Source organism: Desulfitobacterium chlororespirans DSM 11544 (assembly GCF_900143285.1).
Classification (GTDB): Bacteria; Bacillota; Desulfitobacteriia; order Desulfitobacteriales; family Desulfitobacteriaceae; genus Desulfitobacterium; species Desulfitobacterium chlororespirans.
In genome coordinates, this window is record NZ_FRDN01000013.1 from 1 (window position 1) to 56,817 (window position 56,817).

The 56,817-nt window shown below is 47.3% G+C and carries 57 protein-coding genes, 4 tRNA genes, 1 pseudogene and 1 riboswitch (1 of these 63 only partly in view); of the genes and pseudogenes, 19 read left to right on the forward strand and 43 right to left on the reverse strand.

The window, feature by feature from the left end; all coding sequences use genetic code 11:
• Nucleotides 1–26: 26 nt before the first annotated feature.
• The 4 genes from BUA14_RS19345 to BUA14_RS19360 form a co-directional block, all read right to left on the reverse strand.
• Nucleotides 27–110 (reverse strand) — tRNA-Tyr (locus BUA14_RS19345).
• A gap of 27 nt (nucleotides 111–137) precedes the next feature.
• A tRNA-Asp gene (locus tag BUA14_RS19350) sits at nucleotides 138–213 on the reverse strand.
• Between the two features lie 6 nt (nucleotides 214–219).
• Nucleotides 220–295: transfer RNA gene (locus BUA14_RS19355), tRNA-Val, on the reverse strand.
• A gap of 5 nt (nucleotides 296–300) precedes the next feature.
• A tRNA-Glu gene (locus BUA14_RS19360) sits at nucleotides 301–376 on the reverse strand.
• Between the two features lie 322 nt (nucleotides 377–698).
• On the opposite strand from BUA14_RS19360, the gene BUA14_RS19365 reads away from it, so the two are divergent.
• Nucleotides 699–1,352 (forward strand): superoxide dismutase, encoded by a 654-nt coding sequence (locus BUA14_RS19365; protein WP_207649557.1) that lies wholly within the window; start codon nucleotides 699–701, stop codon nucleotides 1,350–1,352.
• On the opposite strand, the gene BUA14_RS19370 is transcribed toward BUA14_RS19365, so the two are convergent.
• The 3 genes from BUA14_RS19370 to BUA14_RS19380 all read right to left on the reverse strand — a co-directional run bounded on the left by BUA14_RS19370 (nucleotide 1,341) and on the right by BUA14_RS19380 (nucleotide 3,624).
• Entirely contained in the window at nucleotides 1,341–2,285 is a 945-nt protein-coding gene (locus BUA14_RS19370) for a DMT family transporter (RefSeq protein WP_072774095.1), read from the reverse strand. The two genes, BUA14_RS19365 and BUA14_RS19370, sit on opposite strands and share 12 nt — an antisense overlap.
• A gap of 72 nt (nucleotides 2,286–2,357) precedes the next feature.
• Complete coding sequence (locus tag BUA14_RS19375) at nucleotides 2,358–2,756, reverse strand: secondary thiamine-phosphate synthase enzyme YjbQ (protein ID WP_072774096.1); 399 nt, start codon at nucleotides 2,754–2,756, stop codon at nucleotides 2,358–2,360.
• Nucleotides 2,707–3,624, reverse strand: a complete 918-nt coding sequence (locus tag BUA14_RS19380) for a nuclease-related domain-containing protein (RefSeq protein ID WP_072774097.1) — start codon at nucleotides 3,622–3,624, stop codon at nucleotides 2,707–2,709. Before BUA14_RS19380 ends, BUA14_RS19375 begins: the two co-directional genes overlap by 50 nt.
• Nucleotides 3,625–3,816: 192 nt before the next feature.
• Nucleotides 3,817–3,952: riboswitch (cyclic di-AMP (ydaO/yuaA leader) on the forward strand.
• Between the two features lie 2 nt (nucleotides 3,953–3,954).
• Here BUA14_RS19380 and BUA14_RS19385 point away from each other — a divergent pair.
• Complete coding sequence (locus BUA14_RS19385; protein WP_072774098.1) at nucleotides 3,955–5,385, forward strand: C40 family peptidase; 1,431 nt, start codon at nucleotides 3,955–3,957, stop codon at nucleotides 5,383–5,385.
• 154 nt (nucleotides 5,386–5,539) lie between these two features.
• On the opposite strand, the gene BUA14_RS19390 is transcribed toward BUA14_RS19385, so the two are convergent.
• From BUA14_RS19390 to BUA14_RS19425, 8 genes are all read right to left on the reverse strand, one after another.
• A complete protein-coding gene (locus BUA14_RS19390; RefSeq protein ID WP_072774099.1) occupies nucleotides 5,540–6,910 on the reverse strand; it encodes an APC family permease in 1,371 nt (456 codons plus the stop codon).
• An 83-nt stretch (nucleotides 6,911–6,993) separates the two neighbouring features.
• A complete protein-coding gene (locus BUA14_RS19395) occupies nucleotides 6,994–7,491 on the reverse strand; it encodes a helix-turn-helix domain-containing protein (RefSeq protein WP_072774100.1) in 498 nt (165 codons plus the stop codon).
• 198 nt (nucleotides 7,492–7,689) lie between these two features.
• Nucleotides 7,690–8,553 (reverse strand): nitroreductase family protein, encoded by an 864-nt coding sequence (locus BUA14_RS19400; protein WP_072774101.1) that lies wholly within the window; start codon nucleotides 8,551–8,553, stop codon nucleotides 7,690–7,692.
• 115 nt (nucleotides 8,554–8,668) lie between these two features.
• Nucleotides 8,669–9,385: a DUF1287 domain-containing protein gene (locus BUA14_RS19405; RefSeq protein ID WP_072774102.1), complete on the reverse strand. Its 717-nt coding sequence runs from the start codon at nucleotides 9,383–9,385 to the stop codon at nucleotides 8,669–8,671.
• 172 nt (nucleotides 9,386–9,557) lie between these two features.
• Entirely contained in the window at nucleotides 9,558–10,190 is a 633-nt protein-coding gene (locus BUA14_RS19410; protein WP_072774103.1) for a flavodoxin family protein, read from the reverse strand.
• A 33-nt stretch (nucleotides 10,191–10,223) separates the two neighbouring features.
• Nucleotides 10,224–11,360, reverse strand: coding sequence for an aldo/keto reductase (locus tag BUA14_RS19415; RefSeq protein WP_072774104.1), 1,137 nt, complete (start codon nucleotides 11,358–11,360; stop codon nucleotides 10,224–10,226).
• A gap of 68 nt (nucleotides 11,361–11,428) precedes the next feature.
• Complete coding sequence (locus BUA14_RS19420; RefSeq protein WP_072774105.1) at nucleotides 11,429–11,617, reverse strand: hypothetical protein; 189 nt, start codon at nucleotides 11,615–11,617, stop codon at nucleotides 11,429–11,431.
• Between the two features lie 54 nt (nucleotides 11,618–11,671).
• Nucleotides 11,672–12,034: a YccF domain-containing protein gene (locus BUA14_RS19425; protein ID WP_072774106.1), complete on the reverse strand. Its 363-nt coding sequence runs from the start codon at nucleotides 12,032–12,034 to the stop codon at nucleotides 11,672–11,674.
• 239 nt (nucleotides 12,035–12,273) lie between these two features.
• Here BUA14_RS19425 and BUA14_RS19430 point away from each other — a divergent pair.
• Nucleotides 12,274–13,337: pseudogene (locus BUA14_RS19430) on the forward strand (GGDEF domain-containing protein).
• Between the two features lie 82 nt (nucleotides 13,338–13,419).
• Here BUA14_RS19430 and BUA14_RS19435 read toward each other — a convergent pair.
• The 7 genes from BUA14_RS19435 to BUA14_RS19465 form a co-directional block, all read right to left on the reverse strand.
• Complete coding sequence (locus BUA14_RS19435; protein WP_072774107.1) at nucleotides 13,420–13,668, reverse strand: hypothetical protein; 249 nt, start codon at nucleotides 13,666–13,668, stop codon at nucleotides 13,420–13,422.
• A gap of 21 nt (nucleotides 13,669–13,689) precedes the next feature.
• Nucleotides 13,690–14,739, reverse strand: coding sequence for an ABC transporter substrate-binding protein (locus BUA14_RS19440; RefSeq protein WP_072774108.1), 1,050 nt, complete (start codon nucleotides 14,737–14,739; stop codon nucleotides 13,690–13,692).
• On the reverse strand, nucleotides 14,736–15,527 hold the full coding sequence (locus BUA14_RS19445) for an ABC transporter permease (RefSeq protein ID WP_072774109.1): 792 nt from the start codon (nucleotides 15,525–15,527) through the stop codon (nucleotides 14,736–14,738). Before BUA14_RS19445 ends, BUA14_RS19440 begins: the two co-directional genes overlap by 4 nt.
• Nucleotides 15,524–16,348, reverse strand: coding sequence for an ABC transporter permease (locus tag BUA14_RS19450; protein ID WP_072774110.1), 825 nt, complete (start codon nucleotides 16,346–16,348; stop codon nucleotides 15,524–15,526). The genes BUA14_RS19445 and BUA14_RS19450 overlap by 4 nt, the downstream gene beginning before the upstream one ends.
• Nucleotides 16,345–17,391: a spermidine/putrescine ABC transporter ATP-binding protein gene (potA, locus tag BUA14_RS19455; RefSeq protein WP_072774111.1), complete on the reverse strand. Its 1,047-nt coding sequence runs from the start codon at nucleotides 17,389–17,391 to the stop codon at nucleotides 16,345–16,347. The genes BUA14_RS19450 and potA overlap by 4 nt, the downstream gene beginning before the upstream one ends.
• Before the next feature lie 205 nt (nucleotides 17,392–17,596).
• Nucleotides 17,597–18,343: a nitroreductase family protein gene (locus tag BUA14_RS19460; RefSeq protein WP_072774112.1), complete on the reverse strand. Its 747-nt coding sequence runs from the start codon at nucleotides 18,341–18,343 to the stop codon at nucleotides 17,597–17,599.
• Nucleotides 18,340–18,726 (reverse strand): CBS domain-containing protein, encoded by a 387-nt coding sequence (locus BUA14_RS19465; RefSeq protein WP_011459708.1) that lies wholly within the window; start codon nucleotides 18,724–18,726, stop codon nucleotides 18,340–18,342. Before BUA14_RS19465 ends, BUA14_RS19460 begins: the two co-directional genes overlap by 4 nt.
• A gap of 307 nt (nucleotides 18,727–19,033) precedes the next feature.
• Between BUA14_RS19465 and BUA14_RS19470 the strand changes: the two genes are divergently transcribed.
• The 6 genes from BUA14_RS19470 (at nucleotide 19,034) to BUA14_RS19495 (ending at nucleotide 26,459) form a co-directional block, all read left to right on the forward strand.
• The gene (locus tag BUA14_RS19470) at nucleotides 19,034–20,083 is read left to right on the forward strand and encodes an alpha/beta hydrolase (protein ID WP_072774113.1); all 1,050 of its coding nucleotides are present in this window, start codon (nucleotides 19,034–19,036) and stop codon (nucleotides 20,081–20,083) included.
• Nucleotides 20,084–20,478: 395 nt separating this feature from the next.
• Entirely contained in the window at nucleotides 20,479–22,359 is a 1,881-nt protein-coding gene (locus BUA14_RS19475) for an aryl-sulfate sulfotransferase (protein WP_072774114.1), read from the forward strand.
• A gap of 56 nt (nucleotides 22,360–22,415) precedes the next feature.
• Nucleotides 22,416–22,772, forward strand: coding sequence for a thioredoxin family protein (locus tag BUA14_RS19480; RefSeq protein ID WP_282433384.1), 357 nt, complete (start codon nucleotides 22,416–22,418; stop codon nucleotides 22,770–22,772).
• 108 nt (nucleotides 22,773–22,880) lie between these two features.
• Nucleotides 22,881–24,383 (forward strand): SLC13 family permease, encoded by a 1,503-nt coding sequence (locus BUA14_RS19485; RefSeq protein WP_072774116.1) that lies wholly within the window; start codon nucleotides 22,881–22,883, stop codon nucleotides 24,381–24,383.
• Between the two features lie 161 nt (nucleotides 24,384–24,544).
• A complete protein-coding gene (locus BUA14_RS19490; protein WP_072774117.1) occupies nucleotides 24,545–25,879 on the forward strand; it encodes an MFS transporter in 1,335 nt (444 codons plus the stop codon).
• 118 nt (nucleotides 25,880–25,997) lie between these two features.
• Entirely contained in the window at nucleotides 25,998–26,459 is a 462-nt protein-coding gene (locus BUA14_RS19495; RefSeq protein ID WP_072774118.1) for a MarR family winged helix-turn-helix transcriptional regulator, read from the forward strand.
• A 243-nt stretch (nucleotides 26,460–26,702) separates the two neighbouring features.
• Here the strand turns inward: BUA14_RS19495 and BUA14_RS19500 are convergent, their stop codons facing one another.
• From BUA14_RS19500 to BUA14_RS19545, 10 genes are all read right to left on the reverse strand, one after another.
• Nucleotides 26,703–27,572, reverse strand: coding sequence for an SDR family oxidoreductase (locus BUA14_RS19500; protein WP_072774119.1), 870 nt, complete (start codon nucleotides 27,570–27,572; stop codon nucleotides 26,703–26,705).
• A gap of 124 nt (nucleotides 27,573–27,696) precedes the next feature.
• Complete coding sequence (locus tag BUA14_RS19505) at nucleotides 27,697–28,185, reverse strand: hypothetical protein (protein WP_072774120.1); 489 nt, start codon at nucleotides 28,183–28,185, stop codon at nucleotides 27,697–27,699.
• A complete protein-coding gene (locus tag BUA14_RS19510) occupies nucleotides 28,178–28,804 on the reverse strand; it encodes a CobW family GTP-binding protein (RefSeq protein WP_072774121.1) in 627 nt (208 codons plus the stop codon). Before BUA14_RS19510 ends, BUA14_RS19505 begins: the two co-directional genes overlap by 8 nt.
• Entirely contained in the window at nucleotides 28,801–30,648 is a 1,848-nt protein-coding gene (locus tag BUA14_RS19515) for an ASKHA domain-containing protein (RefSeq protein ID WP_072774122.1), read from the reverse strand. The genes BUA14_RS19510 and BUA14_RS19515 overlap by 4 nt, the downstream gene beginning before the upstream one ends.
• A 36-nt stretch (nucleotides 30,649–30,684) precedes the next feature.
• The gene (locus BUA14_RS19520) at nucleotides 30,685–31,383 is read right to left on the reverse strand and encodes a DUF1638 domain-containing protein (RefSeq protein WP_072774123.1); all 699 of its coding nucleotides are present in this window, start codon (nucleotides 31,381–31,383) and stop codon (nucleotides 30,685–30,687) included.
• 11 nt (nucleotides 31,384–31,394) lie between these two features.
• Complete coding sequence (locus BUA14_RS19525; protein WP_072774278.1) at nucleotides 31,395–32,045, reverse strand: cobalamin B12-binding domain-containing protein; 651 nt, start codon at nucleotides 32,043–32,045, stop codon at nucleotides 31,395–31,397.
• Nucleotides 32,046–32,078: 33 nt separating this feature from the next.
• A complete protein-coding gene (locus tag BUA14_RS19530) occupies nucleotides 32,079–32,804 on the reverse strand; it encodes a GntR family transcriptional regulator (protein WP_072774124.1) in 726 nt (241 codons plus the stop codon).
• Nucleotides 32,805–32,872: 68 nt separating this feature from the next.
• Nucleotides 32,873–33,988, reverse strand: a complete 1,116-nt coding sequence (locus BUA14_RS19535) for a uroporphyrinogen decarboxylase family protein (RefSeq protein ID WP_072774125.1) — start codon at nucleotides 33,986–33,988, stop codon at nucleotides 32,873–32,875.
• Between the two features lie 38 nt (nucleotides 33,989–34,026).
• Nucleotides 34,027–34,830, reverse strand: coding sequence for a methyltetrahydrofolate cobalamin methyltransferase (locus tag BUA14_RS19540; protein ID WP_072774126.1), 804 nt, complete (start codon nucleotides 34,828–34,830; stop codon nucleotides 34,027–34,029).
• A gap of 58 nt (nucleotides 34,831–34,888) precedes the next feature.
• On the reverse strand, nucleotides 34,889–35,509 hold the full coding sequence (locus BUA14_RS19545; protein WP_072774127.1) for a cobalamin B12-binding domain-containing protein: 621 nt from the start codon (nucleotides 35,507–35,509) through the stop codon (nucleotides 34,889–34,891).
• A 192-nt stretch (nucleotides 35,510–35,701) separates the two neighbouring features.
• Here BUA14_RS19545 and BUA14_RS19550 point away from each other — a divergent pair, with 192 nt between their 5' ends.
• Nucleotides 35,702–35,887: a ferredoxin gene (locus BUA14_RS19550; protein WP_011459700.1), complete on the forward strand. Its 186-nt coding sequence runs from the start codon at nucleotides 35,702–35,704 to the stop codon at nucleotides 35,885–35,887.
• Between the two features lie 72 nt (nucleotides 35,888–35,959).
• On the opposite strand, the gene BUA14_RS19555 is transcribed toward BUA14_RS19550, so the two are convergent.
• From BUA14_RS19555 to BUA14_RS19570, 4 genes are all read right to left on the reverse strand, one after another.
• The gene (locus tag BUA14_RS19555) at nucleotides 35,960–36,787 is read right to left on the reverse strand and encodes a dimethyl sulfoxide reductase anchor subunit family protein (protein ID WP_072774128.1); all 828 of its coding nucleotides are present in this window, start codon (nucleotides 36,785–36,787) and stop codon (nucleotides 35,960–35,962) included.
• 14 nt (nucleotides 36,788–36,801) lie between these two features.
• Nucleotides 36,802–37,374, reverse strand: coding sequence for a DMSO/selenate family reductase complex B subunit (locus tag BUA14_RS19560; protein WP_072774129.1), 573 nt, complete (start codon nucleotides 37,372–37,374; stop codon nucleotides 36,802–36,804).
• A 12-nt stretch (nucleotides 37,375–37,386) separates the two neighbouring features.
• Entirely contained in the window at nucleotides 37,387–39,771 is a 2,385-nt protein-coding gene (locus tag BUA14_RS19565) for a DMSO/selenate family reductase complex A subunit (RefSeq protein WP_072774130.1), read from the reverse strand.
• A 359-nt stretch (nucleotides 39,772–40,130) separates the two neighbouring features.
• Entirely contained in the window at nucleotides 40,131–40,736 is a 606-nt protein-coding gene (locus tag BUA14_RS19570; RefSeq protein ID WP_072774131.1) for a DUF3786 domain-containing protein, read from the reverse strand.
• 237 nt (nucleotides 40,737–40,973) lie between these two features.
• Between BUA14_RS19570 and BUA14_RS19575 the strand changes: the two genes are divergently transcribed.
• The 8 genes from BUA14_RS19575 to BUA14_RS27585 all read left to right on the forward strand — a co-directional run bounded on the left by BUA14_RS19575 (nucleotide 40,974) and on the right by BUA14_RS27585 (nucleotide 50,502).
• Nucleotides 40,974–43,037, forward strand: a complete 2,064-nt coding sequence (locus tag BUA14_RS19575; RefSeq protein ID WP_072774132.1) for a molybdopterin-dependent oxidoreductase — start codon at nucleotides 40,974–40,976, stop codon at nucleotides 43,035–43,037.
• Between the two features lie 4 nt (nucleotides 43,038–43,041).
• Entirely contained in the window at nucleotides 43,042–43,641 is a 600-nt protein-coding gene (locus tag BUA14_RS19580; protein WP_072774133.1) for a 4Fe-4S dicluster domain-containing protein, read from the forward strand.
• Nucleotides 43,631–44,860 (forward strand): PucR family transcriptional regulator, encoded by a 1,230-nt coding sequence (locus tag BUA14_RS19585; protein WP_072774134.1) that lies wholly within the window; start codon nucleotides 43,631–43,633, stop codon nucleotides 44,858–44,860. Before BUA14_RS19580 ends, BUA14_RS19585 begins: the two co-directional genes overlap by 11 nt.
• Before the next feature lie 252 nt (nucleotides 44,861–45,112).
• The gene (locus BUA14_RS19590; protein WP_072774135.1) at nucleotides 45,113–47,470 is read left to right on the forward strand and encodes a molybdopterin-containing oxidoreductase family protein; all 2,358 of its coding nucleotides are present in this window, start codon (nucleotides 45,113–45,115) and stop codon (nucleotides 47,468–47,470) included.
• A gap of 3 nt (nucleotides 47,471–47,473) precedes the next feature.
• Nucleotides 47,474–48,163, forward strand: a complete 690-nt coding sequence (locus BUA14_RS19595) for a 4Fe-4S dicluster domain-containing protein (RefSeq protein WP_072774136.1) — start codon at nucleotides 47,474–47,476, stop codon at nucleotides 48,161–48,163.
• Entirely contained in the window at nucleotides 48,153–49,436 is a 1,284-nt protein-coding gene (gene nrfD / locus BUA14_RS19600; protein ID WP_072774137.1) for an NrfD/PsrC family molybdoenzyme membrane anchor subunit, read from the forward strand. Before BUA14_RS19595 ends, nrfD begins: the two co-directional genes overlap by 11 nt.
• Nucleotides 49,433–50,113, forward strand: coding sequence for a TorD/DmsD family molecular chaperone (locus BUA14_RS19605; protein WP_072774138.1), 681 nt, complete (start codon nucleotides 49,433–49,435; stop codon nucleotides 50,111–50,113). Before nrfD ends, BUA14_RS19605 begins: the two co-directional genes overlap by 4 nt.
• A 113-nt stretch (nucleotides 50,114–50,226) precedes the next feature.
• Nucleotides 50,227–50,502, forward strand: coding sequence for a hypothetical protein (locus BUA14_RS27585; RefSeq protein ID WP_143153483.1), 276 nt, complete (start codon nucleotides 50,227–50,229; stop codon nucleotides 50,500–50,502).
• Nucleotides 50,503–50,648: 146 nt separating this feature from the next.
• On the opposite strand, the gene tatA is transcribed toward BUA14_RS27585, so the two are convergent.
• From tatA to BUA14_RS19625, 4 genes are all read right to left on the reverse strand, one after another.
• On the reverse strand, nucleotides 50,649–50,855 hold the full coding sequence (gene tatA / locus BUA14_RS19610; RefSeq protein WP_072774139.1) for a twin-arginine translocase TatA/TatE family subunit: 207 nt from the start codon (nucleotides 50,853–50,855) through the stop codon (nucleotides 50,649–50,651).
• 140 nt (nucleotides 50,856–50,995) lie between these two features.
• On the reverse strand, nucleotides 50,996–51,328 hold the full coding sequence (locus tag BUA14_RS19615) for a thioredoxin family protein (RefSeq protein WP_072774140.1): 333 nt from the start codon (nucleotides 51,326–51,328) through the stop codon (nucleotides 50,996–50,998).
• Between the two features lie 24 nt (nucleotides 51,329–51,352).
• Nucleotides 51,353–53,275, reverse strand: a complete 1,923-nt coding sequence (locus BUA14_RS19620) for a putative ABC transporter permease subunit (protein ID WP_072774141.1) — start codon at nucleotides 53,273–53,275, stop codon at nucleotides 51,353–51,355.
• The gene (locus BUA14_RS19625) at nucleotides 53,272–54,051 is read right to left on the reverse strand and encodes an ABC transporter ATP-binding protein (protein ID WP_072774142.1); all 780 of its coding nucleotides are present in this window, start codon (nucleotides 54,049–54,051) and stop codon (nucleotides 53,272–53,274) included. Before BUA14_RS19625 ends, BUA14_RS19620 begins: the two co-directional genes overlap by 4 nt.
• A 234-nt stretch (nucleotides 54,052–54,285) precedes the next feature.
• Here BUA14_RS19625 and BUA14_RS19630 point away from each other — a divergent pair, with 234 nt between their 5' ends.
• The gene (locus tag BUA14_RS19630) at nucleotides 54,286–54,915 is read left to right on the forward strand and encodes a DUF2238 domain-containing protein (RefSeq protein ID WP_178371752.1); all 630 of its coding nucleotides are present in this window, start codon (nucleotides 54,286–54,288) and stop codon (nucleotides 54,913–54,915) included.
• 133 nt (nucleotides 54,916–55,048) lie between these two features.
• Here BUA14_RS19630 and BUA14_RS19635 read toward each other — a convergent pair whose 3' ends face one another.
• The 3 genes in view from BUA14_RS19635 to BUA14_RS19645 are tightly spaced (each overlapping or abutting the next) and all read right to left on the reverse strand, a layout consistent with a single transcriptional unit that may run on beyond the window.
• The gene (locus BUA14_RS19635) at nucleotides 55,049–55,846 is read right to left on the reverse strand and encodes a hypothetical protein (RefSeq protein ID WP_072774143.1); all 798 of its coding nucleotides are present in this window, start codon (nucleotides 55,844–55,846) and stop codon (nucleotides 55,049–55,051) included.
• Nucleotides 55,840–56,538: an ABC transporter ATP-binding protein gene (locus BUA14_RS19640; protein ID WP_072774144.1), complete on the reverse strand. Its 699-nt coding sequence runs from the start codon at nucleotides 56,536–56,538 to the stop codon at nucleotides 55,840–55,842. Before BUA14_RS19640 ends, BUA14_RS19635 begins: the two co-directional genes overlap by 7 nt.
• Nucleotides 56,535–56,817 carry the 3' portion of a GntR family transcriptional regulator gene (locus BUA14_RS19645; RefSeq protein ID WP_072774145.1) on the reverse strand. 89 nt of this gene lie beyond the right edge of the window, so only the last 283 of its 372 coding nucleotides appear in the window; its start codon lies beyond the right edge, outside the window — the gene reads right to left on this strand; the stop codon is at nucleotides 56,535–56,537. The genes BUA14_RS19640 and BUA14_RS19645 overlap by 4 nt, the downstream gene beginning before the upstream one ends.

A 56,817-nucleotide genomic window follows, 5' to 3' on the forward strand; every position in this document is an offset into this window, starting at 1 on the left:
CCGCTGCTCCACTCCGCGATGTTTAGTGGTGGGTAGAGATGGATTCGAACCACCGTACCTTTCGGAACAGATTTACAGTCTGCCGCCTTTAACCACTCGGCCATCTACCCACAATGTGTTGCGCTATAAAGTTAAAATGGCGACCCCGATCGGACTTGAACCGACGATCTCCTGCGTGACAGGCAGGCATGTTAACCACTACACCACGGGGCCGGATTTTGGTGGGCGATGACAGGATCGAACTGCCGACATCCTGCTTGTAAGGCAGGCGCTCTCCCAGCTGAGCTAATCGCCCGAATTTGGTGACCCATACGGGATTCGAACCCGTGTTACCGCCGTGAAAGGGCGGTGTCTTAGGCCGCTTGACCAATGGGCCGCTAGCGCAATAACTATATTACATGGACTAGCTTTACTTGTCAAATACTTTTTTCTATTTAGTAGAATAGGCATATTTTAGGAGAACTATGCGCTTAAATTCCCACAATATCTGGTTATATATCCCTGTTTCTAGTTAGTTATACCGCACTTTGTCAGGAAAATACCAAGCCTCCGATCCATTTTGTTCCAGAACCTTTGCCCAGAGAAGGTTAACTCAAAAGGTTTCACTTTGAGAATAACCTGACCAGTCACAACTACTTAAGGTATGCGTATTCTATCTCAAGACACTCATAGTCTATCTGATGGGAGGAATTATTGGGATGCAATTTTTAAGCGTACCACCCGGCCAGCACCAATTGCCAGGGCTTCCCTATGCTTATAACGCCTTAGAGCCGGTGATTAGTGCTCATGTCCTGAATTTACATTACAACCAGCATCACAAAAGTTATGTCGAAGGATTAAACAAAGCCGAGCTGGCTTTAGTCGATGCCCGGCAGCGGCAGGATTTCTCTTTGGTAAAGCACTGGGAACGGGAATTAGCTTTTCATGGCTCAGGACACATTCTCCATAGCCTGTATTGGACCTCCATGGCCCCCTCAGGAATGGGCCAGGGTACCCCCGGCCCCCATACCCTCACCCATATGGTCAATTACTTTGGGAGTTTTCATAGCTTTAAGGAACAATTCACTTCCGCCGCCAATCAAGTGGAAGCCTCCGGCTGGGCGTTGCTTGTATGGCAACCGGCCTGGTGCAGGTTAGAGATACTTACCATCGAGAAGCATCAAAACCTATACCAGGCCGGCGGAATCCCCATCCTGGTCATCGACTCCTGGGAACATGCTTATTATCTTGATTATCAAAACCGGCGCAGCGACTATGTCAACAACTGGTGGCATATCGTCAATTGGTATGGGGTGGAAAGACGTCTTGAGCATGCCATGCAATTGCTGTTCCCTATGGCTTTAATCCCTTGAACTCCCTTGCCTTGTCAACAGAATCACTGTGGTGATGATCAAAGCAAATCCGACCATATCGATCCAGACAAAGGCTGTGCCCAACCAAAAAGCGGAGAACAAAGCGGCTGACACGGGCTCTACGCTGGCGATCATGCTGGCCTTTACCGGCCCGATATCACTGACCCCCTGCAAATACAGGGTAAAGGACACCACCGTTCCGATCACAATGATCGCCAGCATCCCCCAAAACACCTGCCAATCCAGGGAGACGGGAATCTGCCAGGGCCGGATAAACACAAGCAAAATCGACCCGCCCATCAACATACCACAGCCCGTAACGACGATGCTCCCCCATCTGTTAATAATTTTCCCTGGAATTATGGTGTACAGCATCAATCCCAAAGCGGCCATCAGGCCCCAGAAAAGGCCTTGGGTCGATATGACCAGGTTGCTGACATTGCCATGGGTGGCCAATAAAAAGGTGCCGGTTACAGCTAAAACAATCGCCACCCCTTCTGTCTTCGTGGGCAGCCGCCTGTCCATTCCGCAAACGAAAATCATAATCAATAAGGGTCCCAAGTACTGCAGCACCGTTGCCGTTCCCGCATTGCTGTGAGATATGGCCAATAAATAGGTATATTGACAGGCGATCAGCCCAAATATACTAAAAACAATGAGGGTCCAGCGGTCCTTTTTATTGCTGAACAACCCGACCATTTGCTCCCTGTATTTAAATAAAACCAAACAAAATAAGAGCAGTCCCGCCGTAAGCATCCGTACTACGGTAACCCAATGAGGGTCGATGCCCTTCACCGAAAAAAGGTATTGTCCGCAGGCACCGGAAAAACCCCAGCTAATCCCGCCGATAAGCGTCAGTATCGTCCCTCTGACAGCTTTTGTCCTGATACCTTGAGCCTTTTCTTCACGCTTTTCAACTATAAGTTCATTCATTATTCTCTTTCAAGTACTTGCTTCCAATCGGGTACTTGCCTTTGCCCTTCACTTTTTAATAATCCGGCTCGTTCAACCTATAAACTTCACAAAACACTGCCGGGAGCGGGGACCATCAAATTCACAAAAATAAATCCCTTGCCAGCGGCCTAAAAGCAGCCGGCCATCCTTAACGATGACGGTCTGAGAGCTCCCTATAAGGCTGGCCTTCAAATGGGCTGCCGAATTCCCTTCCCCATGCCTATCCTGAGCCATATCCCAAGGGCAGAGCTCATCCAGCCGCCTCAGAAGATCACGGCAAACATCGGGATCGGCATTCTCATTAATCGTGATTCCCGCCGTGGTATGAGGGCAATAAATCACTGCCACCCCATCCTTGAACTGGAAATTTTGCAAAAAACCTTCTATTAAAGAAGTAATATCAATCCATTGATTCCTTTTTTGAGTCTGTAGGTTCAGGGTATGGACCATGTTCTTCTCTCCCCCCTTCCCGTCTCACCACCCGGGTCATTTCCCGTTGATGCTTTTCGCAATAGATTTTCCAGGCGAATTTTTCAGACCGGTTTAAACAATAGCGGGCCATGCGCTCGTTAACAGCCTTTTGACAAATACTGCAGCGAATATCTCCATACTTGGGTCTGTACTGCATTCTTTCCCGGCGCTGACGGGCCGCATACTCATTGCGCAGGCCCAGATCGGTCAGATTGATTTTTTCTATCCTCTCCACAATCTCAAGGATCTCCTCATCACTGAGCACCGCAGGCTGATTCTGGGCCAGTTGCAGGATTGAAGCCGGCAGATCTATATCATAAAAGACCACACCCGAAAAAACTTTCAGATTGCAACTCCGGTTAAAGGTCACATAGGAAAACACGGGAATAGTTTTATCAAGCCCCGCCAGCTCCTGCAGCACCTGAACCCGGACCTGGTTCTCCATGATCGGATTGGGGAAGGTCTTCACCCTCCAGGTAATCGCCTGATACCACTTGGGTTCCTTTTCTTCCCCTACGATCAGTCCCGATAAATTATTGGCTTCTAAAAGAAAAATTCCATAAGGAGAGATCAGAACATGATCAATCTGGTGGAAGCGGCCCTTGGTTCCTAACAGGAGATTGCTCAGCCGGCGAAAGCATCTTGGTAAGTGGGCAAGCCCCACTTCAAGCTTATATTCCCCTATTTCATGTTTGCGTTGTTTCTTGCTCCGCAAGGAGCCTCTTTCCTTTGCCCAGTTATAAGTATAATAATTGGTTCTATATTTCTTCCTTTGCCAAACCTCCTGAGCCGCTTCCGGTTCAGGAGATATTTTTTTTGTTGCTTTTTTTCGATTCCAAAAGAACAAAGCTATCCCCCTAGTCATCAATTGCTCCATTATTGGCTTACAGCATGCCACTATTTTACCATATTCCAAGGTGAATAACTAACTTCTGAATCCTTTCACCCCAAAATATGTAATGAATTTCCACGTATTTCATAAAGTATTAATGAAGGAACTTTAGAACTTGATGTCGAATCAGAATAAAAATACGTGCATTTATAATAAAAGCCTAATCTGGGGTATCCTAGAGCGGGGGACTAAATTTCTGGGGTGAATCGCACTTCCTGTGCGTAGGGCTTACACTTTCGCCCGAATCCGTCAACTAACCCCGTAGGCTAAGAAAGGTGTCTGAGCATGCATTTTAAGGAAAGCTTGTCTCAATTCAAGACTTCTGCGTCCGATCAAGTTCAAAAAATTGCAAAAAACATTTCTTGGAAATCGCCTCGTGTTCTTGGTTCTTTGACAGTTACCCTTGTCCTGACCGGCAGCTTAGGATTTTATTTTCTAACGACGACCACTGCGGCGGCTGTGATGATCAACGGCCAGCAAGTGGGCTATGTGGAAAACTCCCTTAGCGGACAAACCCTTGTGGATACATACCTCCAGGAAAAAGGGGAGCCCTATGGTGTCGTTGCCAAGACACGGGACCAGATCAACTATGAAAGTGTCCGCATCAAAAACAGCGCTTATAAAGAGTCTGAAATCAAGGAAGAAAACTTAGCCGACTCTTTGAGCTATTATCTGGAAGGCTACAAAGTTCTGGCCAATGGAACCCCCATAGCTTATTTACCCAGTAAAGAAGACGCGGACAAATTACTTAAAGAATACGAAGAGTACTATTCCAAATCCAGCGATGAAAACAAGATCACTTCCGTCAGCTTCTTAGAAGAAGTAACCATTGAAAAGGTTTCCATTCAGCCCAGCCAAATGACCTCCCTGGAGCTGGCTTATGAACAGCTCATCGAAGGCCAGGTTACCACAAAAGAATATACTGTAGAGGAAAAAGACTCCTGGTGGTTGATCGCCCGCAAAAATAATATGTTGACCGCCGAAGTTTTGGCCGGGAATTCCGGGGCAACTGAAGACACTGTGATCAAACCGGGAGATGTGCTCAAACTTGTCACTGTTGAACCTTATCTGACTGTCGTAAGCCAAGGTACATATTCCGGACAGGAGATCATTCCTTATGACGTAGTCACTAAAACTGATTATAAACTTAACCCGGGCCAAACTAAAGTTGTCACTAAAGGCAGTAACGGTTCCAAAATTGTAACCTATTCTTATGAGCAGAGAAACGGTGTCGAGGTAGCCAAAAAAGTTCTCGATGAGAAGATTGTCGAGAAACCCGTTGATGAAGTCGTCTCTAAAGGTCCCAGCAAGCAAACAGTCAATGTAGCCTCTGCCACCTCGCGGGGCAGTGCCAACGGTTCTTCCCTTGTCGATCGGGCTCTCAGCTTTCAAGGTGCGAAATATGTTTTCGGAGGTACCAGTACCAGTGGTTTTGATTGCTCCGGCTTTACCAAGTACATCTATTCCGGGTCCGGGATCTCCCTTCCCCGAACCTCCTATGATCAATTCAATTCAGGTTCATCTGTGAGCAAAGATAATTTACAAGCGGGAGATCTGGTCTTCTTCAGCACCTATGCTTCCGGAGCCTCTCATGTAGGTATCTACATCGGTAACGGCAAGTTTGTTCACGCCTCCAATCCCGGAAGTGGGGTTAAGGTTTCCGGAGTAAGCGACAGCTTTTATGGCCCCCGCTATTTGGGAGCACGCCGTTACTAGTTGCCTGACCATTAAGATTTCTTAAAGCCAGGGGCTGTTCCGAGAGGACAAGCTCCTGGCTTAATTAATAGGGCTCTCCGGCCCCTCAGGCAGCACCACAGAAAAAAACACCTTCCCGTGATTTAAAGAAGGTGTGATCTCCTGAAAAATATCTCTAGTGAGGCTTTTTAGTAAAATAGAACATTCCGCCCACTGCCATAACCACTATAAAAAGGATTAGATAGTAGAGAACCGCCCAGCGGTGAGCATAAACAGCAGCGATGACCATAAAGACGCAGGCACAGATCGCCAGAGTAGGCATAATAAACCGTTTAAAGGCGCTTAAGGATTGCTCCTTTTTCATCATCATCATAAAGATGGGGATATACATAGCGTACAGTGTGACAATGGGGAGCTCCGAGCTGTCAAAGCTAAAGGGGCCAAACCAGGGAGCCGAGCCATGAATGGGTACCAAGTTTGCGCCAAAGAAATAGAGCAGCCACCCTGCCGTAAATAACAGTCCCATGATGGCGGAGTTGGTCGGCATATTGGTGTTGGCATCAATATTCTTATAGATATGGGGCTGAGGACCAAGATTTCTGGCGGCCAGGGAGTAAAATCCCCGGGTACATCCCAGCATTAATCCATTAAGGGTTCCTAAGCAGGAGATGACCACAAACACAAAGAGTACGGACCCGCCAAGATTAGAGAAGACTGTAGAAAAGGCAATCTTGGCTCCGGTTTCTCCCCCTTCCATGATCACGCTGTTTTCCACGGCACCGGCAAGCCCGGTGTAGTATAAAATATAAATTAGAGCGACAAACATCGTGCCAAAGGTTAAGGCACGAGGAAGATTCTTTTTGGCATCTCTTAATTCCGCATTAATACTGGTGGCAATGATCCAGCCTTCATAAGCAAAAGCAGTGGCCACCACAGCGGTAAACAAAGGATTGGCGGTTGATACATCAGCGATAACGCCACTGGTAAAGTTCTTAATCAAAACACCGTTGCTTAACCCGGTAACGGTCCCCAGGACAGCCATTAAAATCAGGGGGATCAACTTAATAATCGTGGTGGAAACCTGGAATTTTCCCGCCAATTTCGGGGACAAAGCATTGAGAGCATAGCTTCCCACCAAGTAGAAGCCTGCAATAGCCATCGCTTCCGCACCTACGATATCCCACCCCAGGAGAACGCAGGTATAGCGGGCTGAGACCCAGGCCAATACGGAGGTAATGGCCGGATAATAAATTGTGGTCATAAACCAGCCCAAAATATAGGCATAGCCCCGGCCCATGGTGGCTTCAGCGTAATCCACGACCCCATTGACCTTTTCATAACGTGTCGCCATAGTAGCAAATACATAGGCACAGACAATCATGATCATGCCGCCGATCACCCAGGCCAAAATACCCAGGGGCAGATCCCCGCCGGTAGCCAGCAAGATTTTCTCCGCTTTAAAAAACACGCCGCTTCCGATAACAATTCCGATAACCATGGCAATCGCGGTGAATAAACCATACTTTTTCTGTAGCTCATAATCCATAAGCAGCACTCCTCCATAATGATGTCACAGCCACAACTTTAGCAAAAATATTGCCACAATTCAATAACAGGCGCGACTATTTTTTACTTTTTCGTCTCATCTCCCGGCATAACGGCAAAAGAAAGTTTTCTTAATCGGCGCTCTCCCCCGCCGTCTTTAGTGTCCGCCGCTTTATGAAGTGTTTCCCGGAGGGTCTGCACTAATTCATCACACTCCTGATCGCTGAGATAAAGGGCATAACTTTGAAAATCAATTCGATCCTGAATGAGGTCATAATCCTTATTCTCTAAATACTTATCGAAATCCCTTAACAAAGTCATAGCAAAAGCGTAGAAATGCAGCGAGGGATCGTTTTTCAGACGATAAACCTTTTCCACTGTCCCCCGGATTTTATATTCTGCACAAACTTCGATGATTTCATCCTCGGCCAGCTTATTAACATGGCGGTAAAGGCTGGCCGGAGGAAGGCCGGGCAGCTCCTCAGCGATCCGCTTCACCGTTTCCGTCTCATTCTCTAAAAACAGCTGCAGGATATCCATTCTTACGGGATTCAGTAAACTATTTAAAGAGTTGCTAGCCATCAAAACACCTCGCTTTAATATTGTTCTCGATAATTATCTCATTTACTATAATATTATCAGTAACGATATTAATCAAGAGAAAATTTTATAGATAAAAGAAAACACCTTATTGCCATTGCCTTCAATAAGGTGCTCTCCATCCGGATTTCATGGAGGAATGAGGAATACCGGTCGGATGAGATTAGGTGTTATGGAGCCCTAGACCCAGCTTACGATATAGTGTGTGCCCGGCGGAATAGTGCTTTCAGCTGCGTCTGTTTTGGACTCGATGATCTGCCATTGACCCGGCAGTCCCAATTCCCTGGCCGCCAACTCAAAATGGCACATGGCGATGCCCATATCCACTCTCTGAATATCAAAGCCCAGCCCTTTACCATAATCTTTTGTTCTCTGCAGATAGAAGTGAACCCTCCCCTGAGCCATAATAATTCGCCAGGGCTGTTTGTTGGAAGCCGATGGGGCAAGCCGGACCATCTCCAATGGTGTAGCATATTTATCCGCCTCCGCCTCCGTCAGGGGCCGCCTAAAATCCTGGTTAAAGAAGAGTTCCTGCCATGGTTTGCGATTCTTGGAACCCGCGGCTAACCTCATGGCGGATTCCAGCAAACTGCGTTTCTGATGGGGATAGCCGATAGGTGTTATACAAGGCATAATCTCCCCGGCCTGCAACCCGATGGCCTTGCTGAATTCATTTTTTGTATACGTTCCCCCTAACCAACAGGTGCCAAGACCTAAAGAAGTAGCATACAGGATCAGTTTTTCGAGAACATACCCGAAGTCTTCCAAATCCCGCTTTCCTTCTGGAATGGCCGCCACAATATAGGAAGAAGCACCTTTGATGACGCCATAGGTTCCGAGCTTTATATTAGCCTCTTTTTGGGCGAGCCCTCTTGCAACGAGCTCAAATCTGACTGCTCCGCCAAAGGGTCCCTGATTATCCTTAAAAGCCAAGTTAATCTTTTCTTTCAACTCAGGGTGCAGAAATTCTTCTTTATACGTTCTCACGGAAATCCGTTTCTTCATTTGTTGGATCATGGATAGATGAACTTCTTCTGCCGGCATATCAAAACCTCCACTATATCTTTTCCGTTATTTTATCTACTATATCTACTATACATCTACCATTAAAATGTATTTAGAGTTAAAATGCAAATTCAGCCGGCTTCTCCAAAAAAATTCATTCAAATTTAGGAAACCGGTAGTGGCCCGTAATCGGACTGGGCCAGGAGAGCAAACGATCCTCTTCAGAAGCCACGGGCCCCCCATTATGAAGGATAAAGGGAACGCCATCAGGCCGGCGGCGATCAGAGATAATGGCTATGTGTTCATGGGGCAGTGCAAAGGTGACAATATCTCCAGGCTGCCACTGAGCTAAGTTATCCACATCATTGGGAATGACTTCTGTGGTCAACTCCTGACCGTGCCGTTGGAAAAAGACCCTTAGATTTTGCACGCGGCGAAAATCTATATTGGCGTCCCGCCCCTCGTCAACCCTTGGATAGAGAGCGGTATTCTGGCGGATATCTTCATCGATCATGGCTTTAAGATCATATCCCGCATGGAGAAGTGCTCTCCAAATGACATCTGTACATACCCCTTCATTCTCCGGAGGATACCCTCCTGCATAATAAGCATCCCGATAACGGGGCCTCTTCCGCACTTCTTCTTTACCCCCGGCCACGATATCCTCCAGATCACTGATGCCATCCTGATCCTTGTCCACAGGGCACTCAATGGTAGGTACCTGCAAATAAAGTATGGGTTCAAGACGCCTTATTTCCGGGGCGGAGTCCTTGCTGCAGCCTGTGCATGAGAGCAACAGTGCACCGACAATTAAGGCGCTCCGATAACCGGACTTCTTGGGGAGTTTACCTCCCCTTAAGCATTGATACATATCTGCTCCCCCTATGGCTAACCAAGCATTATCCTCAATCCTTGCCTTTTGGTTCATCTCTTAAAAATTTCTACATCTTCCCTTTCAGATCCTTTTTTATACAGAAAGCATATGGCCCAATGACCATATGCTTTCTGTCAATATCATTCCATAATTAGATGCAGGAAGAATGCTAGCGGATAAAATTAGTTCTCAGCCCCTCTTCCTGAGAGGGAAATGGTATGCCGGCTCTGAGCCCGGCTTCTTTACACTTTAGAAACCAGGCCATATTTCTGCCCAAGGTTCGCATAACCTGCAAACCTTCCTCATCCTTTCTGACCTCCTCCGGTGTATTGCCGTGAACCATGTTCCAATACTTCGATGAGATAATCGGCATCTCCTTGATCGCAAAGTACTTATTGAGCTGGTCCAGGCTTGCTGTCGTTCCTGCTCTGCGGGCGGAGACCACCGCGGCGGCAGGCTTTAAGTAAAAGGCTTGTTGCCCCGAGCCGGAATCAGTGTAGAAAACCCGGTCCAAAAAGGAAGTGATCGCGCCCCCAGCCGCTGCGTAATGGACCGGGGAGCCAAACACAAAACCATCAGCTGTCTGGGCAAGGTCCAGGAATTCATTGACAGAGTCGGAAAAAACACAGCGTTGATGTTTTCGACAGTGTCCGCAGGCAATACAGCCGTTGAGAGGTTTTGTCCCCAGGTGAAAAAATTCAGTATCAATGCCCTCTTCATTCAGTGCCTTAGCCACCTCTTCCAAAGCGGTAAAGGTGCACCCATCTTTGTGAGGACTTCCGTTCACTAATATAACTTTCATGGCTTCCCTCCTGACATTTTTTCTCCATCACCATTATACATCAAAAACCCGGGCTACCTCTGCCAGTTCTTTTATAATCGGGATATGCTGGGGGCAATGCTGCTCACATTGCTGACAACGGATGCAATCCGAAGCCTTGCCAAAGTCCTGGGTTAAATTCCGGTAGTAGGTCTGCTGGGTGGACAGCCCATGGCGCTGCTGATTATTGTACAAAGAAAAATATTTCGGTATGGGGATTTGCATCGGGCAGCCTTCCACGCAGTACTCACAGGCGGTACAGGGAATCGCTATGTCATTGTTGATTATGGCGATAGCCTTTTGGATGAGCTCCTGTTCTTCCTCTTTTAAGCTGATGAAATTTTGCATATAACTGGTATTATCCATGAGCTGTTCGAGGGTGCTCATACCGCTGAGCACCATGCAGACATTGTCCAGGGAGGCTGCATAGCGGACCGCCCAGGAAGCAATGCTTTGGTCCGGGTGATAACCCTTAAAGAGTTGCTCGGCTTCTTCAGGTACAGTCGCCAAGGCCCCGCCTTTGACGGGTTCCATAACGATGACCGGTTTATGATGCTTGGTCGCGACTTCATAGCACTTGCGGGATTCGATTCCTTCATCCTCCCAGTCAATGTAATTAATCTGAAGCTGCACATACTCCATTTCCGGATGTTCGGTTAATATCCGATCCAGCAAGGCGGCCTTGTCATGATAAGAGAAGCCAATGTGTTTTACTTTACCTTCCGCTTTTAATTGCCGCATAAATTCAAAACCGCCGTATTCCACTGTTGCAGCATATCTGGCGGCATCCAGGGCATGCAGTAAATAGTAATCAAAATACCTGACTCCGCATCGTTCTAATTGCTCGTCAAATATCCTCTGGTAATCTTCCTTCTTCGTGACTAAAGATGCCGGCATTTTATCCGTGATGGTAAAGCAATCCCTGGCATGGCGTTCCACAAGAGCTTTTCTCAGCGCAATTTCACTCATTCCCTGATGGTAACGGTAAGCAGTGTCAAAATAGGTAAAGCCTCTCTCCAGAAAACAATCCACCATCGTGTTCACTTGTTCCTGATCGATACTCTGGGGATTCTCCTGAGCTATTAAGGGTAACCGCATCATTCCAAATCCTAACTTTTTCACTGTTGTGCCACCTTTGTCGATGATTTTCATGAACCTCAAAAATGAGCATCCTGATATTAGCTATCATAGCACCTAAACTTAACTTTAGGTCAAGACTTTTAATAATCGTTCATAAGCATTCGATAAGTACAGCGGGATTCACAGCGATCGCTGCTGTGGTTGCAATGAAAATCCGCAACCTCTCCCTCCGCATTCGGATCGGCTGAGGGGTAGCGGTATATTTTTAAAACAACGAGTTTGCTGGCCACACTGCACACTTCTTCCCGTTCTTCAAGCTTGTACTCCAAGGTCCCACCCCCACCCTCTGCTTAGGCTCTTGAACATTCTGTGGTAGGAACGTCTTAACGGATTTTCGCCCCAAAAGGCATGAAAGCAAGCTGGGCAAATTTAAAATGCTGTATCCCAAAGGGAATCCCCAAAACAGTTAGGCAGAGCAGCAGACCAATCACCAGGTGACCCACGGCCAATTCCCATCCGAAGAAGAGTATCCAGAGAATATTCAGCAGCAATCCGCCCACACCGAAGTTCCCTAATTCTATCTCTTTGCCAAAAGGCCAGAGAACAAACTGTGCGATCTTAAAACATTGAAGGCCAAAGGGAATGCCGATGATCGTAATACATAAAATCAAACCTGCCAAAAACCAGGCAATCGCCGCCAGGATCCCTCCGAATACTAACCAAACTATATTGCCCAATAGATTCATACTCTTTCCTCCACTTCATCCGGAATTCTTAATTTCTCTGTAATGATGCATTTTCAACACAGCCCCATATGAAAAAAGCTGCCGATATATTGTTGAGCTTATTAATTCGATGTATAATGATCAGGCACAAATAATAATCAAATAACCTTTACATAAAACCTAAAATTTTTTATTGACTTCTCTCATTATACTCGATGCAAGGGGTAGAAGCTTCTTTGTTAAAAGATTTATTTATTAATATGACCATCCTCATTACGTTTATCAGTTTAATCACTCAGTTGCTAAAAAACTACAACCTGGAAGAGAGTACTGCCCTTCTGACTAAGCTCTTTTTTGGTTTTTTATCAGGAGCCCTGGGGATTGTACTCATGCTCTTTACCATGCCTGTTGACGAAATTACGATCATCGATTTTCGCAATATCCCCATTATTATGTCGGCAGTTTTTGGCGGCGCCCTTACAGTATATATTACGGGGATTATGATTGCTTTGTTTCGCTTGATGTTCTTTGGCTTTAATACAGGAGCTCTTCTTGGCGTGGTAACAGCTCTTATTAATACCGTCGGCTGTTGGCTAATCGCCCGGACCCTCTTAAAGACCTGGCAGAAATGGGCCTACTCCACCTTCTTTGTCCTTTTTGCTTCATCCTTTACCCTTACCTACCTGCTCAAAGATAAATCCGATTTCTTGAAAATCATGCTCATCTATTGGCTTTCTTATGCCCTTGTCTCAGCAATTGCCTACTGGTACCTGAGTTATAACAATACAGCCAATAAGATATATCGGCGGTTACAAAAAGAATCCACCAAAGATTTTCTCACCGACCTTAATAATGTAAGGCAATTTGACCTGCTCCTCAATAATGCTGTACATAATGCTCTGGAAAAGGAGGAGCATCTTTCCCTCCTCATGCTGGATCTTGACTTCTTTAAAAAGGTCAACGATACTTACGGACACAAAGAGGGCGATTATGTGCTCAGGGAATTAAGCAAAATCCTCAGAACAAGTTGCCGGGAATTTGATGAAGTCTCCCGCAATGGGGGTGAAGAATTTCCGTTTTACTGCTTGATTGTCCCAACGCTCAGGCTCTGCGTATAGCAGAACGCATTCGCCATAATGTAGAGAATTACCCTTTTCAATTAGCCAATAATAAAACCATCAATATTACAGTTTCAATCGGAGTGGCCACCTATCCCGATACCTTAAGGGACATCGGACAAATTGTTGAACAAGCGGATCAATCCCTGTATATAGCCAAGAGAACAGGCCGCAATAAAGTACACTCCGGCGGACCTTGTTCGTAAATCCGGACTGCATATTCTAATCGTGAAATGAGGACACCTGGATAGGTGTCCTCTCATATAGGTCATACAATTCCAATTCCGGCTAATCCCTGGGCTCCCGATTGGTCTTTTTCGGCAGAAAGCGTTCATGCTCCGCCCTGGAGCGCATCAGGATGGTCAGCCATTCCTCTTGAGTAAACATACGACCAAGCTGTGAAATTTTTTCTTTTAAGGTATCATACTTTTCCGGGTACTCTTCTTCGATGACATCCATCATGAGTTTAGGCTGCTCGACCTCCGGTTGAGCATTTTTCTTTTTACGGAATTTTTTTACCCTTAAATATCTAACCATAAAAACCTCAAGCTTTTCGCTTTATTGTGATTTTACCTCTGTCCATATTCTATCATAAATTGGTAAAACATCGGAGAGATCTTCAAAAACTTCCGAACCTTTTAATTCACCTTCAGCTGGATAATAGGCCGGATCGGAAGTCAAATCATCAGGAAGCATGGCCCTGACTTCTTTTTGGGGCGTGGAATAGCCGATGTAATCAGCGTTTTTGTACGCTACATCTGTGCTGCACATAAAATCAATAAACTTCTCCGCCATTTCTTTGTTTTGACTGGTTTTAGGGATAACCATAGCATCATACCAGATATTGCTGCCTTCTTTCGGAATGACGTACTCCAGATCCGGGTTTTCACCTTTCATGAAGACCGCATCCCCTGACCATACCACAGCCATGGCCGCTTCATTGCCGATCATCTTATCCTTTACTTCGTCCCCTACATAAGCCATCAGCAAAGGCTTCTGCTGGATCAGCAATTGTTTGGCTTCTTCCAGCTCTTTTTCATCCCGGCTGTTCAAAGAGTAGCCCAGTTTTTTCAAAGCCACGGCAATGGAATCCCGTTGGCTGTCCAGCATCAGGATCTGCTTGGCGTATTTTTTATCCCATAAAACATCCCAGCTGTCCACCACGCCATCCACCATGGTCTTGTTGTAAATGATCCCAACGGTGCCCCACATATAAGGAACCGTGTATTCATTATTAGGATCAAAGGCCAGATTCTTGAAGCGATCATCAATTTTGGCGTAATTAGGAATCGCCTTCATATTAATGGTATGGAGCAGCCCTTCATGGATCATTTTGGTGATCATATAATCCGAAGGGATGGCCACATCATACTTGGCTGTGCCTGCTTTAATCTTAACATACATTTCTTCGTTGGTGGCGAACTGTTCGTAGATGACATCCACATTATTGGCTTTCTCAAACTCAGCCAGGACCGATTCATCAATGTAGTCTCCCCAGTTGTAGACATAAAGCTTAGCCTGATCCGACCCGCCGCAGCCGGCAAGTCCTACAAGCATAGCGACCAGGAGCACGACCGCCCCCGCTTTTTTCAGCACCGATTTTTTCAATACATCTCCCTCTTTTCATTGGATTTATCCTTGGCCATCCGATAATTTACAAAGACCAAAATGATCATAATAAAAATAAACATCAAGGTAAGCAACGCGTTAATTTTGGGGTTAATTCCCCGACGGGCCATGGAGTAAATGGTGATCGCCAGATTGGATACCCCGGACCCCGTGGTGAAAAAGCTCACGACAAAATCGTCGATGGACATGGTAAAGGCCAGCAGAAAGCCGGTGACAATCCCCGGCGAAATCTGAGGCAGGATGACCTTTTTGTAGGCCTCAAAAGGAGTGGCTCCCAAATCCAGGGCCGCATCGTAAGTATCGTCACTTAGTTGGCGCAGTTTCGGCAATACCGAAAAGATCACAAAAGGCAAATTAAAAGTGATATGAGCAAAAAGCATGGTCATAAAACCCAGTTTGAACTTAATAAAAATGAAGAGCAGCATCAAGGATATGCCCATGACGATATCCGGACTGAGCATCGGCAAATAGGTTACATTTAAGGTCATGGCCTTGGGGAACCCATGCATATTGTTGATGCCGATAGCCGCCAGGGTGCCGATGAGCGTAGCGATCAGAGAGGCAAGAATGGCTACCACTAAAGTGTAATAAAGTGCAGAGGCAATCTGCCCATCCTGAAAAAGCTCACTGTACCACCTTAAGGTGAACCCATCCCAGTTCCCCCGGGACTTGGAATCGTTAAAAGAAAAGATCATCAGGATCAGGATCGGGGCATAAAGAAAGAAAAAAATCAGCAAGGTATAGCTTTTCATCAAGAAAGACTTCACCAGAATCTACCCCCTTCCTGATCTTTGTCCGTCTTGGACATAATCCCCATAGTCAGGAGCAGTAAGATCATGAGAATCAGGGATAAGGATGAGCCGAAGCCCCAGTCTCCGGTGGTGAGGAATTGCTGTTCGATCAAATTGCCGATCAGCATATATTGACCGCCCCCTAACAGCCTGGAGATGACGAAGGTCGTCACAGCCGGCATAAAGACCATGATAATACCTGAGGCCACACCGGACAGACTTAAAGGAAAGGTCACTTTAAAGAAAGTCTTATAAGGGGTAGCCCCTAAATCCTCCGCCGCTTCGATCAGGGAGTGGTCGATTTTTTGTAGGACGGAATAAATAGGCAATACCATAAAGGGGAGAAAATTATAGACCATGCCCAAGATCACCGCTTTATCTGTGTAGAGGATATTTAAAGCCGGCAAGCTCAAGGCGGCCAAAAACTGATTAATGATGCCCTTATTTTCCAAAAGAGTCATCCAGGCGTAGGTTCGGGCCAGAAAATTCATCCACATGGGCAAAACAAAAAGAACGATTAAAAAGTCTCTTCTTTTCAGGCCCTTGGAGGCCAGAATCATCGCCATCGGATACCCCAGCAGCAAGCAAAACACCGTGCTGATCAGAGCGAGCCAAACCGAACGCAAAATAACCTTAAGATAGATGGGTTCAAAAACCCTTTCCAGATGCACTGTTGTAAAGCGAATCCCCTCGGGACCGCTTTCAAACAGACTGAAATAAACCACCAAAATCAGCGGGACAATGGTGAAGATCAGCATCCACAACAGATAGGGAGCGGTCAGTAATTTTTTTTTCAATCCCCTCTCACCTTCTTCATAATGTGAATATCATTGGGGAGGATCCTGAGTCCGACCTCATTCCCCACTTCCTCCATCTGTGTGCTGTGCACCATCCAGCAAAACTCGCTGCTCTGAATCATCATTTCATAATGAACACCCTTAAAGACCACGGATTGAACCTTACCGGTGAGCATCCCTTCCTCTGCCGGTACCAGCTTCAAATCTTCGGGACGGATGACCACATCCACATCTTCGTTGGCGCTGAACCCCTTATCCAGACATTCAAAGCGGCGGCCTTGGAAATGGACCAGGAAGTCCTGGAGCATGATCCCGTCCATTATATTGCTTTCCCCGATAAAGTCGGCCACGAAAACATTCTTCGGTTCGTTATAAATATCAATGGGAGAGCCAATCTGCTGGATTCTCCCTTCATTCATCACCACCACGGTATCGGACATGGTCAGGGCTTCTTCCTGATCATGGGTAACAAAGATAAAGGTGATCCCCAGGCGCTGCTGAATTCGTTTCAGCTCCAGCTGCATCTCTTTACGCAATTTCAAATCCAAAGCGGCCAAAGGCTCATCCAATAACAGAACCTCCGGTTCATTGACGATAGCTCTGGCAATGGCTACCCTTTGCCGTTGTCCTCCGCTTAAGGAATCAATATTTCTTTTTTCGAAACCCTTGAGGTTCATCAGCTCCATAACCTGAAGCACCTTCGCGTAAATGGCCTTATTGTCAACCTTCTTAATCCGCAGACCAAAGGCAATATTCTCGAAAACATTCATATGGGGAAACAAAGCATACTGTTGAAAAACCGTATTGACTTTCCGCTTATAAGGCGGAACATCATTGATCTTTTTGCCCTCAAAGAGGATATCCCCACCGGTAACATTTTCAAACCCTCCAATGATTCGAAGGGTTGTGGTCTTTCCGCAACCGCTCGGTCCAAGAAGGGTTATAAACTCATTGCGCAAAATATATAAATTTATGTTATCCAGGACTTGTACCCCATCGTACTCTTTCGTCACGTTGACAAGCCTGATGATCTCTTCGCTCATGCCTGACCTCCTCAAACCAAGCCGGTTGTCGAAAACCGGCAGTTATTAAAAACATAACAATGTCTATTTTACATTTTAACAGAATAACGTCAATAATTCTCCAAGAAAAATAAAAATAAATCGGCATTTTTCTTATTCCTTCGGCAAAGAACCGTCTACAGCCCGGAGACTTGTAAACGGTTCTTTGGCATGTTCTGCCTTGTCGTTATTTTGATCTAAAGTTCTTCAGATACTCGGCCGCTGAGCGGTTCATCTCCAGGGAGAAGTCCGACATATATTTACGGTCGCAATAAGCCTTGGTGCTTTCACAGACATCTTTCCCGCTCAACCCGGATTTTTCATGACGCGTGCGGTGCATTTCTTCATGCTCTTCCTGGCTGAGCCTGTGGTATCTGTTGGCAAAGACCAGGTACTGCTCGTCAAAGCGGGCAGGTTTTTTCCTGTTCCGCTGGGATTCTGTAGGATAACCGTAGACCAGCATCGCCGCAGGCAGTACATAATCAGGTAGTTCCAATACATCGCGAACCGCTGCATAGTTCTCAAGAATATCCCCGATATAACAAGACCCTATCCCTAAGGATTCAGCAGCCACCACAGTGTTTTGCGCAGCGATCAGGGCATCGGCACAGGCCAGCAGAATATCCCCTTCCCCCGGCTGTCGCGGCTTGCAGTCCGCATAACAATAGGCATCATACCAGCGCTGATAATCCGCAAGAAAAATGAGGACCAAGGGTGCCTTGGCAATAAAGGGCTGGTTATCACAAAGCACGGCCAGCTTATCTTTAAGAGCCTGGTCCGTAATATCCAGTATGCTGTAAAGCATCATTGCTCCCGCAGTGGGGGCGGCCAAGGCGGCTTGGAGGATCTCCTTCTTAGTTGCTCCCTCAATAGGCCTCTCTGCAAAGACTCTGACGGATTTTCTGTTATTGATCTGGTTCAGGACTTCATTCATGGCTGTTCCTTCCCTGTGGAGTAATATTTCAGCAGGTCTTCAACGCTGACGACACCTACCACTTTGCCGTTTTCAACAACCGGCATAGCAGCGATATGATTGCTTAAAAGCTTGCCGGCAGCTTCCTGTACACTCTCATCCGGATGAACTGAAACCACATCTTTAGCCATAACCCAATCCACAGGACAAGACTCAATATGCCCGGGCTGAATCATAAAGCGGAAAATATCTGCTTTGACAACCATGCCGATCAGCAAGTGCTGCTCGTTAACCACAGGCAACCCATTGACTTTCTTTTCGGTCATTATTTTCAACACATTCTCGATCGGGTCTGTCTCCCTGACCGTAACAAATTCTTTGGCCATAACTGCTCCGATTTTCATATTCTCAACGCCTCCTTAATATCCAGCTCTATTCACCATATGAGCAGCTTCCGGTCGCTGCTCATAAAGTTCTTCAGTTAATGTAGTACAGTAATAATTCGATTTAAGTTCATTCTTTCCTTTACTTATCATTAAAAATATTTGTTTTACTAAAACAATTAACTCTAATATGACAAGAAATATCTTTAGGGGATGCAATCACAATCGTTATGGCTTAGACATAAGCTGACACCAAGCACCTCCTGCCTACAACTTCCATTGAAATTCAAGATTGTTTGTTGTTAAAATAGGGACAAGGAAGGGATGAATGATGACTGTAAAAAAAGTCGCGCTTGGACTTGGAACTATTGCTGCACTCATTTTTTTGCTCCTGGCATCATTCAGTTTTTATTTCTATCAAATGGTCATTGAACGAAAGCCCCAGGCCCCTTGGTCCCAAAACACAAAACTGACCCCCGTATCTATGGAAAACAATGAGATGCACACCTTCCCGGTGATGGCCATGGCCATCAGCCCCGCTTCCCCAGAGCCTGCTTATGCTGAGAATTCCTCCCTAACTGGGCAGACTCTTCCCAGCTGGATTGAAAGCCAGCCTTATCAGCTCTGGACTGTTACCTCCGGGGATGAGCTGAAGCTGATGGGCTATTACCTTCCCGCCAGGATACCGACTACCAGAACAGTTATTTTAGCCCATGGCTACAGCAGTCAGGCTCTGGAAATGGGGGAATTCGCCAGATTCTATGGAGAGAAACTGGGTTATAATGTCTTGCTTCCCGATGCCAGAGGCCATGGTATCAGTGAAGGGAGCTACACCGGGTTTGGCTGGCCGGATCGCCTGGATTATCTGCTCTGGATTCAGGAAATCACCGACAAGGTGGGACCTGACGCTCAAATCACCCTGCATGGTCTGTCCATGGGGGGAGCTACGGTAATGATGGTCAGCGGTGAAAACCTCCCTGAACAAGTGAAAGTTATTGTGGAAGACAGTGGTTATACCTCAGTTCGGGATGAACTTGCTTACCAGCTTAAGCGCCTGTACAATCTTCCTGCCTTTCCTCTGCTGCCGGCTGTCAGCCTGCTCACAGAGATTAAGGCGGGGTATAGCTTTTCTGAAGCCTCCTCCTTAAAGCAGCTGGAAAAAAACCATACCCCCATGCTTTTTATTCACGGGGCTCTCGATGATTTTGTACCTGTGGAAATGGCCCTGCAGCTGTACGAGGCCTGTCAAGCAGAAAAGAAGCTCTATTTAGCTGAGAACTCCAGTCACGGGATGGCTTTTTACACAGATCGGTCTGCTTATGAAGCGATTGTTGAAGACTTCATAAGCTTGTTTATGGGGCATTCTCCCCTGGATTGAACGAGACTTCTTTCAGTGATAAAATTTTGTTCATTGCGATGAAAGGGATGTTTTCCAAACCGGAATCCATCCCTCTTTTTGTTATACACTCATGCCGGTCTCGCTCCAAATCACTAATAATGCATGGGGCAATTCCGGTTCTTCTTGAAAGACATAGCGAGCGATCTATTGACCATTTTTTTCACCTTTAAAATAATTGTTACATAAGTAACTAATATTGTTGCAAGTGTAACAATATTCACTTATAATATGAATGTGCGCACAAGGTCTATTAAAGGTTACTTTCTCTGCAGGATTGTAACATCATATGTATTTTTCCACAAATTAAAAAACTGTTTCCCAGCACCACTCAAGTTCGAACAAGTGAACCAAAAAGCGTTAAGGAGTTGAGAAAGTTGGTTAACTACGAGTATTGCCCTCACATTATAACGAAGCAAAATGAACTTGAAAAAGCCTTCATGGAAAAGTTTGAAGCAGGCAATTATTCACTGGAAAATCCTTTGGTTATATTGAATCCATATGAAGTTGCCCCACTGACTGCTATGATTTTATTTAACACCCCTATTGCCTGCGAAGCAAAAATCATTGTAAAAGGGAAGGAACATCCCGGTGACATTCAACATACTTTTCCTGCCGCGACAAGACATATTCTCCCAGTCTATGGTCTATATGGGGGTTATGAGAATACTATAAAAATTACCCTCTCCACCTCCAGCTCAAATACAATAACCATACAAACAGAACCTTTACCCAAAAGTGTTGCTATTCCTTCTTCAATAAAAACAACGTCTGAATATATGGGCAATAATTTGATGTTCCTTTCGCCTTCTATGGCATCTCTGACTGTTGGCTACGATTATGCCGGAGAGGTACGCTGGTATTGCTCTTTAAACGTATGCTTCGATTTAAAACGTATGCCTAACGGACATCTCCTTATTGGTACCGGTCGTTTGGTAAAAGTACCTTATCACACATCAGGCTTGTATGAGATGGCTTTCAGTGGAAAGATTTTCAAGGAATTTATCCTGCCTGGCGGCTATCATCACGACCAGTTTGTCATGGATGACGGCAACATCTTGGTCCTTACCCAGGATTTCCATGCGGACACGGTTGAAGATGTCTGTGTATTGATTGATCCCCATTCCGGTGACATTTTGAAAAAATGGGATTTTAAAAACATCCTTCCTCAGGATGTAGCCGGATCAGGCACTCAGACGGCACATGATTGGTTCCATAACAACGCGGTTTGGTATGATAGCATGACCAATAGCCTGACCCTTTCCGGTCGCCACCAGGATGTCATTATCAACATAGACTATGAAACGGGCGGGCTCAACTGGATGATTGGTGACCCAGAGGGCTGGCCCCAGGAACTGGTGGATAAATACTTCTTTACCCCCGCAGGTGACGGCGAGTTTGACTGGCAGTATGAGCAACATGGTTGTGTCGTCTTGCCGGATGGCGACATCATGGTTTTCGATAATGGACATTATCGATCGAAAAACAAGGAGAATTATCGTCTGAATAAAGACAACTTCTCACGCGGGGTTCGTTATCGGATTGACACTGAAAAGATGAGAATTCAGCAGATTTGGCAGTATGGTAAAGAGCGTGGGGCAGACTTTTTCTCCCCCTTCATCTGCAATGTTGAATATTATGACGAAGGTCACTATATGGTCCACTCAGGCGGTATCGGCTATGAGAACGGAAAGCCCTGCGAAGGTTTAGCGGTGGGCAAGTCCAAGAACCCCAAGTTTAAGGATAATGTGTATACCCTTAATTCCATCACCTGCGAGCTTGTCAATGATGAGCTGGTCTATGAACTGCAAGTTCCCGCCAACTTTTACCGTGCAGAAAAATTGCCGATTTATTATGCCAACGAAGTTGCCGAATTGTGTGAGGGGCAGCGACTTGGACAATTCGTGGAAATACAAACAACCCGGATGAAAATTAAAGCCGTAGAAACAAAGGAGTTCATACCGGAGCATTATCAGGCGAAGATCATTGAAGAAGAAGACCGTTTCTGCTTAAATGCAATTTATGAAAGCGGAGAAACTGCCCAATTGCTCCTCGTAAGTGAATCCGGTGAAATCTTAAGGTATCCCATCAATACGGTGGCTCAGGCTTATGGAGCCATGTGCGTGGGAACCTTCCAGAAATCCGATCCCCGCAACGTAGACACTTTCGTTACCAAAACCGGGCTATCCGGGAAATACCAAGTAAAGATGGTTGCCGAAGATAAAATTTACGAAACGGGTGTGACCATTAGCGCCTAAAAAACCATTGACGAAACGACACAAGCTATTGGGCGGTCATAAAAAAACCGCCCTCAATAGCGCTGATAGTTAAAGGAGTGGAAAAGATGTCCTTGGCGAAGCTAGACGAAAATCGCTTCAACGAAGTTGTTTACGATATTGGAGAACCTTGCCTTGTAATTTTCTCTCGAAAAGCATGTCACGTATGCCAAAACGTTTTGCCAATCTTAGAAGAGTTACAACCAAACTATTCAGGAAAATTCGGTTTCTATTATGTTGATGTGGAAGCAAATAAATCCTTATACCAAGGGTTTTCCCTGAAAGGTGTTCCTCAGATCCTTTTCTTTAAAGATGGAGAATACCAAGGCAAGTTAACCGGCTCTGTTGAAGAAGAACAGCTTGCAGAGAGAATTGCCGATATCACAGAATCCTAAATATAGTACCTGTGGATAATCAAGGGAACTTAAGTTTAATAACTTATACTCAAAATCGTATTCAATCCGGGTTAAGAAACCTTTATTAAAAAGGAAGGATTGGTTAATATGGCAAACGCTTCATTAAGCAAAAACCAGCAAACCGAATCACCAAAAGTCAGCAATATGAAAACCTACATTCATACTGCAATTGGCTTAGCCTTTATGTTGTTATTTCCCCTACTTCCACCAATACATCCTATTACCAAGATTGGTATGACAATTGTCGGTATTTTTATCGGTTTAATTTATTTATGGACAACGGTCAGCAGAACATGGCCCAGTCTGCTGGGTCTTGCGCTCATTGGTATATCCGGCTTCGCCGGACCTGGCTATGCCGGAATGCAGGCAGTCGGGCTGAATGCTTTTGGTTACCATACCGTAATGGGAGCTGCCTTAGCGATGGTTCTTTTTGGAGCCGTGGGATACTATGGCTGCACGAAGTATATTGCCCGTTGGTTTTTGACAAGACCGATTATTAACAATCGACCTTATGTTTTTCTCACAATGTATTTTCTGGCTTGTTATACCATATGCGCCCTAACTTCACCTATTGCAAGCATGTTTCTTCTTTGGGGAATTACTGTGGAGCTTCTAAAGAATTTACAAGTTGAAGAGAATGAGAAACTCTATAAATTTATGATCGTAGGAACTTATATAACGGCCCTTATAGGTCAGCCGTTGATTCCTTATAAAGGCTCTCAAATGGTTATGATCAGTGCTTACCAAAAAATAATCGGTGAAAACTTAAACGTTCTTGGATATATGGTATTTAGCATTATCATGGCCATACTCTTATTCTCAGTATTCTTATTATTTGTTAAGTTTGTTTATCGAATTGACCTGACCAAATTAAAGAATGTAACAGTTGATCAATTTAATGCTGATCCTCTGCCGCCGATGAACCAGAGACAAAAATTGTTCATGGCTACCATTGTCATTTTTATCTTTGTCTTGGTAGTGCCTGAGTATTTGCCCAGTTGGATACCTGGTGTCGATATATTAAAAAGCATGGGATTCTTAGGTGTAACAATGTTTCTTGTCGCCGCTATGACTTTGATTCACATGAAGGATGGCAAACCGGCTTTACAATTCCAAGAAGTAGCAGCTAAGTCACTCCATTGGGATGTAATCTTCTTGATTGCAGCTGCTGTGTATGTTTCCGGTATATTAACGAGCGACGAAACAGGTTTTAAGCTGTTAATAAAAGAAATACTGCAACCTATTTTAGGGGGACATTCCGAGTTCGTATTTGTTGCGATTTTCTTAACTGCCGCTATCCTATTATGCAATCTGACCAATCAGCTTGCCATGGTACTGGTTTTACTTCCTATTCTTAATGTTTTCGCTTCTCATTGGGCTGGGGGTGCGGTGCCCATATCTATGACTCTAATTATGATGGTCTTTATGTCCATGATGACCCCGGGAGTAACCGCTCATGCGGGAATGTTGCACGGACGAAAGGATATAAGTTATGTAGACATTGTGCGTTATGCATTGCCAATTATCATTGCAGCGTTAATACTCTATATGCTCATTGGCTATCCCCTTGCTAAATTGATTTTTGCTTAATATCTTTATAACATAGAGGTTTATTGGTGCCTATTCTGAAAAATATTGTTTCGACCCCCTTGCTATAGGGGGTCTTCCTTTACTCAAACTTTAACCCTACGTGCTTAGTTTTGCGCTGCGGTAATCATACAGGACAAAAAATAGTATAAGGAGGCAAAATTATGTCTGAAGACATTAAAAAACAACCTATAGGTACTGTAAGGGGATGGCTGGTATGCCTGGCAGTCACTTTCGCAGGTATCGTTGTCATGATGAACCAGTTCAAAGTCCCTCCTATTCAAAGGGATTTAATGTCAGTATTTCAGGTTGATGCCGGTGCGGTGGGATGGCTAACCTCGGTCTTTGCTCTAGCAGGTTTAATTCTTGCTATTCCGGCCGCCTTCATTCTCCGGGGAGTGGGGCCAAAAGTAACCGGCATGCTCGCCCTGGGCGCAACAATGCTTGGTGTTACCATTGGTGCTACTACCAATGAGTTTATTGTACTCTTGTTGAGCCGTGTTATTGAAGGTACCGGTGTAGCATTGATGGGAGTCGTTGGTCCCTCTGTTATTGCTATGTATTTCAACCGTGAGAAATCAGGCCTGCCCATGGGAATCTGGAATATTTGGTATGCCACCGGTTCGTTTACTGCCTATAATGTAGCTGTACCCATTGCGACACGATTTAGTGGCGGAACTTTAAATTGGCATAACATGTGGTGGTTTGGCGGTATTATGGCTTTAATAGCTTTTTTGCTTGTTGCTTTTATCGTCACTAAGCCACGACCTCAAGATGTGATTGGTTCCCCTTCCCGTCCTATAAACAAGCCGCTCAATGCACCTATTAAGGTTAAATTAACCGATGGCTTTAAGGTGAAAAGAGTATGGGTATTAGCCGCCGGGTTTTGTTTCTTAATGCTGACCAGTTTGAGTTTTCTGACCTGGGCTCCGACTTTTTTTCGGGAAGCTTACGGTATGAGCCCGGCAACTGCCGGAAGTTTATCAAGCTTAGGATATGTGACAAGTATTCCTGCCAGTTTAATCTGTGGTCTGCTGTTGGTGAAATTCAAAACGATAAGACAGCGCAATATCATGCTTATCCTTTGTGCTGTGATTGAACTCGTTATTTATCCCTGGTGCTTCCTCATACCGCAAAATTATATAACCCCTTACTTAATCCTTTGTGGTCTTGCCACAGGTTTTACCGCCGGTTGTGTCTGGGCGGCTGTTCCTCTTACCATGCCGAAGAGAGCGACCATCCCCTTAGGTATGGGAATTTTACAAGCTTTTAAGAGCCTTGCCAATATGCTGGGGACCCCGATAATGGGTTATATCGTCCAAGTTGGCGGTACTCCGGATGCCCCCATCTTTGATTGGAGCAGAGGCTGCCTGCCGATTGGTATATATGCAATTCTTTCTATGACCTGTATGCTCATTTACGCAAAAATGAAGTCCGAAACCTTTGAAGAACATGTATTTAAGGCCAATGAAAAATATATAAAAAAAATTCATAAATAAGATTAAAAAGGCATTTTATGATTTGTTTGCCTTCTGCTATATAAAAAGCTTATACTAGATTATATAATATGTTAAATGTAATATTTTTGCATATCTAAGGATTTAATGGAGGGCACTCATGGTTAAACACTTAGGAAAATATATATCAACCATTCATCGTTATGGGCAAACATTTTTCAACCCATTATTAGAGAAATATAATTTAAACGGCAGTCAAAGATACTATATTTTTCTATTGAATCTATACGATAACAACGGCATAATTCAAGATGAGCTTTCCAAAAAAGTAAGATTGGATAAGGTAACAACTACACGGGCTCTTCAAAAACTGGAACAAGAAGGTTATATTTACCGGATCGTCAGTGAGGAGGATCGGCGAGCGCAAAGAATTTATACAACACCAAAAGCAGAAGAAGTTCGGGAAGATCTAGAGAGTATCTTCTCAAATTGGAACGAAGTCATGTTAGGTAATCTTTCCGAGAATCAAAGGAAACAATTATTTAAACTAATGGAACAAATCTTGTCTAATGTGACTGATTATTTTGAGGAACAAGAAAAAAATCTGGCGGCTAAGCGCTGAACTTGATGTACATTGAAGTGACAAGAGCAAATAGTTTAAAAATGGCGACTATCTGATAAGTAGTCGCCATTTTTAAACTATTTATTGAGAATCTGTAATGTGATATTTAATCTCTTTATTCTCGCTGTACTTATCCAAGCCCGTCTCTTTAAACTAAGAAGAGCAATCTCAAGCATAGCTTTTTGAGATTGCTCTAATAAATTACCGCCGGATCTGGTTTTATTGTCATAGTCTAAATACTCATCAGCCGTTGACTATGGTCCCCCCATTAACATGAAGCATCTGCCCCGACATATAGGCCGACCCTTCACAGGCAAGGTACAAATAGGCCGGAGCTAATTCCACCGGCTGTCCGGCCCGCTGCATGGGAGTAGTGCTGCCAAAGGTGGAAACCTCATTGGCGTCGAAAGATGCCGGAATCAGCGGTGTCCAGATAGGGCCGGGTGCTACGCCGTTGACACGGATGCCCTGTTTGAGCAGTGATTCGGAAAGAGAACGTGTGAAAGCCACGACTGCTCCTTTGGATGCGGAGTAGTCGATAAGTTTGGCATCCCCTTTATAAGCTGTAATCGAAGCTGTATTGATAATCACGGAGCCGTATCTTAGATGAGGAAGTGCTGCCTTGGTCAGATACAGCATGCCGAAAATATTGGTGCGAAAGGTTTGCTCAATTTGTTGGGCGGTAATATCGAGAAGAGAATTCTGGGGGTGCTGTTCCGCTGCATTGTTCACGAGGATATCCAATCTTCCCAAGGTATCCAGGGTTTTTTGCACAGTTTGATTGCTGAAATTTTCCTCGCCAATATCCCCTGGGATCAGCAGGCAGCGTCTCCCCAGCTGCTCAATTCTCTCCTTGGTTGCCTGGGCATCAACCTGTTCATCAAGATAAACGATGGCAATATCGGCACCTTCCTTGGCATAGAGAATGGCTACCGCTTTCCCGATGCCACTGTCTCCGCCGCTGATCAAGGCGACTTTCCCCTGTAACTTGCCGCTGGGCCGATAGTTCAGGTCCTCGAAGATGGGACTGGGATTCATTAAGGTTTCCAGGCCGGGCTGCTTATCCTGGTGCTGGGCAGGAAAAGTAGGTTGAGGAATTTTGGTTTCACTCATAGCTATCACTCCTTCGATTTTTCAGGGACAACAAAAACTTCAAAAACTATTATAATGTTGCCCTGTAAGGGTGATATCAATTCTCCAGGAATGGCTGTAATCAAGACTTAGGCTTTTCTCTCAGTTATTTTCTGACCAGTGTTGAATCCGGACATTTATTCGCGATGGAGTCTTCTAAACACTGCCTTGCGTATTCAGCAAGCTCTTCTTTAGGAGTACCGAATATTATGGCGGTAGCATTGATGGTGAACTTTTTGTCCATTCCCTCGCTCCAGCCGGAAGATGATTTTGTATTGATGGCTTTTCCCGTAGAAGAAAACCAAAAATGCTCTGTTCCTTCGCCAAACCCTTTGATATGCCCTACAAAACCATGGTTATCCTTCACCCAGCGGAGGATCTCATCGCCCCAACGGAGCAAAGCTTCCTGCACAGGGAGGGTGCTGCTTTCCTGTTTAAAGGTTAATTCATAGCTTTCCGAGAAAATCTTAGGTTCTTCATTAAGGGCAGCATGGACCCTTTGCGGCGTGTTTTCATGCCGGTGTTCAGGCCCATGACAGCTTTCGCATTCACACTCATGACCATGCCGGTGATGCGGGTTCTTTTGCTCACTCATTTCTCCACACCGCCTCACGCCAGATTTCCGGGTTAATTCCCCTAAAGGCTGATACACAATGAATTTGTGCGGCAGGATTAAGATGATGGAGGTTTTTTTCTATTTCGGCCACGGCCTCATGGTGCATACAGTCGATCTTATTGAGAAAAATCAGATCCGCCTTAGCGATCTGACCTTCAACAAGGCCGGGGACGACCTCCATCAGTTCTTCCCAACGTTCAGCATCGGCGACGATCATGATCTTCAGGCTTGCGACCCCCTTGCCATAGGTGTGAATGGTTTCCGCGATTCGATGAGGATAAGCCATTCCTGTGGCCTCCACGATCACCCACTGGGGATCATAGGTTTCATAAAGCTCATTTAAGGTCACGGTCAGTTCAGAGGTCAATGTGCAGCAAATACAACCGGAGAAAAGATCCCGAACTATCAGCCCATTGGCTTTGAGGATTTTATCATCAATGCCGGTCTCGCCCACTTCATTTTCGATAATAATTAATGAAGGGTTGGCCGGGTGGGTTGCTTGCGCGGTTAGATTATTCTCCACCAGGAACCTGGCCGCAGAGAGAATCAAGGAGGTCTTACCCGCGCCCAAAAAGCCGCCAAAGAGTAGAACGTTCATGTTATACCTCCTTTTGGAAATGCCAGATTATTAATAAAGCTCTTTTGAAACTGAGGATGATTAGCCAACTCGACAAACTCTGCTTTCTCAGCAATGGCCTGGCAGCGTTGGATATGCTTGTGTGAAAGCAAAGCCCTGGCAGCCCCTTCTCCGGCCGCATTGCCCACGGAGCGGATTTTGTTTCGTTCTTGTATAGGGATCAAGCCAATAGCCAAGGCGCTGTCCAAATCCACAAAACTGCCGAAAGCACCGGCGATAAAAACCTGCTCAATATCCTCCTGATTGACGCCAAAGGCCTGCATTAAGATTTGCGACCCTGTACAAATCGAAGATTTAACCAGCTGAAGCTCCCGCACATCCCCTTGAGTAATGACAATATCCGAGCCGTTGGCGCTTTCTTCAGCAGAGGCCAGCACAAATTCCCGCTGCCCTTCCTTCTCCCTTATTCTGGACCGGAGCTCAGGCGGGAGCTGCAACATTTGACTGCTCTCCGCAAATCGGCCTGAGGGGGTGATGAGCCCCCTGCGCACCATTTCAGCGAGAGCTTTAATGATTCCCGATCCACATATTCCGGCAGGCTTCTGAGCGTTAATCGTTCGGATCAGGACATCCTCTTGGATGCTGATATCATCGATGGCTCCATCCGTGGCCCTCATACCGCAGGAAAGCTGGGCGCCTTCAAAAGCGGGGCCGGCAGCTGTAGAGGTAACAATCATTCGCTCCCGATTGCCGAGAACAATCTCTCCGTTCGTTCCTAAATCGATCAATAAGGTGAGCTTGGGAGTCAGATCCTGATCCATAGCCAAGATAGCCGCTGTGGTATCTGCCCCCACAAAACTGGCGATATTAGGGATAAGAATCACCCGTCCCCCCGGGTTAATATCCAGGGAAAGTTCCTGGGGTGGTAAAGGTGCTATGGTTTTAAAGGCTTGCACATAGGGAGGGATAGTCAGGCTGGTAGGTGAGATCCCCATCAGGAGGTGTTCCATGGTTGAATTTCCCACAATGGTCACCAGATAAATATCCTGTATTCTTATCCCGCGTATAAAGCAAAGCCTGTGGATAAGGTCATTTAGACAATGACGAATCAGATCGGCAAGCTGTTTTAACCCTTCCGGCTTTTCTGCCGCTTTAATACGGGAGATGACATCGGCGCCATAGGTTGCCTGAGGATTGGTTTCGGCTGCGGCTGCAACCGCCTCCCCCCTAGTCATGTCCATAAGTATTCCAGCCACTGTAGTGCTTCCGATATCGAAGGCTACTCCGTAAAGAACTGAAAAAGTATCTCCTGCTTCCACAGCTGTCACATGATTGTCCAAGTGAATCAAAGTATAGCTCTCTATTCTGGTCTGCGCCAACAAAGCCATATCCCGTAATGCGGTGATATGTAAATCCAGCTTCTCTTTCGATCGCCCCTCATTAATGTTACTGATCATTTCCTGCAGAGAGTAGTTTTGCGCTAAAGTCGGATAGGTCGGTCGCACCGCCGACTTGCTGAGTATTGGAGCCCTATCCTCAAGGGAAATATGGATTCTCCCGATTTCCCCTTTCGCCGTGGCTCCTCTTTGGGTGATGTCAGCCAATATGACTTGACCTAATGGATAAACCCGGCAGGCTAAGTATGAACCATCATTTTCAGGTTCAGCAGGATTTCCCTTCCCATCCGTCACCTGTCCGCTCAGAACCCGAACCTTGCATTTGCCGCAGGTTCCTTTACCGCCGCAGACCGACTCTAAAAATACACCTGCATCCGTTAAGATATCCATAAGGGTCCAGGCCCTGTTTTTAACAGCGATGAGGTTTTGACCCCCAATGATGATTTGGGATGTTATTTCTTTACCCATTGAATAAACCTCGCTTAATCTCTGGTTAGTTATCCTCTACTGGGACATACCGATAATTTGCCAAAGCGGTTCATTAGTGTCATGGCATAAATGGGTTAAAGTAACGATTTCCCCGGGAGGAACAATCACAAACTCATCATCCCAAGGACCTGTGAGCAATTTCTTGAGGTAGCTTGTGGAGCCTGGTATGATCTGATGGCTTAGTTTCAAGGTAGTGGCAATCTTTTCCGTAAGTTCGAGGAAGTCGGCTACCTCATAGGCTCCCGTATCAATAACGGCCAACCGGTGATAATGATTAAGGATTTGTCTGAACAGGCGTTCCGCCTTTTCCTCGCCATAGCGTTTCACAGCATACTGGTATTCCTGCCAGATGTTGCTTTCGAATTCCAGCCACCCTTTGGTGAGATAATAGGTGCCCATTTCTTCCGATATTTTCTTCCTGGCGTGCTGAGAGCCCAGGAGAAGACTGATGCAATCATCAACACAGGGAAAGACCAATTGAGCATGAGGGGAGGTCAGCCCCAGTAAAGAGTTGCCGCAATACCCAAAGGCCAGGAGGATACGCTCCACATTGGTGATTCTGGCCAACTCCTGCTGGAGGCGCTTATTTAAGGTATCTGTGTAAAGATGCAGCCCCGATTCTATCCATAGCACGGGGAATGGGCAGTCAGCCTCTTGAATCGCGCTGTTAAGTTCATCCTTAAGGGTATGGCAAGCTATGATTACAGTCTTCATACAATTCACCTTCAGGATATTTCTTGATGTGTTTTCAGATTGAAGAGAGAGGAACAGAGCTTTACTCCTTCTGAGCAATCTTTAACCCAATAATCTGCCTTGGTATACTGTCTGACTTGTTCATTAACTAAACCGCCAATGACAACCTTTACCCCCGGTCTTAGTCCCATTTTCTCAAGTGCCTGGACGGTCAGGCGCATGGAATCATAGGATTGGGTGATCAGTCCCGATAAACAGACGATTGAGGCTCTGTGTTCAATACATCCTTCGGCAAATCTTTCCGGAGCCACATCCACGCCCAGGTCAATGACCTTGTACCCATTAAAGCGAAGCAAGCTAATCATTAAATTCTTGCCTATATCATGGATATCTTTTTTGACGGTTCCAAACAAAATCGTCGCCGAGGGTTCCATTACAGCGATGGCATTAGCCTGGTCTGATACCAGGCTGATGACATCCTTAAAAATCTCTGCAGACATCATAAGATCTGCCAGAAAGTACTTACCCTGGTCGTATAAATGACCGACTTGGGTCATTCCCTGGCGCGTCTCTTCAATAATTTCTATGGAGTCTTTGCCACTTTGTATTTCCGACACCGCCAGAGCTAACACTTTATCCACATCGAGACGGGTTACTGCGGCCACCAGCATGCTTTCAACCATACGCATTCCTTCCCCTCTAACATGAAGTCCTTCTTAGCCAAAAAAACTCCGTGTGGAAGCGATTAGATGATATTTTTCGCCATGACAGATCATAATGGATAATCCTAAGGGTGTATTTTGTCTTCCATAAACCAATTGTTCAACTTTCAAGGCGGGAATTCCGGAAGATGTTTCTAACAGCTCGGCCTCAGGCTGGTGCAAAGATACGGCGGAAATGGTGACCTGATTGCCTTCGGTGATGATTCCTGTATGCCTGGCAACAGCTTCAGGAAAATCAGCATACTTAATTTCCTGTTCCACAAGGGGTTTTCCCCGTTGATAAGTCAGATAACGGTTCTCCACTGCCACTGGTTCCCCGTCAATAAGGAGCAGCCTGCGAAATTGAATAAGTTTGGTTCCGGGTTTAATCTGAAGACGTAACGCGACCCCATCCTCCGCTGCTATAACATTGATAGCGAGCAATTTAGAATCATAGTCTTGCGGGTTTTCCGATCCGTGTCCGGCAAGATTAAGAATGAGCTCGCTGAGATTCGGGTGAGCAACAAAGCTCCCCTTACCGCGGAAGGATTCAATCAGCCCTTCCTGAGCTAAGAGTCTCAGGCCATTGCGCACGGTCATTTTACTGATTCCGTATTGCTCACCCAGTTGAGTCTCTGAAGGCAAAGCATCACCCGGCTTAAGTTCGCCGGCTAGGATCTTTTCTTTTAAGTCTTCAGCAAGTTGAAAATAAACCGGTACAAAGGATTCTCGAGTCTTCATAACAGCCTTCTCCCTTTAGGTAATGATAGACAAAGGCAGCAGTCTGCCTTTGTCTATTGTATCATCAATTATTTAGAGGTTACAGATGCCACCATGGCTTGAACATTTTCTATTTTGGCATCAATAGGAATATCACAGCCCGGGTGGAGGATAAACCCTGTGGGACCTATTTCTTCGATCAATTTCCGGCAGTAGTTATGAACAGCATCCGGCGTTCCCAGGGTAAGCAGGGCCGCGGGTACATCACCCATAATACACATGATATCTCCCAATATTTCTTTGGACTTATAGATATCGGTCATGCCATCAAGCTCCAGAATGATTTTTCCCTTCGGGAAATCTTTGAAGCGCGCCAAATCCCGGGTCCAATCAGAATCAAAGTGAAGAATAGGGGTAATTCCGGCATCGAGGATTTCATAAATCAGTTTCTCATAATACGGGAAAACAAAGCGATCCCATTGGGCCTGAGACAGCATTTCACTGGCTGCCCGCCAGCCCCCCAGCCAGAGATATTCTGAACCCAGTTGTTTAGATCCAGCTATACTTTGCGGTGCCATGAAAGGCAAGGCGGCATCCATGGCAGCCTGCACCTTGTCCGGTATCTTAAACATATCCCGCACAAATTTAGAAAATGAACGGCCGCCACAGAACATCTCATAGGGAATTGTTGTTACACCCCCGCCACCTGTCAAGGTAGGGATACCGGCTTCTTTCCACATCTCGGCAACCTTGGGGGCATTTTGTCCGTCAGCCATAATTTGCGGGAGCAATTCGGGACCAAAGTGTTCTGTTGCATAGGACATCAGCCAGTTGGGCCAGCCTTCTTCAACAATCCGATCATAGTCACTCTGTTTCATCAATTCGGCCTCAACGACCTGCCACAACTCATTTTCCGGGAGCTCCTCTCCCGGCCGTTTGATCTTACTGAGCCAGGCCATTTCCAGCCCATATTTAAAGTAGCTGCCATAATCGACACCGTCCGCCCCGCCGACTTTTTCCACAGTTTTAATCATGGCTTCTGCCGAAACTAAGCTGCTGCTTATAAATTCAGCCACTGACATATTCTGAGCCCGGGCCGCAAAGGCCGCAAATTCCAGCACCACAGGAGTCCGGTCCGTTTTATCGAGGGCCACGGCCTTCGCTATTCTTTCTTTCCGTTCTGCATATAATTGACTGTTTGACATGAGTTTCACTCCTAACTTTTACTTCTTTTCTGAGTAACCTAGGCGTGATCATATAACCCTTCCCGATAGGCGTTATTGTAGGCCCGGCAATGCCTATCCAGTCCAAGCAAGGCCATTGAGCCTTTCAGTGAGCCTAACATTCCTTTGTCCGTAGGATTAAGAATATAACTATCCATACCCGCACTCATGGTTTGGACCATGAAGAGACGATTGAGAACTTTGCGGGCAGGTAACCCATAAGAGATATTGCTTAATCCGCAGATGGTGTGAACGCCTGGATAACCCTCCATAATGGTTCGGATAACCTTTAAAAGTATTTTGCCGGTTTTTTGATCCGTGCTTATAGGAGTCACCAAGGGATCTATATAAATAGCTTCCAAGGGTACTCCAGCCTGAACAAGCCGATTAATAACACTATCGGCAATTCTCAACCTATCTTCCAGTCCCTTTGGCATTCCTGAATCTTCAATGCAGAGGGCAATGATTTTGGTTCTGTATTCCAAAACCAGGGGCAATACAGCCTGCCAGCGGGCAGTTTCATTGGAAATTGAGTTGATCATGGGCTGTCCATGCCGGGCTCTTTGCAGACCTTCAGTTAAAGCTGCGGGATTGGGGCTGTCGATGCTTAGGGGTAAAGCCGATACCTCCTGAATAGTATCCACAAGCCAGCCCATGGCGGCAATTTCCTGTTCCACTAAATTGCCGCAATTCACATCAAGGTAGGTTGCTCCGGCTGCCTCTTGGGCTTTAGCCACCTGCTGAATGGTTTCAGCATCCCTGTTTAAGACAGCAGTTTTGATTTCTGTACGACTGGTATTGATCAATTCTCCGACAATGAGCATCCCAGTGCCTCCTCTTCTGATCACCATGCACTATAGAATGGCTGATTCCAGGCTGATTTTAAGCTGAGAATTTTTGAGCGACCTCCACTGCTTCCTGGGCACTCCTGCAGACCGCATCCGCCTTTACATAATCGCATACCGATTGGTCAACAGGACCGCCGCCGATAAGAATTCTCAGCTCGTTCCTGAGGCCGGCTTTTTCAATCGCTTCGATGGCAGACTTTATATTATCAAAAGCGGTCGTAAGCAAACAGGAGAACCCGATGACCTTTGGCTTATATTCTTTGATCCCTTCGATAAATTTTTCAGCAGGTACATCAACGCCAAGATCAATCACATTAAAGCCATTGCATTTTAAAACCGTGCTGACAATGTTTTTCCCGATGTCGTGGATATCGCCATAGATTGTGCCCAAGACAAAGTTTCCTAAATGAGATTGCTCAGTTCCTGATAAATCGCCCAGTGCACTGATCGCTTCATTGAAAATTTCAGCGGACATAATCAATTCAGAGAGAAAATACTCCTTAGCTTCATACTTTTGACCAACCGCCTGCATGCCTTCCTGCAGCTCCTGAATGATATCCAGTCCAGGAACACCTTGTTCCTTTAAAGCCTGTACTCCCGCCAAGACTGCGTCCTCATCCAGTGCGCCCAGTTTTTTCGCTAATTCACCGCTCAAAACAAAGACCTCCTTTTAGTATAGTTGTATATACTAGTATACTTCTATCCCAAGAGTAAACCAAATCTTCGCAATTGTAAAGACAATTAATATCCCTCGAAACGACAAAATTCTTCAAGAAAAAAATACTGCCAAATTCTGCACTATTCTGTTACAATGTAGGCAAGTACATAGAAAGGGAGGGGAATTATCATGTATGCAACTGTAGAATCCGACTGCATTGGTTGCGGCTCCTGCGAAGCCGTATGCCCGGAAATCTTTAGAATGAATGATTCCGGACTGGCTGAAGCTTATGTTAACCCTGTTCCGGCGGAACTGGAAGAGAGCGCCAAAGAAGCCGCCGATATGTGCCCTGTTAATGTAATCATTTTGGAATAAGGATACGGCATAACAAAGGCTTAGAAATGAACAATCATTTCTAAGCCTTTGTATTTTAATCAATCCGGATGTTTAAAGGATGCCTAAGCCAATGGGAATGCCGGAGGTATAAAAAAGGTATCTCCCCATGATTTCTCCGACGATCAAGATCCCTACTGCTGTATATAAAAAGCTTTTTTGGCCGGCAAATTTTCCTGTGCGGGAGATAAGGAAAAGGAAGACTCCGCCCAGCATTAGCAACCAACGCAAGAAAACGGCAGCGCTGTAGCCGCCGGCCAGCAAGGCGGCACTTTCCTGGCCGGCCCCTGCCATTGCCCCTAAGCCGGCAACATAGTTGGGAAGAAAAGCGATTTGCACCAGGACGATGCCGAGAACGAAAAGCTCAAGCCTGGGGAGCTTCTCCCTGCCTTTTTGTCCGCTGGACACATAGAAGACGATGGCCCCCAGAACCAGGGTAGTAGCATAAAAATCAATCAAGGTGTTGGCACTTTGCCAGGCCGGGATGATCGTCTCCATATAAAGTTTAGCCATGGCGAATACGGCGGCCAAACCTGATAAGCAGGCTAAATACCCGGCTGTTTCTTTAAGGGAATGGGCTTTATGGGACCGTTCCAGCCACCAAAAGACCGCCAGCAGTACAAAGAAGCCGCCGCTGAAGAAAATCTCCCTGCTCAGCCAGGAGCCCATGAAATTGGACATACTGGTAAGTGCTAAGAAAGGTTTCCCTAAGTGAAGCAGGGAAGCGATGATGCCCACTGCACTCAGGATTAATGCACATAAGGTATTGGTTTGATAAGCGGGAGCTTCTTTGTCCCGAAGCCGGAGAACCGTTGCCCACAGGACTGCTCCCACAGCCGCCTGCATACTCAGGGTAAAGATGATCAATGGCATTTCTTTCATGGTCAAGCTCCCTTCTACTTTATTGCAGCCTTATGGGGCGTAATAACCAGGGAAGGTTTGGTGATATCGGCACTGGGCAGCCCTTTGACTTGAGCGATTTCTCCATATTGGGCCCGCAGTTCATCAAGGGGGCCGAACTTCAATACCCGCATAATGCAAGCATCGACACAGGCCGGATTTTTTCCTTCCTTTTGCAGATCAATGCAGAAATTGCATTTGGATGCTGTTTTTCCGGCAACCTGGGGCACTTCATAAGGGCAGGACCAGGTGCAGTAACCGCAGCCGATGCATTTATCCTGATCTACTAAGACGATACCGTCTTCCTCTCGTTTGTACATGGCGCCGGTGGGACAATTTTCCGCACATTTAGGATGTTCACAATGATTGCAGCCCAGGGAGAGCCAGTAAGCAAAGACATTGCTTTTGAATACGCCGTTTTCCTCGATGCAGGAGCCGCCGGTGAATTCATGAACCTTTCGCCAGCGCAAGCCGTCTGCCAAATCATTTTTATCCTTACAGGCAATCTGACAGGTAAAACAGCCAATGCAGTGGTGCTGATCCACATAAAAACCGTATTGTTTTGCCATCCCCATCACCTCCTACGCTTTCTCTACTTGGACTAAATTGGTATGCTGAGGATTACCCCAGGCCAGAGCGGTGGGCTCCCAAGTGGTTAAGGTGTTGATACATCCTCTGGTATCCACGCCCTGAGCATCAGGGGTATACCAGGCTCCTTGAGGAAGGGAACATACCCCTGGGATGAGACGGGGAGTAACCTTCACTTTGACTTTTACCGTTCCCCGATCGTTAAAGATCTTAACCGTATCCTCATCTTCAATTCCCCGCTCAGCCGCATCCTGAGGGTTGAGCCACAGCTTCTGGGGCTCCGCTTCTTCCAGCCAGGGCAGATTATCGAAGGTGGAATGAACACGGCGTTTGCTGTGATGGCCGATGCATTGCAGAGGGTATTTCTCTTTCAGAGCGCCTTTCGGACCTTCTGCAACAGCTACATATTTAGGAACAGCCGGTATTCTCTCCGGATTATTCATATCGTAGAGGGTTTTGGAGAAAATCTCCACCTTTCCGGAGGGAGTTTGCAGCGGGTTCTTTTCCGGATCCTCCACAAAGGCCTGATAAGCAATGACCTTCTTAGGTTTCGTCTTATAAATGCCCTTTTCCCGGAATGCTTCGAAAGACGGGAAGTCGGGATGAGCCGCCTGGGCTACTTCTACACATTCGCGCAAATATTGCTCCTGGCTTTTTCCTTCATCAAACTTATCAAGGACACCCAGGCGTTTGGCCAGCTCTGTGCAGATTTCGTAAACACCCTTGCACTCATATAAAGGATCCACCAATTTTTGCCCATAGAGAGCAAGCCCTTGTCCCAAGGCCCGGGTGACGATATCCTCCTGCTCAAATTGAGTGATATCGGGGAGAATGATATCGGCATACTCCATACTGGGGGTCATAAAATTCTCAATGCCCAGGATAAATTCGCATTTCGAAGTATCTTTCAATAACCCGGTGGTCCGCCCGGTATCGGAATGCTGATTGATCAAGGCATTGCCGCCATAATTCCAGATAAACTTGATGCCATGCTGCAACCGGTCCGCACCTTGCAAACCACCGTTTTCTTTGCTGTGGCTGCCGCCTTTTTCAATGGCATCGGTAAACATAAAGAAGGATACTTTGGCTTGTATTGGATTTGTTCCTGCAGGGTATGCGCCCATTTTTACCGAAGTAAAGCCTTCATACATACCGGGATTAGCGCCGAGTTTGCCCATATTTCCTGTCATCAGGGCTAAAAGAGGAACGGAAAGGGCCTGGAATTCTCCGTTGGCATGGCGCTGCATGCCCCGTCCCTGCAGAATAAAGCAGGGCTTGGCGCCGGCAATCTCCCTGGCCAATTGTATAATCGTTTCGACAGGAACACCTGTGATTCCCGATGCCCATTGCGGAGTTTTCGGCTGTCCATCGCTGACTCCCAGCAAGTAGCTCTTATAGGAGTTTCCTGCCGGAATTCCCTCAGGCATGTGCTCTTCATCAAAACCTATACAATACTTGTCCAGGAAGGCTTGATCATGAAGCTCCTCTGTCAGTATGACATAAGCAAGGCCTGCCACAAGTGCCGCATCAGTGGTCGGGCGAATAGGAATCCACTGATCGGCAAAGGTGCCTACCGTATCACTGTGTCGGGGATCGATGACAATAACTTTGGTCCCGTTTTCTTTCGCTAATTTGAGATAGTAGGTTGAATTAAGACCGCCCACCCTGGTGCTGGCAGGATTATCGCCGAACATCACGATCAGCTGGGCATCTGAAAAACTGGTGGGAGAGCTTCCTCCATAACCGGCTCCAAACATATAAGGAATGGCATACATATAATTGGCCTGGCTGTAGTTGCCATAAAAGCTCAGATATCCGCCTAAGGCATTGAGGAGTCTGCCCGATGCTCCTCCCATATAACTTTGGTTAAATGCTCCCCCAACGCCTGAAGCATAAATGAAATAGAGGGATTCATTGCCATATTGTGTGATAATGCGTTTCAGTTCTGAAGCGGTAGTATCCAACGCCTCTTCCCAGGAGATCTTCTCCCATTGTCCGGCTCCCCGCTCCCCGACTCGTTTCATGGGGTATTTCAGCCGATCCGGATGATAGAGGCGTTGACGCTGGGATCTCCCTTTCAAACAAGCCCTGGCCTGAAGATTATCCGGAGTATCCGGCCCTTCATTGTCCGTCACAAAACTCAGGACAACACCGTCCTTCACCTGGGCTTTAATCTGACAGCGGCCGCCGCAATTATGCCAACATATCGAAGGTTTTATTTCCGCATCGAGATGACGGTTTCCGGCTTGAGCAATTGCCGGTTCCGCCCCTGCTCCTGAAGTCATGGGCATGCATCCTACCAGTGCCGAAGAACCGGCAACAGCTGCGGTCCATTTCAAAAAGGAGCGGCGACTGACTTTAAAATCTTTATTTACCATTTTCCTACCTCCGCTTCACCCTTAAATTTTCTGGTTCCGGAACCTGATGTTATACATCCGCGCTTCCCTGAGCCCCCCTTCCGCTGGGGAAGATTTCCGCCTGCATCTTCCGCCTCACTTGTACTTGTGAACTCTTTTGCTTTACTACCTCCACTTGTGCCTGTCTTTAACCTCCTTTCCGCCTTTCAGGCCTAATAGTCAGACTATTTATCGGTATATTGTGTATATTATCACATAGATATTAACAGTTTATTGCCAAATATTAATAAAATATTATTTTTTCTGATATCTCCGCCCAAGCATAAAGGGCGCCCCAGGCTGCTCAGCAGCAGACCGCGGCACCCTTCAGGTTTTTTGTCTTAGAGGCTGGCAGCCTTGGCAATCATCTTCTCCACCAGATTGATAGCCATAACTTCCAGCCCTTCCGTATTCAGATGTATGCTGGCCGTGGTGTCATAAAGCAGATTGGCCTGGGCCGGCCATTCGTCATCGGCCAGCCACAGGATCAAAGCCAGCTCAAGTTTGGGCAGAACCTCTATGGCATAAGCCAGGTCTCCCATCGCCAATTTTTTGCCCTTGAGCATCCGGCATATGGATTCGAACTTCTCCGGTGAGTTGCCGAAGTGCTCAGCTAGCGGGTCCATAGCTTCCAGCTTAAATGCTCCATAGTGGTTGTTGCCTCCCGGCAGCTCTCTGAAGGATATCCAACGTCCGGTAGGCTGGACTCCGCATACTTCTGTCAGATATTGAAGGATCAGAATCTGATCGGTGATGTCCTCACAGGGGCTGATTTCTCCTTCGGGGTACCAGACCCGGTAATGTTCACCTCCATAGGGAAGAACCAGACTGGATTCATCATAAGGAGCAGCTCCGGACAGCTCCAGAATCTTGGTGAAACTGCGCTTGGCAAATTCTTGTTTGGCATGCTCCAGGGCATCCCGGTATTTCTTCTGACTTTCTTTCATGATTACCCCACCTTTACCTCTCCCCAATTAACTGATTTGTCTAACTATTCTATTCTAAAGGTGGATTTCCTGCTGAGCTCGGGTCTTTTCCCCGCCTGAGTTTGTCATGGCTGAAGGAAGAAGCTGATCAGGAGATTTAAGCCGGGGATTGATTTCTGAGGATTCAGGTATTATCTTTATGATAAAAGTCGTTCGGTAGAGATGGGCAACCCATTGATACTTCTGCAGGAGGTAGGTATGGAATCTATATACAGTAATGTCTGTTCATCGGATTGCCGGGCTTCATGCCGGATCAGGACCAAAGTCCAAAATGGCCGGATTGTCGGCATTCAAGGCGATCCTATTGATGAATATACCTTTGGCTCTTTATGTGCCAAAGGATATGCTCATTTACAGCGCATCTATGCTGCTGACCGCATTACTTATCCAATGAAGCAATTAGGCAAAGGCACCGGCAAGTGGGTCAGAATTTCCTGGGATCAGGCTTTGCATGAAATAGCTCAGAAACTTATCGACATCCGGATCAAACATAATACCCTGCTGCCCGTTTGCCTCAATAAGTATCTGGGGACTGTGGGGCTGCTCTCCAGAAGCATCGACGGCTTTTTTAACAGTATTGGCTATATTACTTTAATGACCGGTTCTCCCTGTGTCGCTACCGGAGTGGATGCCCTGAGCCTGAGCTTCGGTACATGTAAGAAGCCCGTTCCCGAGGATATGCTTAATGCCCGCCTGATTCTGATCTGGGGAGGCAATCCCGCCTGGACAACTCTTCACCAAATGCGCCTGATTTTTGAGGCCAGAGAAAAAGGGGCTGTCCTCGTGGTCATTGATCCTGTTTTGTCGGCGACTGCGGCCAGGAGTGATCTCTATGTGCAAATAAAACCGGGTGCAGATTTGGAGCTAGCTTTAGGTATCGCCAAAGTTTTATGGGCGGAAAATTTGGTGGATAAGGATTTTCTCACGAATTATGCCAGTGACTGGCCGTCTTTCCGGGCCTCATTAGAAAAACTGAATCTGGAAAATATCGCTGCCGCAACCGACATTCCTGTTGCCGAGATTGTCAATCTGGCCCGCTTGATTGGCAGAACGAAACCTATGACCATTTCCTTAGGTGCCGGGGTACAGCATACCGCCGTGGGCGGACAGGGTTTCCGCGCTATCTCCGCTTTAGCGGCTATGACCGGAAATATCGGCATACCCGGCGGCAATATCCATTATGCGACTTTTGAACCCTGGGAGTTCGCCGGAGAATTTATCTCCCTGAAGCCCCCCCAGGATCTGCGGGGTAGCCCGGACGGAAACGGACAGTTTCAACACCGCTATGTGGGAACAGGGCGGTTTGGCGAGCTTTCCGCAATGGAGCCTCCGATTGAGCTGCTTTGGGTGGCTTCTCACAACCCGGTTGCCCAGGCCCCCAACTCCGGGGCCGTCAAAGAGGCGCTTCAATCCATCGGGACTGTGGTGGTAGCAGACCAATTTCTTACCCCAACCTCCCACTATGCCGATTACTTCTTGCCGGTAGCTTCCCACTATGAATACGAAGACATTGTTATTTCCTACTGGCATTATGGTGCTGCTATTAATCAAAAAGCGATTGACCCCTTGGGTGAGAGCAAATCCGACTTTGCAATTATGCGCGAGTTAGCCATTACCCTCAACAAGCTGGCACCGGGATTCAGCACTTTTCCCAGCGAACGCCCGGCGGCAGAATGGCTTGACCTGGAGATGAAGCCCCAATACCCCCGGTTGGGAATTGCTCATTATCAGGATTTGATCGAACATTACCGGCGGATTGATTTACCCCCGGTTCCCTGGCAGGACAGAACATTTACTACGGCCTCCCGGAAATATGAATTCCTTTCCGTACCTGCCTTGACAGAGGATCCCTCCTCCCCTCCTCAGCTCCGGCAAGGGTCTGAAGAGCATGACTATCCTTTCCGATTATTGCGCATTCGCAGTTTCGCTACCCTTAATTCTCAGTACAGGAATTTAGCCAGTATGGAGGTAATCTCCGAAAAAACAAGGGTCTTGCTTAATCCGGAAACTGCTTATTCGAAGGGTATTGAGGAGGGCATAAATGTCAAAGTGTATAACCAACTGGGTCAAATCGTGTTGCCGGCAAGCCTGTCCGATAGTATTCCCCCCGATGTTCTCTCTGTATATATCGGATGTGATTCCAAACATGATATCGAATTAAACAGTATTATTGCCCTAATCGATACTGATTTGGGAGAGGCCTGTTCCGATGCCAAAGGGCTGGCCTTTAACAATACTTATGTAAATTTAGTGAGGGTGTGAGAACATGGCTCGAACACAAAGAGGGTTCCTCTTTGATCCCAATCGCTGTCTGGGCTGCCGCACATGTATCATGGCCTGCGCTACGGGAAACAATCTGCCGCCTGGCATCTACTTGCGCAGCGTTGAAATGCAGGAGTTTCGGAAAGGTGCTCAAATTATAAAATATTATCTTTCCACTTCATGCAATCATTGCGCCAATCCTGAGTGTTTCCGCCTTTGTCCTGAGCAGGCTTATCGAAAACGTCATGACGGCATTGTCTTGAATGAACTGTCGAAATGTACCGGTTGCGGAACCTGTACGCGGAGCTGTCCCTTTGCGGCGCCGGTCGTCAATCCAGCCACCGGGAAAGTAATCAAATGCGATTTATGCCAGGAAAAGCTGGATGAAGGAGAAATGCCCTTTTGCGTAGCTGCCTGCCCGGTACAGGCTTTATGCCTGATCGATATAAGCGGTGCCGGTTCCCGAACTCCCGATCTCGTGCGCAGGCTGCCAGGGGTTATCAAGATTCAAATAACCCGGCCCTCGATTCGTTATCTTACGCTGAAGATCGGAAGGCAGATCCTGCGTCAGTCTAAAAGAAAGGGGGATATTCATGAGAACTAATCTGAATTGCAGTGAACTCTTTATCCGCACAATGGAGGGTCTGGCTCAGGGCCGGGATATCCCTCATCTTGCGATGATGCTGGCTGAAGAGCTTGGCAGAACGGTCATTCTTACCGACGCTGTGAATCGCGTTCTGGGCTTTCATGACCCACTGGGAACCGGGGTGAATGTGGGCGAGTTTTTCCCGCTTGATCTTAGAAAGACCGGCGATCAAAAAGCTGATTTCTTTACTGAAGTCGACCGGTTTAACGAAGGTCAATGGGAAACGGCGCAAGGAGTGCTCAGCTATATCTATTTTGCCCTAAAAGTCCCCGGCAAGCATTATGGCCATTGTATCGTTCTGTGCACTAATCAGGAGTTGACGGCCGAGCAGAGGATGATTATTCAGCAAGTGTCCTTAACCTTACTGCTGGCGCTGCGGGAGGTTTTGCATAAAGAGCTTAACCGGGAATGGGTCCTGGATGAGTTTGTGTACGATGTTCTCTATAATAATTATGATTCCAAACTTGCCCTTTACGAAAAGGCCCGCCATTTGCATTGGAATTTGGAAGGCCCTTATGCCATCATTGTCATTGAATCCCCTGGGGATAGACTTCCTACCGTGAGAAGGTTAGGGCCGGCCCGGTTCAATTCCTCCCCTCCGGTTTATACCGTTATTAACGAAAATACGGTCGTCATTCTCTCACTGACAAACCTGACCAGCCATCAGGTTAAAGGAGCCTTAACTGAGTTTATTGCCAAACTTCTGGCTAACCTGACGTTTAATTATATTAAGGATGTGCATATCGGTGTTGGTTCCACTGCTACAGCCTTAACTGATTTGAATCAGCGTTTCCAGGAAGCAAAGATTGCCCTGGAATTAGGCAAGGTGTTTGGCACGGGTAATCCAAGCTATTTTAATGAAATGGGTTTCCTGAAATTCATTTTTACAGCACCGGCGCAAGAGCTGCAGGAATTCGCCCAACGTATTCTGAGCCATATTACAGCTTACGATTTAGAGGCTGAAACCGACCTGCTGAACACTTTGCGGACTTTTATCAACCAACAATGCCAAATCACCCCCTGCGCCAAAGCCCTCTACATTCACGAGAATACCCTGCGCAACCGGCTCAAAAAAATCGAACAGCTCTTGGAGCTTGACCTTAACCGCGTAGACCATCTTGTCAACATTTATATCGCCCTGCAAATTCACAATATGGATCATTTCGACGATATTTAGCCCTTCTCACAATGGAGATATTTTTCAAAAGGAGTTTTCTACAATGAAGGCTCCTTTTTCTTGTGGAATATTACACAGGCATAGCCCCATTTTTAACGAAGTATATAGTCGAAATATGTATTATTTTCACTTATTGCGCCTGATAAACAATTGAAAGCGGGTGATACCAGGAGATTCGGAAAATGCGGACAAAGCTGTCCCCCCAAAGAACCTTTATTCACAACTCTCTTCAACAATTATGGAGGTGAACTCATGAGCTTTTCACGCAGACAATTTTTAGGAGGAGGTCTGGCTCTTGGCGGCACACTGGCAGCAGGGGCACCGGCATCCATCCTCCGGGGTTTAGGCTTAGCCAAGGAAGTTAAGGCCGCCCCGGCAGAAGATCAGGAAAAAATCACGTACAGCTGCTGTAATCCGGAATGTAACAACTGTTCCTTACAAGTTCATGTTCGCAACGGTAAGCTTGTACGGATTTCCCCCAACCCCAATTACTACACAAGGCCTTGTTTACGCGGCCGTTCCCGTTTGCAGTGGAACTATCATCCGGATCGTCTCAAATATCCCTTTAAACGGGTCGGCGAGCGCGGAGAAGGAAAATGGGAGCGTATATCCTGGGAGGAAGCCCTGGACACCATAGCCGCCAAGCTGGGCAAAATCCGCGAGGAGTCCGGTCCCGAATCGATTTGGTTTATGGCCGGAGCCGTCATGTCGGTTTTACCCAATGGCATGCAAGGCAGATTTGCCAATGCTTTCGGCAAAGGTGTCATGACAGGCGGCGTAGGCTCCTTGTGCTGTGCCGCCCAAGGAGAAGCTTCGACAGCTACCCAGGGTTATCGTACTGCCGGAATCGAGGAAAAGGCCTACAGTAAACTCATTATCGCCTGGGGCCATAACCCGGAAGTTACCTATATCCCCCATTCGCGCCTGATCGGGGACGCCAGGGACAAGGGGGCAAGACTAATCACGATTGACCCGCGTTTCAGCGAAACCGCCGGCAAATCCGATCAGTGGATTGCCATTAAACCAGGCACCGATACAGCCATGGCGATGGCCATGATCAAGATCATTCTGGCTGAAAATTTATACGATGAAAAATTCGCCCTGGCAAAAAGTAATCTCCCCTTTCTTGTCAACCAAGCCACCGGCAAATTATTGCGTCAGGATGAAGTGGTGACCGGCGGTGATCATGAAGCTTTTGTGGTTTGGGATCAGGCCACCAATGGCCCGGCTCTTCCTAAGGAAGCGGCTGCCCCGGCCTTAGCCGGCAGCTTTAAAATCGGTGAAGTCCCGGTCAGCACGGTATTCAGCCGTTTAAAGGAAAGAGTGGACAAATATACACCTGAATATGCCAGTGAGATTACCGGAGTTCCGGCTCAGGTCATCAGCGAGCTTGCCCGCACCTACGCCACCGTTAAGCCTGCCATGATCGACAGCGGCATGTCCGGTGCCCAGCGCACCAGCAGCGGTGCCTACTTTGTACAGTCCCTTTTATATCTGGCGGCTTTAACCGGAAATATCGGCCTTCTGGGCGGTGGAGTTAACGATACCGGCGGTTTTGCCCACGGCACCAATGCGGCCATCAATGCTCCCTATAAGGCCAACTACAAAGGAAAAATTCCGGCATCAAAAGTTGGGGAGTATTTGCTGGAAGGCAAGCCCTACCCCATCAGAGCCGTCTACTGGCAAGGCAAAGGGTTAGGACAGCTTCCCAACGCCAACAAAGCGGTAGAAGCTCTCAAAAAGATGGAATTCCTAGTGGTTCAGGAGCATTTCTTCGGTGATGCCGCTGCTCTGGCCGACATCGTGCTGCCTGTCGCAACCTTGTTTGAACGCTATGACATCATGTGTGCTTCCCGCTCTTACTACTATCACTTAATGGACAAAGCCATCGAACCCTTTATGGAAGCTAAATCCGATACCTGGATTTACACTGAGCTTGCCAAACGTTTGGGCTTCGGGGAAGTTTTCGATAAGACCGAAGAAGAGTTTATTGATATGATTATGGAACCCACCGGATTGACCGTTGAAAGCTTGCGCAAGAGCGGACCGGTTTGGATTTGGAGCGATCCCAAACTGAACAAGTACAAAGTTAAATGGGAGAAGCCACCCTTCACTTTCTTTAAGGATACTCCCTTTAAAACTGCTTCCGGACGCTTTGAGTTTTATGCTTCCCGCTGGGAAGACATGGGGTTTGAACCGATGGTTGAGTATTACCCACCGGAAGAATCCGCGGTTACAGCTCCGGATTTATTTAAAAAATACCCGCTAAGCCTTGTCGCCAATAAGATTCGGACCAAGGTCCACAGCACCTATGCTCTGATGCCCTGGCTTTCCGAAATTTATCCTAAAGGCTGGGTGACCATCAGCACTGAGGATGCCGCAGCACGGGGCATTAAAGACGGCGATCTGGTGGAAATATTTAATGATCGGGGTTCAGTTAAGGCAGCTGCCCATGTAAGCTCGGGGATTCTTCCAGGCGTTGTATCCATGCCTAACGGCTGGTGGTTGCAGCAAGGATACAGCTCCAGCGTCCTTAGCAATGACTATACCCATCCCCTGGCCTACGGACACTCTCTTAATTCAACTTTAGTTCAGGTTAAGGGGGTATAGAAGATGAGCAAACGATTGGGTCTGTTGATCGATCAGGAACGCTGCATTGGCTGTTGGACCTGTGCGGTTATCTGCAAAATGGAGAATAATGTGGGATTGGGAAACTGGTGGAACCGCATTCTCAGCAATGGCCACAGCGAATACGGAGATTCTCCGGCTATGGGCCTGGACGGGCAGCCGGAATTAACCTATCAGCCCACGGCGTGCATGCATTGCGGAAACGCGCCTTGTGTCCGGGCCTGCCCTACTGGGGCCACTTATAAAGATGACAACGGTATCACCCGTCAGGATTACAAGAAATGTATCGGCTGCCGGACTTGTATGGCTGCCTGCCCCTATAACGCCCGGGTGTTTAACTGGGGAACGCCTCAACACGTACCTGCCTTTGAGGATGACCATATTGGTGATGCACGGGTGCCCGACCGTCCCAAAGGTGTGGTGGAAAAATGCACCTTCTGTCAAGAGAAAACGACACTGGGAGAGGAACCCGCCTGTGTTGCCGGCTGTCCTGCCAAAGCCCGGGTGTTTGGGGACTTGAATGATCCCGCCAGTGAGATGAGCAGATTGATGAGAGAGCGTGGGGCCAAGCCTTTGTTGGAAGATATCGGCACTCACCCTCAGGTTTTCTATGTGCCGCCGCGCCGCAAGCTGAAACCCACTACTCTGGAAAGGAGTGGCTACTATGGTGAATAATGCTGCAAAAACTCGCCGCACTTGGATGTTCATCTTCCTGGCCGTCGGGCTGCTCGGTTTTGGTTTCTATATTAACCAGCTCATGAACGGTCTTGTCGTTACCGGAATGTATAACTCCGTCTCCTGGGGACTCTATATCATAACCTTTGCTTTCCTGGTGGGTTTAAGCGCCGGAGGACTTATCGTCTCTTCCTCGGCCTATGTCCTGAAAATTGAGAAGCTAAAAAGTGTGGCCCCTGTCGGTATCGTCGTCGCCGTGGCCTGTATCATCGGCGCCGCCGCAATGATTATGGCCGATGTCGGACATCCTGAACGTGTTTTAAATATTGTCTTCGGCGGACGCTACACTTCCCCGATCGCTTGGGATTTCCTGGTTATCAGCATCTATTTATGTATCGGCCTTTATGAATGCTGGATTTTCTTCAGCAAGAAGTGGCGGGGCGAAACCGAGGAAAAGCGGGAGCGTGTTTTAGCCAGAGCGGCTATCTTCTCTTTGCCGATTGCTTTACTGGTTCACTCTATCACCGCCTGGATCTTTGGTCTGCAGGTTGGTAAACCTTATTGGGATACTGCCCTGATGGCGCCTATCTTCATCTCTTCCGCCGTTGTATCCGGAATCGGCGTTCTTCTGATTATCGCCTACTTGGGCAGAAAAGCCGGTATACCCGGTTTGGATCAAGAGAATGTGGGTACCCTGGCCAAAATCCTCATCGGCTTTGTTATCCTTGACCTTTTCCTGCTCTTCTGCGATTTGTTCACCCTTGTTTATTCAGGTGGAACAGTCCAGGCAGAGGCTGCGTTAATGATCCTGACCGGCAAGTTCGCTCCCCTGTTATGGATTGAATTGATTGTCGGTATGGCTGTTCCTTTATTCATTCTCAGCAACAAAGCCACTAACCGTTCCCCCGGCTGGCTTGCTGTTGCCGGATTCCTGGTCATGGCCGCGGTCTTCCTGAAACGAATCAACATTATTCTCCCCGGTTTTATGGTGCTGAATATTGCCGACCAACCGGGAGTCTCTACAGGACGCTTTGTGCAAAGCTCAGGTCAATTCTTCGAAGCCGGCAAGTCATCCTTTACCGCCATGACGGCTTACGCCCCCACGCTAAATGAAATCGCCATTACCGTAGGTGTTCTTTCCCTGGTGGCCTTGATCATTACCTATGGTGTAGGTTTAGTGATGAACATTGACCCTCACAGCAGTAAAGCTGCTGTGGCCGGGAAGCAGCGAGCATTAGGCGGCAAAAACCTGACAAGCGGTGCAGCGGAATGATCAACGGCCAAACCTATGCCGCCCCGGGAATTGCCCGGACGATCATGTATCAATTTTTAGCCTTGACTCTCTATGAGCCGACGGCAAACCTTTTTACGGCCTTGGCACAGCACGATAGCTCCCAACAATTATTAGCGGCCAGCCGTCAGTTCCTCGGTGCCGAGGGTGAGGAATTGACTAAAGATATCCTCAATGCTGTGCTCGGCAGCGGCGATAATCGGGAAGAAGTTCTTTTGGACCTTAGGGTGGAATATAATCGCTTATTTGTTGGACCGACACCTCCTGTTTGCCCGCCTTATGAATCGTTTTTTGACAAACAACGACCCCTGGAAGGACAAAAAAACCTGATGGGACCAACGTCCGCAGCTATGGAGGCTGCTCTGGGTTCCGAGGGTCTAGAGATGACGCTTGATTACGCCGAACTTCCCGACCATGCCGCCATTGAGCTGGAGTTTATGTATTACCTGCTGTCCCGGGCCGGTGCCGGCGGGGAAGATGCGGAAGTTTACTTGCAAAAAGCCAAGGCCTTCTTGATTGAACACCTCTCTGTCTGGCTGCCTGAGTTCGGGACCAAATTAGCCGGCGAGTCGCACCAGCCTTTTTATCGGGGCATCGGACTGCTGCTGGCGGCTCTGACCAGAGCGGATCTGGAATCAGCCAAGCGGGAAGCACACTAAACACCTCAATAAACCCGCGGCGCTCATGTCGCGGGTTTATTGGAATTTACCGGCTTAAGCTTTTCACTGTTTAGATGAAGCGCGCTACGTGAGCACGAAAGGAGTGACAGGAGTTGAAAAAAAGTAATCCTCAAGGTATCACCCTATTTACCCTATCCCTTTTCCTGATCGGTTTTTCCTTTGGTCTTACTGGGTGTGGCACTGCCGGAACGGCTCCGGCCGACCAACCACAATCTCAGCTCCTAACCTCAAGGCCCGCCTCTGCTTCCTCTCCGGAGCAGACACCTTCCTCCTCCTTGGAGACGGTGCCTCCTCCGCCCTCTTCCGTGCCGGCCACTGCAGAAACTACCCTGCCCGACCAGACGACAAGAAAGTATGAGCCGGTCTGACTCAACTAAACCTTCCTATTAAGGAAATAGCTCCGGGTGAGCTAGGCAACTGTACTGACAAAATAATTTATACTTGCTCTGGTTTAAAGAGAGACGTTTTGGCTGTCCCCTGGAGGAGCCAAAACGTCTCTCTTATCTTCTGTCTTTTACTCTTCTGTCTTTTCCTTGGGATCGGCGTTCTTTTCTTCGCTGACAATTTCCGCATCGACGGTGTTGATTTCACGTTTAAAATTCTTTAATCCCTTATTCATGGCCTTCCCAATTTCGGGAAGCTTGCCGGGACCAAAAATAAGCAGCGCAATCACCAAGACGATAATGGCTACGGTCGGTGTAATCATTCCGAAAGTAATCATGGCTTCACCTCAATTTCTTTAGTTATCAGGGCTACTCTACTATTTTTTCATGCTACAGGCATCTTTAGACACCCGGAATCATACGGGATTTAAAGTATTACACCTCATTATATATTAGATAAGCTTATAATGCTAGGTATCTAGATCTCTTCGGTGAGGGATTCCAGAATCCGGGCTGTGTTTTGCAGGTCTATGAAGCGACTCTCTCTGAGCACCTCTCTTCCCTCGCACATAATCAGCAGCGTCGGTACGGTAAAGACCAGGAGCTGCCCCGCTCCTTCCTTAAATTCCTGAGTGTTGATTTGCCCTACGGGAATCTTGTAAGCCTGTGCCACCTTCAACACTTTGGGCAAAAGGGCGTGGCAGACATTGCAGTTGGGGCTGCTGAAGTAGAGAATTGCGGTTTTTTGTTCCTGGAGAAGTTGGTTCAGCTGTTCATAGTCTTGAATGGTCAGCAACGGCTCTATGGGCATGGGCTCAACACCTCTGCTTTACCTCTATTTTTTCTTCCGTGTTTTTTGCTTCTTTTTCGTGGTAACGATCTCCACCCGGAAGCCTTTGCGGCTTTGTCTCACGGTAGCGGCCATAAAGCCAAAGAACATCACCGCCCAGATAGCGGCGGTAACGGGGATGCCGATAACCAGCCGCGCCCAGGTTGGCCAGAGAATCGGCCGGCTCAGAAGATACAGGACATAGAGAACACCTGACCAAAAGCCGCCTTCGTAGGTTACGGGAGGAAGCGCCTGCAGGAAGGTCACTAATTCCACCGGACGGAACACGTAGAGGATGCCCAAAGCCAGCAAGAGGACGAAGATCATATTGACCAGATACATGAACATGGATGCTCCCGGGGAAATCCGCTGCTGAGGGTTTTCCGGGTTAAACCGGGAATAGTTAATGGAATAAAAGAGACCAATGGCACTGGAGCCCAGCGATAGAAAGATGGCGCCGAAGGCTAGAGCCAGGATCATCGTGGTGCTTAAGCCGATGGCCAGGGCGGTTCCCACCAGGAGAGCCTCCATGAGGACCAAGGTGGGCAAGACTGCCGCCAGCAGTTTTCCTAATACCACCGGCCAGCCTCCCAGGGGAACGCTGTTCAAAAGCCAATCGGATTCTCCTTCCCGGCCAAAGGAGAGCAGAGCCATGTTGCCGCTGAACATGATCGTGTACATGATAAAAACCGTGACCAAGGAGGATTCGGAGCCTGGTGTGCGAACAAAGAGGTATTGGGCGATAAAAAAAGCCATGATGATCAAAGGAGTCAGATAGCCAAACCACTCCCGGGTATCTCTCTTCAGGTAAAGCAGATCCTTTTTGGCCACAGCCCACATCCCTGCCAAGGGAGAGGTTTTGGCGACAGGTTCTGCATGGAGCAGCGAAAATATCCCCTGCAGAGTGGTATCCGCCCTTCCTTGAAGAGCTGCCTGGGAAGTTTTTGCTGAGGTCCGACCGGGTGCACTTTGGTCAGGCAAGGCTCTTTTCCGGTTTTTGGTGCGCCGGCGGCCCCCTTCACCCTGACTCAGGGAGATAAAGCCCCGGCGGAACCCCTGTTCCAGGAGATTAAAGGCCAGGAGAAAGAGTCCGATCCCCACGGCGAGCAGGAGCAGGCTCCAGCTCAGCCCCACTAAGAAGTCTCCCGACATACCGGCTACTAGGGCCTGGGAGCCCCATCCCCAGGGAAAGAGATGCATCAGGCCGAGGACCTGCTCATTGCCAGCCAGCCAGGAGGTCATGTCAAATTGCTCTCCCCTGCCCAGGAGCAGATTGGGAATCTGGAAAAGCAAGGCGATCATAATACCCGCCAAGGCTCCGATGAAGCCTACGGCTTCTTTGCTGCGGTGGGGAGGAACGATGCGCATGACGATTAAATTCAGCAGCTCGGCAATCGCTGTGCCGATGATCATGAGACCTAGCCCCACCAGGAGGACAAGGATGTAAAAGGCAGGACCGGCCTGGAAGAACAATCCATAAAACATCCCCGGCAAAAACACGAAAAGAAGTGCTGTTAAAAAGTTGCTGGCGATAACGCTGAGGGATTTGACCGCAAAGACGGCTTTCAAGGATACGGGAGCGATGAAGAGCAGCTCCAAATCCTCCGACATATACAGGGCGGCAAAAGCGGCGGTAATGCCGAAGAATATCTGACCGACCAATCCGCCTAAAAAGAGCAGGGAAAGAAATCCCTCCACCACTTCATAGGAAATCGAGCCCAAAGCTCCATAAGCCAGGTAACCCATGGAGGAGATGAACGCTACTAGGAAAAAGAGCAGCAGGGCATAAAGCAGCAGGGCGCTTTTGGGGCGATGGCGAAATTTGTTCCAGGACACCCGAAATTGATTTTTGAGGAGGAGGATGAAGTCCTGAAAGAAGGATTGGGGCGGCGGCGGTGTTTCCATAGGAGGCGGTAAAAGGATTTTCACGCTCGTCCCTCCTCCAGGCTTTTGATCAATTCCTCATTTTCATGACCTCCGGTCAGCTCCAGGAAAATATCTTCTAAGCTTTCTCCCCCATGGCCGACGTTTTGGCGCAATTCCTCCGGGCTGCCTTGAGCGATCAGTTTTCCTTTTTGCAGAATGCCCACCCTGTGGCACATTCTTTCGGCAATCTCCAGGATATGGGTGGAGACAAAAACCGCCGCTCCCTGGTGTGCCAATTCCTGCAATACGTCCTTGAGGAGACGGGCGCTGGCCGGATCCAGGCCTACGGTGGGTTCGTCCAGGAGGATGACTTTCGGTTGGTGGATCAGGGCGGAAGCCAGCACCACCTTCTGGCGCATCCCGTGGGAATATCCCTCCAAAAGTTCATCGGCTCTGTCCAGCAGTCCAAACATCTCCATCAGCATCTCGGCTCTTTTTCCGGCCACATCTTTAGGTATCTGATAAAGATCGCCGATGAGCTTCAGAAATTCCCAGGCCGAGAGCTTGCCGTATAATTTGGGTTGATCGGGGACATAGGCCATCAGGGCTTTGGCTTGGGTAGGCTGCTTGCGAATATCATAACCGCAGATTAAGGCTTCCCCTTCACTGGGTTCCATAAGTCCGGTCAGGATTTTGATGGTGGTGGTTTTCCCCGCCCCATTGGGGCCAAGAAAGCCAAAAATCTCCCCTGCCCTTACCTCGAGATTCAACTGATTCACCACTGGGACATCGCCATAGCGTTTGGTGAGTTGGTGGGTTTTTATCAAAACTTGATTCATAAGCTGCTCCCTTCTTAAGAATCCTGGCGTTGTTTTTACACTCATCTTTCAGAGCTTTCTACAGCTTAGTCTAACTAGATTTTCTGTGAGCATACGCCATAATTCTATCGTTCCACTTCCTTTTGTGAAAGAAAACTAAGCAAAATGAGGCCTTTCTCAAAAAGAAAAGCAGGAACAAGGTCTCCTGCTTCAATTCGAGAATTAAATTCCTGCTCTAAGGAAATTATAGCCATTATGAACTGCATTATCAAGAAGCTGCTTAAGGAGAAAATCATGAAAAGAACCCGACCTTTGGTCTTTTGGCTTTATATCGTGTTATGCTTTACCATTGTCCCGGTGACTTTCCTGCATCTTGCCCGTTTAAATTGGCTAGCCACGGGAATGTGCCTGCTGACCTTGCTCTTGATGTCCATTCCCTTCCTTTTAGAGACTAAATACAAGCTGACCATCCCCCGGGGATTTCTCACCGCGCTGATTTTATTTCTTTACGCTTCCATGTTTTTAGGCACCGCCAACCGCATGTATGATGTGTTTTGGTGGTGGGATAAGATGCTCCATGGTGCATCAGGCTTCATCTTTGCTCAGATGGGCTTCTTGCTGCTGCTGTTCCTTGATAGCAGTCAAAAGCAAGATTCAAGCAGGAGCAGGCTCCTGGCCGCCCTGTTTGCCTTTTCCTTCTCTTTGGCGGCCGGCGGGGTCTGGGAGATCTATGAATATACTATGGACCGCACCTTTGGCACCCTCTATCAAGGGGTAGGCATCCATGATACCATGACGGATATTATCCTGGATGCCTTAGGGGCTTTGGTCTTTGCTTTACTACTCTACTTTCGGAAAAAGCGTGTCCCGTCCTCTTCAGTTTAAAAATCCGGCAGTTTTGGAAATGACTCAGCAAGCTTCGTAAATTTGCCAAAAAGGCAATTTTAATGAACAAGCCCCTCCATAGGGGAGTATTTAAGAAAAACCGAGACACAATGGTCTCGGTTACAACTCCAAATCACTCAAGATTTAAACGCTTCTTCAAAATAGTATTGGTGATGGCGAAGTAAGCGGCCGTGATCAGTGCCGACTCAAGCAGTATGAAGGCAATGAAAAGGTGGAGCTCCGTATGCATGGTGAGAAAATTCCCCGGGGGGATATTCCAGACGTTACCATGCCCAATCGCAAAACCAATCGCCATGCTGATGATTTGGGTTAAGGTATTGAGCCCGATAAAGGCGGCAAAGGAGGCCAGAATACGGTGCTGATTAAACAGGTGGCCAACAGCAATCGAGGCGTAGAGGATTAAAATAGCCGATGCCAGAATGAGGAAGATGCCGATCACAGCCTCGAGGGAATACAAATAAATCGAAGTGCCCAGATAACCCCATAGGGTGCCAAAGAATTGTGTCAGCTCCCTCATAATGTGCTGCCAGTCCCCTGCTTTAAAAGCGATGAGGATGATGGAGAGCATGGCCACGAAGAAACTGAACACCAACCAAAACATGGAGATCAGCATCTTGCAGACAATGTGCTGCCAGGACTTGACGGGGAGAGTGAACATCAGGTAGCCTTCTTCGGAGAGAAGATTCTTATAGAAGCGCTGGATGGTCATAATCAAGGTCATAACAAAGATACCGGCCATGATAAAAATATAAACGGCCATACTGATCACTGCCGGAGTCTGCCATTGGTGGCTGGCACTTACCCCCAGCATAAAGCGGTTGATCAGGGCGAAGACCAATAAAGCCAGGTATAAGGGCAGGAAAACTCTTCCTGTAGCTTTCAACTCATATTTCATCAACTTACTTAGCATTTGAACACCTCCCGGAATAAGGCATCGACGGATTTGCCTTTTTCACTGCGGATTTCATCCACTGTGGAGGTCAAGACAACTTGACCTTGATTGATAAAGACAACATAATCGAGGATATTTTCAATTTCGGAGATAAGGTGGGTGGAGATGAGAACAGTCCCCTTTTCATTGTAGTTGCTGAGGATGGTTTTCAGGATATAATCCCGGGCTGCCGGGTCCACTCCGCCGATAGGCTCATCCAGGAGATAAAGATCTGCTTCACGGCTCATGACCAGGATGAGCTGAACTTTTTCTTTGGTGCCCTTGGACATGGTCTTAAGCCGGTCATGAGGATTGATGCTGAGGTTTTTCAACATCTCGAAGGCCTTTTCAGGCTTGAAATCCTCGTAAAAGTCCTGGAAGAACTCGATGATTTCGTGAACTTTCATCCAATCATTGAGGTAAGTTTTTTCCGGAAGGTAGGAGATGATTTTCTTGGTCTCCAGACCCGGTTTTTTGCCGTTGATCAGAATCTCGCCGCCGCTTGGGGTGAGCAGCTCATTGGCCAGTTTGATCAGGGTGCTTTTTCCGCTGCCGTTAGGTCCTAAGAGGCCCACGATCTGACCCCGTTCCAAAGTTAAGTCGATCGCGTTCAGGGCCACCTTGGTGCCGTATTTCTTGGTCAGCCCCTTGCATTCCAGGATTGGGTTCATTTCTTCATCTCCTCTGCCATAGTGTTGATGATGGTCAGGATCTCTTTTTGCTCAAAGCCCATCATTTTCATTTTTTCCAGAAATTCAGCAATTTGTTCTTTGGCTATCTGGGTTTTGGCCATCTCTACCATATGCGCATCCTCCGTTACCGATCGACCGCTGGTGCGGTGGGTTATAATCAATCCGTCCTCTTCCATTTTGGCTAAAGCTCTTTGCATGGTATTGGGGTTAACAGCCGCCTCTTGGGCCATATCCCGGACCGAAGCCAGTTTTGACCCC

Coding starts and splice junctions, on each gene's coding strand:
- BUA14_RS19365 (WP_207649557.1), top strand. CDS start 699: ATGCAATTTTTAAGCGTACCACCCGGCCAGCACCAATTGCCAGGGCTT.
- BUA14_RS19370 (WP_072774095.1), bottom strand. CDS start 2,285: ATGAATGAACTTATAGTTGAAAAGCGTGAAGAAAAGGCTCAAGGTATC.
- BUA14_RS19375 (WP_072774096.1), bottom strand. CDS start 2,756: ATGGTCCATACCCTGAACCTACAGACTCAAAAAAGGAATCAATGGATT.
- BUA14_RS19385 (WP_072774098.1), top strand. CDS start 3,955: ATGCATTTTAAGGAAAGCTTGTCTCAATTCAAGACTTCTGCGTCCGAT.
- BUA14_RS19390 (WP_072774099.1), bottom strand. CDS start 6,910: ATGGATTATGAGCTACAGAAAAAGTATGGTTTATTCACCGCGATTGCC.
- BUA14_RS19395 (WP_072774100.1), bottom strand. CDS start 7,491: ATGGCTAGCAACTCTTTAAATAGTTTACTGAATCCCGTAAGAATGGAT.
- BUA14_RS19400 (WP_072774101.1), bottom strand. CDS start 8,553: ATGCCGGCAGAAGAAGTTCATCTATCCATGATCCAACAAATGAAGAAA.
- BUA14_RS19405 (WP_072774102.1), bottom strand. CDS start 9,385: ATGTATCAATGCTTAAGGGGAGGTAAACTCCCCAAGAAGTCCGGTTAT.
- BUA14_RS19410 (WP_072774103.1), bottom strand. CDS start 10,190: ATGAAAGTTATATTAGTGAACGGAAGTCCTCACAAAGATGGGTGCACC.
- BUA14_RS19415 (WP_072774104.1), bottom strand. CDS start 11,360: ATGAAAATCATCGACAAAGGTGGCACAACAGTGAAAAAGTTAGGATTT.
- BUA14_RS19425 (WP_072774106.1), bottom strand. CDS start 12,034: ATGAATCTATTGGGCAATATAGTTTGGTTAGTATTCGGAGGGATCCTG.
- BUA14_RS19435 (WP_072774107.1), bottom strand. CDS start 13,668: ATGGTTAGATATTTAAGGGTAAAAAAATTCCGTAAAAAGAAAAATGCT.
- potA (WP_072774111.1), bottom strand. CDS start 17,391: ATGAGCGAAGAGATCATCAGGCTTGTCAACGTGACGAAAGAGTACGAT.
- BUA14_RS19460 (WP_072774112.1), bottom strand. CDS start 18,343: ATGAATGAAGTCCTGAACCAGATCAATAACAGAAAATCCGTCAGAGTC.
- BUA14_RS19465 (WP_011459708.1), bottom strand. CDS start 18,726: ATGAAAATCGGAGCAGTTATGGCCAAAGAATTTGTTACGGTCAGGGAG.
- BUA14_RS19470 (WP_072774113.1), top strand. CDS start 19,034: ATGATGACTGTAAAAAAAGTCGCGCTTGGACTTGGAACTATTGCTGCA.
- BUA14_RS19485 (WP_072774116.1), top strand. CDS start 22,881: ATGGCAAACGCTTCATTAAGCAAAAACCAGCAAACCGAATCACCAAAA.
- BUA14_RS19490 (WP_072774117.1), top strand. CDS start 24,545: ATGTCTGAAGACATTAAAAAACAACCTATAGGTACTGTAAGGGGATGG.
- BUA14_RS19495 (WP_072774118.1), top strand. CDS start 25,998: ATGGTTAAACACTTAGGAAAATATATATCAACCATTCATCGTTATGGG.
- BUA14_RS19500 (WP_072774119.1), bottom strand. CDS start 27,572: ATGAGTGAAACCAAAATTCCTCAACCTACTTTTCCTGCCCAGCACCAG.
- BUA14_RS19505 (WP_072774120.1), bottom strand. CDS start 28,185: ATGAGTGAGCAAAAGAACCCGCATCACCGGCATGGTCATGAGTGTGAA.
- BUA14_RS19510 (WP_072774121.1), bottom strand. CDS start 28,804: ATGAACGTTCTACTCTTTGGCGGCTTTTTGGGCGCGGGTAAGACCTCC.
- BUA14_RS19515 (WP_072774122.1), bottom strand. CDS start 30,648: ATGGGTAAAGAAATAACATCCCAAATCATCATTGGGGGTCAAAACCTC.
- BUA14_RS19520 (WP_072774123.1), bottom strand. CDS start 31,383: ATGAAGACTGTAATCATAGCTTGCCATACCCTTAAGGATGAACTTAAC.
- BUA14_RS19525 (WP_072774278.1), bottom strand. CDS start 32,045: ATGGTTGAAAGCATGCTGGTGGCCGCAGTAACCCGTCTCGATGTGGAT.
- BUA14_RS19530 (WP_072774124.1), bottom strand. CDS start 32,804: ATGAAGACTCGAGAATCCTTTGTACCGGTTTATTTTCAACTTGCTGAA.
- BUA14_RS19535 (WP_072774125.1), bottom strand. CDS start 33,988: ATGTCAAACAGTCAATTATATGCAGAACGGAAAGAAAGAATAGCGAAG.
- BUA14_RS19540 (WP_072774126.1), bottom strand. CDS start 34,830: ATGCTCATTGTCGGAGAATTGATCAATACCAGTCGTACAGAAATCAAA.
- BUA14_RS19550 (WP_011459700.1), top strand. CDS start 35,702: ATGTATGCAACTGTAGAATCCGACTGCATTGGTTGCGGCTCCTGCGAA.
- BUA14_RS19555 (WP_072774128.1), bottom strand. CDS start 36,787: ATGAAAGAAATGCCATTGATCATCTTTACCCTGAGTATGCAGGCGGCT.
- BUA14_RS19560 (WP_072774129.1), bottom strand. CDS start 37,374: ATGGCAAAACAATACGGTTTTTATGTGGATCAGCACCACTGCATTGGC.
- BUA14_RS19565 (WP_072774130.1), bottom strand. CDS start 39,771: ATGGTAAATAAAGATTTTAAAGTCAGTCGCCGCTCCTTTTTGAAATGG.
- BUA14_RS19570 (WP_072774131.1), bottom strand. CDS start 40,736: ATGAAAGAAAGTCAGAAGAAATACCGGGATGCCCTGGAGCATGCCAAA.
- BUA14_RS19575 (WP_072774132.1), top strand. CDS start 40,974: ATGGAATCTATATACAGTAATGTCTGTTCATCGGATTGCCGGGCTTCA.
- BUA14_RS19580 (WP_072774133.1), top strand. CDS start 43,042: ATGGCTCGAACACAAAGAGGGTTCCTCTTTGATCCCAATCGCTGTCTG.
- BUA14_RS19585 (WP_072774134.1), top strand. CDS start 43,631: ATGAGAACTAATCTGAATTGCAGTGAACTCTTTATCCGCACAATGGAG.
- BUA14_RS19590 (WP_072774135.1), top strand. CDS start 45,113: ATGAGCTTTTCACGCAGACAATTTTTAGGAGGAGGTCTGGCTCTTGGC.
- BUA14_RS19595 (WP_072774136.1), top strand. CDS start 47,474: ATGAGCAAACGATTGGGTCTGTTGATCGATCAGGAACGCTGCATTGGC.
- nrfD (WP_072774137.1), top strand. CDS start 48,153: ATGGTGAATAATGCTGCAAAAACTCGCCGCACTTGGATGTTCATCTTC.
- BUA14_RS19605 (WP_072774138.1), top strand. CDS start 49,433: ATGATCAACGGCCAAACCTATGCCGCCCCGGGAATTGCCCGGACGATC.
- tatA (WP_072774139.1), bottom strand. CDS start 50,855: ATGATTACTTTCGGAATGATTACACCGACCGTAGCCATTATCGTCTTG.
- BUA14_RS19615 (WP_072774140.1), bottom strand. CDS start 51,328: ATGCCCATAGAGCCGTTGCTGACCATTCAAGACTATGAACAGCTGAAC.
- BUA14_RS19625 (WP_072774142.1), bottom strand. CDS start 54,051: ATGAATCAAGTTTTGATAAAAACCCACCAACTCACCAAACGCTATGGC.
- BUA14_RS19630 (WP_178371752.1), top strand. CDS start 54,286: ATGAACTGCATTATCAAGAAGCTGCTTAAGGAGAAAATCATGAAAAGA.
- BUA14_RS19635 (WP_072774143.1), bottom strand. CDS start 55,846: ATGCTAAGTAAGTTGATGAAATATGAGTTGAAAGCTACAGGAAGAGTT.
- BUA14_RS19640 (WP_072774144.1), bottom strand. CDS start 56,538: ATGAACCCAATCCTGGAATGCAAGGGGCTGACCAAGAAATACGGCACC.